Raw genomic sequence first — 51,535 nt, forward strand, 5'->3', positions numbered from 1 at the left:
GATCTTTACAGGGCATCAAGCCTTTTTAACAAGAGAAGCATTAAATAGCATTGCACAAACGACGCTAGATAATTTAAGCCAACTTAGTGCAGGTGAAAAATGTATCAATCAGGTACAAGCTTAAATTAATAAGTTATAGATAAAGTTATAATATAAAAGAAAATGGCTTTATCTACTGTGTTGCATCTTGGTTCAATAGAAATAAAGAAACACTTTCATTATCTCTCCTGAACCAAGATTAATTTAAAAAATCCCTATCAACAAAAAGCAAGTTTAAAAGACTAAAAAACTATTTAATCTAATCTTAGGCTCTATAATTCCCCTCTAAATAGGTACTATTTACATCAGCAAATTGTGCATAAAGCTATTTTTAGTTTAAACTCGATCGATAAAATTAATTTCAAAGGAAAATCGATATGTCTGATAAAGTCTTTATTACTGCACAACAATTACTTGAAGACTCATTTCGTCTTGCTGCACAGGTTTATGACAGCGGCTTTAGACCACAATTTATTGTTGGTATTTGGCGAGGAGGTGCTCCAATTGGTATTGCAGTTCAAGAGTTCTTTGACTACAAAAAAGTAGAAACAGATCATATCGCAGTGCGTACTTCTTCTTATTACGGTATTGGCAAACAAAGTAAAACGATTAAAGTACATGGTTTACATTACATTATTGAAAATGCCAATGCAGATGATGGTCTATTAATTGTTGATGATGTTTTTGATTCTGGCCGTAGTGTTGTAGCACTAACAGAGAAATTAACAGAAGTAATGCGCTTAAACATGCCACGCGACGTGCGTATCGCAACACCTTATTACAAGCCTAAAAACAAAGCTGTTGATATGGTACCTGATTATTATATTCATGAATCTGAGGAATGGTTAGTTTTCCCTCATGAAGTTTCTGGCCTATCGATTGAAGAAATAGTTGAAGGTAAAAGTGACTTCCACAATATTAAAGAATTATTTACTAAAGAAGATTAATCTGTAAATAAATATTCATTACATTAAAAGGAGACTAATACTAATTACAGTATTAGTCTCCTTTTTCGTATTCAAGAACAAACGCTTCACTCACTCTGAGTACATGCGCATATAATTCAAAAAATAAATCACTTAGATGAGTATAGTTTTCGCTTAATATCTTCCCTGTTTCAGCTAAGGGTGCCATACGTTCACTACGTGTTGCCATGCGCTTTAAAGCATATTCAATATTATCCATACCTTGGTATGACTCTAACCATTTATCTTGCCAGACCCAAGTATTTATTCTTGTAAATCGCTCAGGTAAATGCACTTGCTCAGATTGAGTTTCAAGGATAATTTTTTGTTCTGATAACTGACAAAAATCAGCAAGAGATAGATGATGAAACTTGTTCCAATGCAAGGCTAAACAATGATCCCAAAACATATCCAAAGCAATCGGTGCATAACGTCGTAATACCTTAGGAAACAACAACTTAGCAGAAAGCACTTGTGGGTGTTTATCAGTAAAGCTATCCACATAACGATGTAATCGAATACCTTGGACTATCTCAGCAGGAAACTGTTTATCAGGATCTCCTTTAACAAAGTCCCCTAAAAAGTTACCACTAAAACTGGTATCAGTGTGATCCGCTACATGTAAATGTGCAAGATAGTTCATAATCAAATACCCTTTATATTAACTAATAAAAATTACGAACTAACATGCCGTTTACTCACTAGAATGCCAATAAACACAATAGCAATACTTAACCATTGCCAAACTGTTAATACTTCGTTTAATAATAATGCAGATAATAATAACGCAAAAATAGGCACTAAATTAGAGAAAGCTGCTGCGGTCAATACAGAAGATCTAGCTAAAGCATAGTTATACATAGCATATGCCCCAAGTGTTACAGCAGAGCCTAAATAGATAATACTGATAAGTGCTTGGTAATTATGTTCTGTTGGTAAATCAATAAAGAATAAAAATGGTAAAAAGAAAATAGTACCCGCAAAACCCTGTAAAGCAATTAATGATAAAGCAGAATAACGATGTAATAAATGCTTAGTACTCACCACATAGAAGGCAGCACAAATCATTGCTAGAAGCTCTAAAGTATTACCTAACAAAGGATTAGGAGCTTGATCTGTATAAGGTGAAACCAAGCTTAATAAAACACTGCCTACAATGCATAAACTAAACCCAAGAACAATGCTTTTACTGAGTTTTTCCTTTATTAAAAAGAACGCAAAAAAAGCAACCATCAGAGGTAAAGATGCAACAATAACACCTGCTTGTGAAGCAGAAGTATATTGCATTGCATAACCTTCAAACAAAAAATACAAACATGGCTCTGCTAAGGACATCACTAGTAACCACTTCCAATCACCCTTTTGATACTCGAAGCGTTTAACCCAACGCCACAAGCACAAACAGATAACAAAAGTCAGTAACATACGTAAAAAAATAACAAATGTAGGAGGGTAAACAGCAATAGCCGCTTTTAAGGCCACAAAGGAACTACCCCATAAAAAAGTAGCGACTAAAAAACACAATGCAACAGGCATAATAATCTCTAAACAAATAGAAGGATCCTACCACTAGCAATACATTACTGGTAATAATAACTACCTCTCATTATGTATTATTTTATGATTCAATTTCCTGTCTATATAATGAAAAGCCTCTTGCTTGATAATTAGCTAAAGCACTCGGATGATCTAAGCTACAAGTATGTACCCATAGACGTTTGGCATCACAAACAGACCAAGCTTGTTTAATCGCATAAGATAATAAATACCCGCCAAAACCTTTACCAATAAATGCAGGCGCTAACCCAAAATACTTAATTTCTACTTCTTGCTCATCACTCACTTCTAACTCAAAGTAACCTGCAATTGCACCTTGATAATAAGCAACCCAAGTACGTAAATTATCGCGCTCACTATAAGCTTTCCAAGCTTCATCAGTATCGTTCTTTTTATCAAACCACTGCCATGCTTCACCAATTAAAGAATATAAAAATCGATTAAAACGATATTCTTTAATCTCAGCTTCACAAATAGTTAACCCTGCTACAACAGGTTTTTCTTTAAGGTCACTTGCTTGCTGCATTTCTAAATAATAAATTGTCACGTCACTCATTTCTTTTCCTTACGATGTAAGCACGTTATTTAGGGTAATAAATAATATTAAAAAAACGTAAAGGTACATCGCCAATATTACGGTAAGCATGTGCTTGATCTGCTACAAACTTGGCTTTATCTCCTACTTGCAACGTTTTCCATTCGCTTCCTAATAAATATTGCATACTCCCACTCAGCACAACAATATGTTCAATAACACCGGTTTGATGCGCTTCTGAATATTGTTCATGGCCTACAGCTAAACACAGATCAAATACTTCCATTGCCGTATTTTTATCAAATTCAAAAACAGTCTCAATACAAATAGACTGATTTTCATCAAATCCTTTGGCATTTAGGTTTTGCTTATTTTCATATCCTAAAAAGTCCGATAAAGGTAATGAAAACCCAGTTGCTATTTTCCAGAGTTTTGCAATGGTAGGGCTGGATTCTCCACGTTCAATTTGTCCCAGCATCGCTTTTGAAACACCACAATGTTGACTCGCTAAATCTAAGCTCCAGCCTTTTTCCGAACGTGCTTTTTTGAGTTGTGTTGCTACCGTTGTGTTAATTAAATTTGTCATAATTACCTTGTGCGCTATAACAGTCAATGTTAGTTTAATATATTATACGTTAAAACGCACGGAGTCCCGCATGAAAAAATTTTGGCAACAGATAAATCCTATCATTGCAATTATGAGCGCAGGCTTAATGACTGTTATTGTTGGATTTTCTAGTTCTGTAGCATTGATCTATCAATCCGTCATTAGCTTAGGAGGTGATGCAAACCTAGTTGCAAGCTGGTTTTTAGCCTTAGGCGTGTCCATGGGGATTTTAAGTATCATACTGTCACGCTATTACCGTATACCCATCTTAATTGCGTGGTCAACACCAGGAGCGGCTTTCTTAATTGCTAATGCACAAGGTTTTACACTTCATCAAGCGGTCGCAGGATTTATTCTCTGTGCATTTTTATTGTGTATTTTCCCTCTATTGATGCCGCTGGATAAATTATTTAAATGGTTACCTTCACAACTGGCATCTGCAATGTTAGTGGGTATTTTATTAAATTTTGGATTTTCTATTTTTGAGCAAATGAATTTACAGCCAATGTTAATTATTGTCATGTTTATCAGTTATTTATTAGGGAAACGGTTTGCTCCACAATGGGCATTATTAATTGTTATATTGGTCTCTGTTATATTCGCTTGGCAACTGCAACTAATTGATAATAAAACTATTGAATGGCAATGGAGTCAGTGGCAATTTATACAACCGGACTTTTCATGGTCAGTTTTTATTGGTATCAGCCTACCTTTATTTATCATCACTACAGCTGCACAAAATCTCCCCGGGATTGCTATGTTGCAGAGCTTTGGCTATCAAGCACCTATTAAACATATTCTATCCATTACTGGTTTGTGCAATATCATCGCAGCACCTTTTGGTGCTTATGCAATAAACCTTGCGGCCATTAGTTCTTCTATCTGTATGACAGAAAACGTACATCCAGATCCTAAAAAACGTTATTGGGCGACTATTTTTGCTGGTTTTTTATATCTGTTATTAGGTTTCTTTTCTGCTTATATTATGGCGTGGTTTGCATTATTACCAAATTCACTGATCTTAGCTTTGGCTGGTATTGCTTTATTTTCCACCATTACTCATAGCTTGCAACAAAGTATTAATAGTGAGCATAAGCATGTAAATGAAGCGGCAGTTATTACATTATTAATCACTGCATCTCCCCTTTCCTTATGGGGTTTGAACTCTGTCATTTGGGGAATAATTGGCGGTTTATTAGTTTTAATCATTAATCAATTACGCTTTAATAAAAAAGCAAAGTAGATATACATATATTTCAGTAACAAAACTAGAACTGCTTATTTCGAACTCTGTGCTTTATCTGTATCTACAGTAATTTTCTTATCTTTTTTTAAACATGGTTGCTGATCATCATCAGCAATAGGATCACTACAACAACTCCCCAAGTGGACCTTTGCTAGCCATTGTTGTAGTTCTTCTTCTGTTGGTTTCTTTTTATTGCTCATGATATTCATCTCTGACAGCAACTATTTATTGTGATTGTTATTATATGCCTATGCTATCTAGTATTTCTAGAAATACTGCTTCACGTGTTTTTGCTGTTAAATTAGGATATAAACGACATAATCTAATAGCTTGGCTAAATTTATTTTTACCTAAAACACTTAATACACGGGTAAATAATGCTTCATCCAAAAAGAAGGTTTTAACTGCGTGTACTACAGCATCATCTAATGAAGTATAAATGACACCGTCAAATTCAAAACTTTCGTTATCACTATCAACTTCTAACACATGATTATTAATCACTAAGGGCCAACCTTGATAATTGATACGTGCTTGCATCATTTCAAACATTGGCCAAGCACTGCGCTTAAAACCTTCAAAGGCACTACCTTCTAATTCTGATTCTTCAAGTTCTTGTTTTGTCCACTTAGAGCCAATACTTAATACTTTCTGATGTTTAACCACTAAAGCTTGTTTAATTGCATCACGATAACCATAAATAGAAGGAAATGCAGAGCGTTTAACAATACCAGCACACTCTTTACAACTAGGTAAACTAAGGGGGTGATGATTTAAAATGTTAATTTCATATTCATGTTGAGGGAATTTAATTTTCTTATCACTGGGTTCGCCACAAAACCAACAGGTATTACGATAATTAAACGGAATTTCGATAGCAGAGAAAGTGGCCATATTAAATACTCACAAAAAAGAAACTAGAGTACGTTTTGAAGTATCAATAATCAATGTTCTAATTTTCGAGAAGCATATTTAGAGGTGGTAATCGGTAACTTTTTAATAGCAATTACAATAAGTATTTTATCTAAATTTTGTGCAAAAAAATAATTCAATTCTAGGCGTAAATTGAGATAAAGGGGGCGCTTCATTTGCGAAATTTATAACAAAGAAGTGAGTTGTTTTAACCAGTAAAATAGGAAAGGGCAGCCTAAGCTGCCCTAATTTAGTCACTCTATCCAATCCGTGATAGAAGTTGCTCCATGCAGTACATCCATTTGACTATTGCCATACTAGGCATCCCCTTCCCAAATCCATTGGGCTTCTTCCCTAATTACATCCATATACGATAAACATCCTGTTTACCAATCCAACATCCTGCTGGTTTCATCCTTGACACATCCGTATTTAATAAACATCCTGCTTATTAACTGCTCCCTAATCCTTGGAAGGTGTCCTCATTACATCCTGTAATGTCATCCATGCTTTCCTTAACGATAAACATCCTGCTTATCTAACCCCAATCCTTGAAGTGTCCTATTATCATCCTGATATGATAAATAATCCTTATTTACCATTAACAACATCCTGTTGTTTCCTTGCTTGTCCGTTGCTAATTTACATCCTGTAAATTGCTTCGTCCTTGTTTGCGGGAGAGATAATACGATGCATGCAAACAATAAAATGGGAAAAAACATCAACAGAGTGTCAAACATAAGCATTAAAAACAAATAATAATTTTACTTTCAGACACTTACGATATTTTTTTATTTTAACAACATCTGAAATAAATGATTTAAAGTGAGGATCTAGCACATGCTCTATGGTCGATCTCGCACAAATAATTTTTGTTAGAAAATAACTTTACTCAATAACCCCTCTTTTTATCGCCTTAGCTCACACTACCTCGAAGAAGTTATTCGCCTGCAAGACTAAAATAACTTATTTAAGCACAATAAAAAGCCGTCATAAGACGGCTCATAAGTAAAAACATTATTGAATGTGCGATTAATTTAACTCTTCATAACGTAAAACTAAGTTGCCACTCGCGGAGTTACCATTAGCACCGTAGTTACTAACCACTTGTACTTTAAATAAACGATCTTGAGCATCTTTAATTAAATAAGTTGTAAATGTAGGCCACATTAAATGCCCACCAGCAACTGCATATTGTAATGGCCCATAAGTCCCCGGACCACTTAATACACCTGAAGCTGTATCAGCAAAATATTTATACACTTGAGCTGTATCTGTCGGATCAGTAACTGAAGCTAGATCATCTGATAGTACGGCACCAACACCAGCTTGACCTGTACCAGAAGCGCCACCATTTATTTGTAATGGGTAATCACGGCCATTAACCGATACACTTAATTCCCAATCATCAGTCGCACTAACTAAGCTATTTGTTTCTAAGTCCCAATAAACTTGATCTTCACTGAAGTCTAATTCAGGTGAAAGCTGTGCGGTTTCAAATACACTGCCATTCCATAATTCGCTATTGAATACTAATTTTCGAGTTGTGCTTGCTCCAAAAACAACTTCCACTGAATTTACACTTACACGACCATAAGTTGCTCCATCTGCAGAACGAATGATCCATCCATTACCTGCTTTTGCACCATACACAGGAGCACCGGCAGAATAATCCGCATCTAACCATTCTTCAGTTTCGATGAAAGTCGCTACGCTGTCTTCTACAAAGTCAGTACATGAATCAGCTGTGACTGCTACAAAAGAATCTTCAGTGCTACTCACTGTTAGCAGTTTAAATTCATCTTCAATGGAAGCGCCTGTACTATCAAATATTGAACTGTACTCATGTGCAATACAGCCACTTACACCAGCATCACCAGAACTTCCACCATTAAGCTTAAAACCAAGGTATTTTTGATATGCTAAATGCCAACTATCATCAGTTACTATTGCGCCAGAAGCTAGGTCAAGCTGCACCGCTGTACTTCCATCCGTTGCATCTAATTCAACAGTCTCATAATTACTTGTGATCTCTTGTTCACCATCTTCTGTAGTATTCCCATTATCAGAACTAGAAGAAGAACTGCCACAAGCTGTCACTAAAAGACTCGCGGTTATTAATGCTAATGCATTGTATTTAAAAGACATAAAATATCCCTATTATTTATTGAATGGTATGGTTAAAAAGTAGAGTTCATTAGCCATTAACTCGGAAACCTACGTAAACAAAACGCCCGACATCTGGACGTAAATCTTGCCCTGTTGAAGGAGTATCACGAACGGTATCAGTTAAGTTATCAACTCCCATAAACAGAGTGATTCCATGGTCTAATGAGGTATTAATTTTAAAATCGAAGGTGCTATATTCAGGTGATGTGATCAGGTTATCGACATCAATATATTCTTTACTTTGATAATTCCCATACACTGAAAAAGTAGAGGCAATAACGGGCACTTTATAACTGAATTGAAGTTTAGCTAGATGCTCAGGGCGATTAGTCAGCACTAAGCCTGTTTCTTTATCTTCACTTTGTAAGTATGTGTAAGACAGTTGAGTATCAAAATTATCAGAGAATAAATACCCCGTTGATATATCCACCCCTTGCGTGATTGCTTCACCTATATTGTCATAGGAAAAAATACTTAAACCAGTGGAATTAGATGCATTTTGATCAAGTGTCGTGGTGATTAAATTATCGATGTCATTATAATAAAAGTTAATATCTGCTCGGAATTTCTCTGTATTTAATTCACCACCAAATTGCACACTATTAGATGTTTCAGGAAGTAAATCAGGATTACCAATAACCATATAACCTAACGCACTATGGTCAAAAACATAATGACGTTCTTTTAAGGTAGGAACACGATAACCATGACCTAATCCTAAACGCCATTTTAAATCTGCATTAGCAATCCAGTCGGGGCCATACATTAAATTTATTTTAGGCGCTAAGTAACCACCAAAATCACTATCATATTGATAACGTAGACCAGGTAAAACCTCTAATGTATCACCAACAAAAATATCGTCTTGTGCATAAAATTCAATATTTTGGCGTTCTTTCTTACCTCCTATTTCATCTACGGTGACATTTTTGATTATTTGCTTTTGCTGCAAGTCGCTACGCATTGCAACGACACCTAATGTCAAAAGGTGGTTATCTGTAATATTTTTATCTAATTGCATTTCTGCTTTATCAAAATTACTTTCACCATATCGTTCTTGATCTTTTGTTGCCGTACTCACCACATCTTGCGATGTTTCATCAATAAACTGCTCATGAATATACCAAGTTGATAATTTCCCATCGCCCCATATCGGTGTATCAAAAGACATAGTGATATTTTTACGCGTTGCATCTTCATTTTTAATTTTATAAATATCACCAAAACCAGGTGTAAAAGTACTGAAGTTCTGAACAACTGACTCACGGTAATAACTAGGTTTAAATAACAGCGTGGCGCCATTATCAAAGTGATAACCAAGATCTAAGCTAACATTCATTTTATCGCCAGATGCACCTTCATAATCCCATGCATCAGGTTGTAAACGACTACCGCCTTTGTCACGTAAATCAGCACTTAATGCAGTAAACCAAGTACCAGTATCATGCTGTAAAAATAAATTGACATGTTTATCATTAAAAACATCATCAGTAACATTATCTTGACCATAACCACCGCCATCGACCGTTATTTGATAACTACTGCCAGGCTTAGATTTAACCGTAATAATATTAACAACTCCCCCCATGGCTTCACTACCATAAAGCGCTGATACAGAACCTTTCACAATTTCAACATGATCAACATCTGCTACAGAAATTTGTGTTAAATCCACACTCGATCCAGTTGATGCCGATACAGGCAATCCATCAATTAAGACTAAAACTCGGTTAGCATCAAAACCCTGTAACCAAATTTCCTGTCCGGTTTTACCATGTATTGGTTTGATCATAACGCCTGGCACATTCTTTAAACCTTCAGCGAGATCTCGCGCATGACTTTCTTGTAATTGCTCTCTTGTAACCACTTCAGTTCGAACGGGTACATCTAATAAATTACGCTCCGTTTTTGTACCAGTAACAACCACCGTATCCGTACTATAAACTTCCGAAGCAATAACCGAATGCTGAAGAAATAAGCTTAGGCTAGCCACTTTTACAAAAGCAACTTTATTGGTAAAAAAACGACGATAGTGGTGGTACATCCTGTACTCCTACAGCAAGGTTTACTAAAAACCCCTAAATGATAATGAAATTGATTATCATTTACAACAAGTAATTAACAACAAAAAATAGACAGAAAAAACCAATTAATAAAACGAAACGCAATAAATGTTTTATTTATTAATGGGTTAGAAGAAGATAAAGGCTTTAACATGGAAGTAAAAAAACAAAATGTTAAATTTGATAAAAAAATAATTAACAAGCTCATAAAATAGAACACGCTACAATGATCATTGCATTCATTAATAGCTAAATGGAATTAACCACTTCTTATTAGATGGTTTATTAGATTTATTATTTCATTATCTAATCAGCGCAACCAATAACCATGAGATGGAATTATTATTAACCATCGGCGTACCAACAGCTGGATATGTATTTGGTCAAATAACTGGTGTATCAGGACCATTAGCGATGGTCGTTGCTGGTATCATGGTAGGCAATTGGACTAGAAGAACAGGATTTTATAAAGAAAGTAAAGCGTAGTTGGATCATTTTTGGGAACTCGTTGATGAATTTTTAAATGGTATATTATTCTTGTTAATTGGTTTGAGTATGCTGCAATTTAGCTTCCATCTGAAAGACTGCGTGCTCATACCAATGTGATCCCATTGGTCTTATTAGGCCGCTATTTAAGTGTTTGTTTAGCCTATATGAGTTTTAATCGCTTTCGTAGTTATAACCCTTATTGAATTAGTATTTTAACTTGGGGAGGATTACGAGGAGGTTTATCAATGGCAATGATGATCCCTGCGAATGTTTGAGTATTACCTGAAAAGAAATTGATGTACGAGAAATTATCTTAGTCATGACCTATGGAGTCGTGCTATTTTCAATTTTAATACAAGGCTCAGGTATTGTACCGTTAATCAATAAAGCTAAAGATTGGCAAAATGAAAATCAACAGAATAACTAACAAAAGAATAATTAATCATGAGAAACGAAAAACAATATTTAAATAATTTATTAAAACAGATGAAACAACCTGTGGAAGAAGACCAACAACGCTTACAATTTCAAAAACAAATGTTGAAAGGCGGAGTATTAGGGCTGATAGCAATAGTCTGTTTAATTTGGGCGCAACAACCAAGTTGGTTAATTGCCATGGTTTCCATTATTGTCGGTATTATTTTAATGTTAGCAGGTAGCATTAAGAATACTTTAAATAACACTCAAATACTGCGTCAACATATTGATATCAAAACAATTGAATACCGTTTAGCTGAAATTAATAAAGAAAAAGATCTGCAAAAGTAATATTTCAATTAAAAAATGCAGAAAATAACAGATATTTACCACAACTAATTTAATTTTTAATAGACTAAGTTCTGAAATATAAAACCGGTATTTATATTAATAAAGAATCAAAATGGATTAAGTGCCACTCAGAATTAATCAGAGTAATGGTTAATTCAAGCATCAACTATCAGGATGATTTATGCAAAAGGCGACTAAAGCTACATTTTCAATTCGTATTACTGTTGTCAGTATCTTTATTTTATCTTCAATATTGACCGCAACAGTAGCCATTAGTTTACAGTATTATTTTAGCCAAAAAATGGCTCATTCCTCTGCTATAAAAATGTATGATTACGCTGCTCACAATGCAAGTACATACATAGATCAAAGAGATAATGTTGCTATCAATAATAGTTTCTTGCTTGCTCAGTTTAGTGACTTGGCCATTGAACAAGATATACACCCTAAAGCATTGCTTTTATTTGCAAATATAATGCAAGCAAATAGCTTATATAACTCTATTTACCTGGCTTTTCCTAATGGAGATATACAGCAACTTATCAATATAAATCAAATCCAAAATAACTATATAGATTTACAAGCAAAAGCAAGTGATCAGTGGGCATTAGTCTCAATAACAGGACAGGATGAAAAGCGAATACTAACGACTTCTTATTTTGACAAAGACTTTAAATTACGTGCTCAACGCTACGAAAAAACACAATATGATGCAACAACACGTGCTTGGTACCAAGATGCAAAATTATCAGAAGTGAATAAATCCCCGGTTTATGTATTTGCACAATCAAATACTCTCGGACAAACTTATTCAATTAAGGTGCCTCGAACAGAAATCGTTTTAGGATTAGATATTACCTTAGATTCACTTTCTAATGCTTTAAAACAGCGTAGCCGTAACGATCAAATTGATCTTCTCAATGAAATATATCTGTACAAAGCAGAAGGTGCATTATTAGGTTCAAATAGAGCTATCGGTGATTTACATAACCATGAGAAAATTCCCACAGTACCTTACCCTCAGTTAGTAACATTAGCGAAAAATCCAGCTGAATTTAATACCCTACAAGCGCTCAAATTAAATGGAGTTGATTATTTTGTTTATATCGCCGCAATTGGTAAAGAAGGTAAGCAAAGAGATTATTTAGCTATCTTAGTCGAGAAAAATACTTTATTTGCAGAAAGTATGGAGCGAGTAAAAACATCGATATTAATCAGTGGTGCATTTTTATTACTATTGTTGCCACTTGCATGGTTTTTTGCTTCTCCTATTATTCGCCCAATTAAAGCCTTAGCTATCGAAGCTGAAAAGGTAAAATTCCGTCAATATGACCAATTACAACCAGTTGTTACCAATATCACCGAATTAAGTGAATTAAATGATTCAATCGTTGATATGAGCAATGCGATTGAGAGTTATCAAACAGCGCAAAAAGAGTTAATGGAATCTTTTATTAAGCTGATTGTACAAGCCATTGACGATAAATCCCCTTATACCGCAGAGCACTGTAATCGAGTGCCTGAATTAGGGTTAATGATCGCAGCTGCTGCAGAAGAATCTACCTTACCTGCATTTTCAAACTTTAAGTTCAACAATGAAGATGAGCGCACAGAATTCCGTATTGCAGCCTGCTTGCACGATTGCGGTAAAATCACAACACCTGAGCATATCGTTGATAAAGGCACAAAATTAGAAACACTTTATAATCGAATCCATGAAGTAAGAATGCGATTTGAGGTGTTATGGCGTGATGCAGAGATCAATTATTATAAACAAAGCCTAGCCGACCCCGCTAAAAATAAACCATTAAAAGAAGCATTAATTAAACAACAATTACAATTAATGCGTGATTTTGAGTTTGTTGCACATGCGAATATTGGTTCAGAATCAACAACAGAAGAAGATATCGCTCGTTTACACAAAATAGGCGAACAAACTTGGTTACGTTATTTTGATAACAGATTAGGTTTATCACCAATTGAAGAACTTAATTTAACAGGTAAAAAACAAATGCTACCTGTTACTGAGAAATTATTAAGCGATAAAAGTGAACACATTATTAAGCGTCATACCCCTGTTAAATTTGATCCTAAGTATGGCATAAAAATGAAGATACCAGAGCACCTTTATAACCTTGGAGAGTTGTATAACCTATCGATTAAATACGGCACATTAACCAATGAAGATAGATTTAAAATCAATCAGCATATAACCAGTACAATTAGCATGTTAGAAAACTTACCTTTTCCACCTGAATTAGCGAGAGTACCTCGTTATGCATCGACTCATCATGAAACATTAATTGGTACAGGTTACCCTAGAAAGTTAACAGCTGAAGATCTCTCCATTCCTGAGCGAATTCTTGTTGTAGCAGATATTTTTGAGGCTTTAACAGCAGCAGATAGACCTTATAAAAAAGCAAAACCAATTAGTGTTGCTATTGATATTCTGTATAAAATGGCACTTAAACAACACATTGACATGGACATTTTTAAACTATTTTTAAGTACAGGTATTCATTTAGAATATGCACAAAGATTTTTAGCTGAAGATCAAATAGACGATGTTGATATTAATAAATACTTAGCTTGAAATCATAGTTAATAAAAAACTTAGTAATAAATTATGGGATATTTAGCAATATCCCGTACAATGCGCACATCATCTAAATAAGAATGGTTATCATCTTGATTGAAACTCCTACAATTGATTGGGCTTGGTTAATTCAGCAAGCAAAACAACATAAAAAACGTCTTATAGCTGCAAATATCATTGCCATTGTAGCCACCTTGATTAGCGTTCCCATCCCTTTATTGATGCCTTTGATGGTAGATGAAGTGTTATTAAATAATCCTGCTTCCGGCATCGCTTTAATCAATCAATTTTTACCTACAGATTGGCAACAAGCGGCAAACTACATCATTGTCATTTTTCTCGCAGTGATTGTAATGCGTATTATTAGCCAGTTATTAAACATCTTACAAAGCCGTCAATTTATTTTAGTTTCTAAAACTATTACTTGTAATATCCGCAAGCAACTTCTTGATAAAATTGGAAGAATTAGTATTCGCCAATATGAAACACGTGGAAGCGGAGGCATTAATGCTCACCTTATTACCGATATTGAAACCATTGATAAATTTATAGGAAGTACGTTAAGCCGGTTTCTTGTTAGCTTATTAACCGTCATGGGGACGGCTGTAATCTTACTTTGGATAGACTGGCAGCTAGGTCTATTTATATTATTAGTTAATCCTATTGTGGTTTATTTTTCTCGAAAATTAGGTAGCCGAGTAAAGCACCTTAAAAAACGAGAGAATCAGGCCTTTGAAGCCTTTCAAAATCGTTTGATTGAGACACTTGATGGTATCTACCAACTAAGAGCATCGAATCGTGAAAAAGACTTCTTAAATCAACTCAAAGGGCAAGCAGACGAGATCCGTAATAGTGCTGATAAATATGCATGGCAAAGTGAAGCCGCTAGTCGTTTTTCATTTTTACTGTTTTTATTAGGTTTTGAATTATTCCGTGCTGTTGCCATGCTAATGGTGTTATTTAGTGATTTAAGTATTGGTCAAATATTCGCGGTATTCGGATACCTATGGTTTATGTTGTCACCAGTACAAGAGTTATTAAACATTCAGTTCTCTTGGTATGGTGCATCCGCAGCATTAAAACGAGTAAACACTTTAATGCACCTTGAAGAAGATGTTCGCCCTCCTAGCAAAGTGGATCCTTTCACCAAAAAACAAGCAACAGAGATACGTATTGAGAATATTAGTTTTTCTTACGATGACGAAAAACAGGTGCTCAATAATCTGACTTTAACCATTCCAGCTGGTAAAAAAATTGCTCTCGTAGGGGCAAGTGGTGGAGGGAAATCAACATTGATCCAACTATTAATTGGTGTATACCAAGCCAATAGTGGCCGAATTTTATTTAATGGTGAAGATAGTACGGATATCAACTTTGATATCATTCGTGACAATATTTCCGTTGTATTACAACAACCTATTCTATTTAATGACACTTTACGTCAAAATTTATCACTCGGATTGCCTTATACAGATAAACAACTGTGGCATGCTTTAGACGTTGCACAACTTAGTGATGTGATGCAACAATTAACCGAAGGCTTAGAAACACCATTAGGCCGTCAAGGTTTACGCTTATCAGGTGGGCAGCGACAACGTGTCGCCATTGCAAGAATGGTACTGACAGATCCACAATTTGTTATTTTAGATGAAGCAACTTCTGCATTAGATACCCAAACAGAGAGTACATTACACCATGCCTTAAATACTTTTTTAGCGGGAAGAACAACATTAATCGTAGCGCATCGATTATCTGCTGTTAAACAAGCAGATAATATTTTTGTTCTAGAAGAAGGCCAAGTTAGTCAATCTGGGACACATCAAGATCTAGTGCAACAAGACGGTTTATATCAAACCTTATATGGTGGTATTCAAAGCCATTAAATTTAATACAGAGAAAACAATACAGCTTTAAATATAAGTGGTTGTTTCAATTGCAAATGTCACCATAAACAAGTGGCTTTTTAACCCATTTAATAGATCTGCTAGTTACTAGAATTGGGATTGTCATCTGGAAAATATGAATAAAATACAATTACACCAACAACTCATGGTGCACTTACAACAGCTTTTAGATAATGCGAAAGCAGCAGCAAAACGAGCCCATGAAACAGCAACTAGCGAAGAAAATATTGCAGAGAATAAATACGATACATTAGCCTTAGAGGCCGCTTATTTAGCTCAAGGTCAGTCACAGCGGGTAACACAATGCCAAGCGGATATTGATGCTTGTATTAATTTACCCTTAGGAAAATCAAGTATTGTTGAATTAGGCGCGGTAATTGTATTACTAGATCAACATGATCAAGCTAAATACTTATTAATTTGCCCTGTTGCAGGCGGAATGAAATTACAATGGGGAGAGCATGTTATACAAGTTGTGACACCACAATCACCCATAGGGGCAGCTGTTTTCAAACAACCAGTTAATCAAGAAATTAGCATGACTATTGCAGGTAAATCTCAACATTATGAGATATTACAAATTATTTAAGAAGGTAGAGCAATTAGCTCTCATTAAAATAGAATACTAAGCTTCCTCCCGCTAAATCACTACCCACATTCATATTTAATCCAATCCCCACGTTTTCGATAAAACTTGGAAAGGAATTCACTTTTACTAGTAGACCAAGCCCAAACTCATAATAATAATCCGAACCTAATGCAGGACGAACATCTCCTCCAATATCAACACGTTCTGTTTTAATATATAAAGACTCAAGCTGATATTTGTTCTCATATAAATTAATATATGTTTTGATTGAGTTAGTCACTTCCCAGCCTTGAGGATTAGCACTACGAGCTGCTTCTGCACCACCAAAACTTAAACCATAAAAATATTGATAATTACTATTAAAAGTCCAATACCCCCAGCCTTGATCTTGCTGATATTTAAGTCCAATACTCGGCTCTAAAACAAAAGCATTACTACTCAAATTATAATATTGCCCATCAAGTACATCTTTATAGCTGGCTGATTCCACACTATTATAGTTATGTTCATTTTTATAGTGCATAAGGTACTGACCAAGACCACTACTTAATTGCCAACCGCGACCAAGAACCCAATTACGATTATATGCCGTGTAAAATCCCCAAATAGTATCTTTGTTTGTATCTTCTATAGAAGTACCAGGAAAGTCCTGATCTTGATTTTGTGCTATATAGGATAAATTAAACTTAATTTCATCATAAAAAGTATTATTTTTATCTGTATATTGAATGGTATAGGGGAGATTAGTAACTGTTAATTGGTTTCGTAATTCAACAGATTTTGATGCAACATCAGGGTCAGGGTGCTGTTGTAATATTGTCTTCGGGTCAAAGTTAGCAAGACCAAAAGAGATTGCATCACTATTATTAAGGAAAACACCTGTAGCAAATATCTGAGCTATATTTTGCTGCGGAACAGATGCCGCCATAGCATTCCCTAAATAACATGAGCTTAATAATAAGCCTAACTTTATTGCCTTCACCTACATGCTCCCTGCTTGTGGTAACAAATATTTTGAACAAGCTATTTTAACTATTAAACGAAACAACATAATACTCATTATTTATCGTTAAATAAATAATGAGTAATCAAGCCACGCTAACAACTCGTTTAATTAAACTAAATACGGTAAAAAATTAAAACTCAACTTTTACAATCAATCCTGGCTGATTATCCAATAACTGAATTTGACCATCGTGCAATTGTACAACTGCTTTAACCAAGGTTAACCCTAAACCAAAACCGGCAATTTGACGGCTCTTTTCAATACGATATAAGCGCTGAAAAACCTTCTCTTTTTCACTGTCACTAATACCGGGTCCATTATCACTAATACAAAAACCACTAGATATCATTTTCACTTTAATTTGTGCACCTTCACCTGCATATTTACTCGCATTTTCTAATAAATTATACAAAACGCGAAACAGCAAGGTTGCATCACCTTTGACTAATACGGATTGCAGAGACTCAATACTCAGAACTTGATTTTTTTGCTCTGCTAAAGGCTCTATTAAATCGACTGCATCAACAATTATTTTTTGTAAATCAAGTTGTTTAAAATGTTGTATTTTTTGTTCTTTTTGTTGCTGAAGGCGAGTTAATTCAAGCATTGCACTAAAAGTAAATAAAATTTCATCTAACTTTTCTAACATATTCTGTAACTGCTCAGTGGGCAAATTTTGTTGTGATTTCTCTGTTATTTCAGATTCTATTTGCTGCCTTAAATGCCCTAAAGGAGTACGTAAATCATGAGCAATAGCATCAGTAATACCGGCGATAGTTTCAAAGGAATGCTCTAATTGCGTAAGCATAGTATTAATATGTAATGCCATATAATCGTATTCATCATCATATTTTGATACCTCAATACGTGCACTTAATTGCCCAGACTGAACACGAGAGACTGCTTGGTTAATATGATTAATACGTTTTAAGACTCGAACAGAAAAAACCACTCCTGTTATTACTCCAAGTAATAGCGCTAGTAATAGAGCGATTATAGAAGCGCTAATAAATTGAGCTTTTAATGTATATAAATATTCATCATCAATGGCAACAACAAACGCTCCTTCTTTTAATGTTTGCAAACAGCCAGAAACAAGACGAAGTTCATTATATTTATCTAACCAAATAGGGAATCTAGTTAACGTTGGGCAAGTAGTAATGTTTTTAGGTATCGCATTTAAACGACCAATCAGATCTGAATTTGTTTGATAACTTAAAATATATTGACGAGAGTTTTCTGATTGATTTTTAAATTGCTTAATGAACTCACTGCTTGATAATTGTTCAGAAAGTTGAGTTTGCTGCATGATAAAGCCGTCCATCTGCAAAGACTGTTGACGACTCATTTGACCAATACTCAACTGATACAATACCACCAGCAATACTGATACAACGAGTAATAATAAAGCTGTATATAAACGCGTTAAACGCCATACAGAACTTGCTTGTTTAGTTGTTTTCCACCATTCGGTAGCCCATACCACGGACGGTTTCCAGCAAAGGCGAGAGCCCATCAAATTCTACCTTTTTACGCAGACGTGCCATATGCACGTCAATAACATTAGTTTGCGGATCAAATTGATAATCCCAAACAGCTTCAAACAATAAAGAACGTGATAATACCTGTCCGCTATGTTCCATCAAATAACGTAATAATTTAAATTCTTTTGGTTGTAAGGTTATTTCTGTTAATCCTCTAAAAACCTTATGAGAAAGCAAATCCATTTTTAAATCAGCAACTTGTAAGATATTTTTCGTATTATCATTAGCCCCCCCTGTACGCTGAATTAATATTTCAATTCGTATTAATAACTCAGACAATGCAAAAGGTTTCGTTAAATAGTCATCTCCGCCTTCACGTAAACCTTTAACACGTTCAGACACGCTATCTAATGCACTTAAAATAAGCACAGGCATTTGTTTACCAGCATTGCGCAAAGTGCTCAATACACTTAAACCATCTAACTTAGGTAACATTCGATCAAGCACAATCAATTGATAATCACCTTCAAGCGCCAAGAATAACCCATCTTGACCATTATCAGCGAGATCAACTTCATAACCTTGCTCTTGAAGTGCTTTTTCTAAATATTGGCTTGTTGTTTGGTTATCTTCAATAACAAGAATACGCAAAATAGATCCTTTTATTGGGGAGCAACTCCCCAATCATTAATTAACGACTCATTACCGGAATGACACTACCTGTTTTTACATCAACAAGCACACGCTTTATTCCTTGCTCACCCACCATTTTAAACTTATAAAATGTAATACCTTTTTCACTTTCTAGTTCAAACTCAAAAACATCGGCATTATACTTTTCTTTTAACATCGCAATGGTTTTATCTAATTTAAAATCAGATGTTTGTAGCTCTTTTAACGCAAATAATTCATCATCATCTAAACGATTTATTCCCATCATTTTAATACTACTACTTTTCTCTTTTAAAATACTGCCATCTTCAAGACTCAAGTGAAGCTTATGTTTTTCTGAGGTCACAAGATTAATTGTTTCTATTTCATAACTACTTCTATTGTGATAATCATCTACTTCAAACTCTGTGATTTGCCCTTTGTAATCCTGACTAACTTTTTCAACGGCTTGCTCCAAGCTGTAATTCGCTCGTTGTAATGCTAATGCAGAAAGAGCGTTATCATCATCCGCCATCACCGACAATGAAGTTGCTGCTAGTGCTACACATATGAACTTAGTAAATTTTTTCATTTTATTTGCCTTCTATTTTTGTATCGTTAAATTGTTTTGATAACGCAATTGTATAGAACGCTCATTTCAACAAGATGGATAAAACATTACAAAAAGTTAATGTTACTTATTATTTGGGTTTAGATTTAGGTTTTACTATAGAGGGAGGAATTTATATTACGACAAGACTCTGACCTTACCGCCTTTCACAAGAAGTACAGCCACGACAAGCAGAACGCCCACCTTTAGGCTGAAGTGAACGTTGAATACGACAATATGCATTTTTCAAACATCTTCTATAACTAAACCAATCATCCGGTTGAGTCAGTATCACATTACCAGAAAAGCGCTTAAAGAGTTCAGTCTCATGCACTTCCATAAAATGGCTTTCATACTCTATTTCAAAAAATTGCATTAACTCTGCAACTGATTTTATTTCATCTAACTGTCGCTGGAATTTTGTATTGTTTGCCATCGCATAAAATCAATAATAGAAATAAAATTAATACTACTTCAAGATAGCCAAGCCTACTTGTTTTAAAGCAAGCTTTGCCTACAAAGATATAATAAAGAACTACTTACTTAGATGCTAATAACTCCGTGAGCACTTCCTTGTATGCAGCAACAGGTTGTGCACCTGACATTGCACTAGTACGATTAAACACAACAGCAGGAACCGCTGAAATACCTAAACCTTGCCAATATTTTTCTTGTTCGATAATATATTCTCGGCAGTCAGCATCGTCTAAACGTTGTGTCGCTTGTTGTACATTCAAACTAAGTTGTGCAACTTCATTTAATAATACTTCGCGATTTGACACATCTTTTTTATCAGTAAAAGCAGCGCTAAATAATCGTAACTTTAACTCTGTTTGTTTACCAAACTCATGAGCATATTCAAGTAAGATATGCGCATCACGTGTATTCACTATTTTCATTTCATCAAAGAAGTTAAAAGTAAATCCAACCTCTTTTCCTCGCTCACCAATATTAATACGTGATTGATTACTTTCTTCTAAAGATGAACCATACTTTTCGACGACATGCTCACGTAAATCTTGCCCTTCTGGCGGCATATTAGGGTTTAACTCAAAAGGTTGCCATTGCAACTCAACTTGATTAGAAATATCCAGCTCATCGATTGCCTTTTGTAAGTTTTTATAACCAATAATGCACCAAGGACAAACAACATCTGAAATAATATCTATTTGAATTTTATAACTCATTATAACCTCTTCATGTATATAATTTATTTTCTTCTGAAGAGAATATAACTAAATTAGAACGATCGCTCAAACAATTACCCCAAAAGGAAGGAAAGCTTTCATTTATCAAAAACATTATACTGAAAGGAATGTTTCCTCATCGTGATTTAATAAGATCAATTTATGCCCTCTCAATCTTACCTAAGAAAAAATATTACACTTGCATGGCCATTAGCCTTAAATGCACTACTTATGCAATCAATGCTAATGATCGATACTTATTTAGTATCCCCTTTAGGAGAGATCCCATTAGCCGCAATGGGGATAGCAACAACAATTATTGCTTTTATTCTTGGCATTCAAATGGCACTCGCTAATGGCACACAATTAGTGTTAAGCCGTGCGGTAGGTTCAGGCGATAAAGAGTCATTATCCAAAGCGTTTTGGTCAGGACTTATTATTAATAGTACTGTGGCATTACTATTTTGGGCGCTATTAACCCTCTTTGATAATCCATTAATCCAAATGCTCACCGATAATTTACAACTTCATAAAGAGATTGAAAATTACCTCGTTATTACCAAATATATTGTGCTCTACACTGCAATTACACAAGTGATGATCGCTTTATTTAACGGCCTCGGAAAAACAAAGATCCCGTTTAAAGGTTACCTGATTGAATTACCACTTAACGCGCTACTTTCTTATCTGTTTATACATGGCTACCACTTCAATGATTCTATAACATTTACAGGAATGGGGGTTCAAGGTGCTGCTGTGGGTAGTATTATTGCCATTAGTGTTCGTTTAATTTATCTCGGTCTGTGTATTCAAAAAAGCTCTGAAATAGTACTAACAACCACTCTTCACTATGAGTTAATGAAACGTAATATCAGAGCACATGCCATTGAGATTTTTCCCATTGCAGCTAACGTGGTGATCTTATCTATTGGAGCAACCATCTATCAATTGCTTTACTCTCAACTTGATATAAATGCTTATGTAGCAATCACATTAGTGATCCCATGGTTAGGAGCTGGTACTCAATTTATGACTGCCTGGGCGCACTCATCTGCGATTACTATTAGCCAAGCAATTGGCTCTAGAAAAATGGACAACTTAACAAAAAATGTGGATACCAGCATCGATGTTACAGTTGCTATCTCCATCATCTGTGCTCTATTTTTTGCTTTACTCAGCTTGGTTATTGCAGATATCTATCCAGAACTCAATAACTCAACCTATCAAGCATTAGCTGTTATCGCTCCACTTTATATCTTTTTGCCTATTGTTCGAGGCTACAATACGGTGCATGGGCACATCTTACGAGCCTTGGGCAAAACAACCGCAGTATTTAAAATTAACTTTACAGGTCAATGGATTATCTCAATCCCGCTATGTGCGTTAATTATTTTAGGTTTAGATAGTTCAATTTTTTGGGCGTTTGCAATACAACCCTTTGAAGAAATGGTAAAAGCTTTACCTTTTAGGCAGTTAGCAAGAAAATCACTGAGGGAGTTTGACCTAAAAAAAGCAGATGCATTAAGACATGATTAAAATATAAAAAAACTTACTCAAATTATCTAAGTAATAAAGACGATAAACAAAAGAATAAACTTATTAAGATCACACAATAATGAGTTTGTTGACGTAAATATTTGATCTCTGCGTTAGATCTGATTTCTAGTGTGTGATCAACAATACACATTGTATCATCCGAGCTTTTTTTAAAATCCTATCGCCTTATTATGCTTGGCAATTACTAAGTTAACATTAAATTAAGCATGATAATCAACACATTAAAAGGGATTGAAAAATGAAAAAAACACTTCTTATGGCTGGTTCTATCTTACTAGCTTTACCTACAGTAGCATTAGCAGACGTTGCTAATAATGGGGTTTCATACCCAGTTCCAGCTGATAAATTTGATATGAATAACTGGAAAATCACAATTCCTTCAGATATCAATAAAGATGGAAGAGTTGATGAAATCGAAGGTGTTGCAATGTTGAGCTACTCTCATTCAGATTTTTTCCACCTAGATAAAGATGGTAATTTAGTTTTTGAAGTGCAAAACAAAGCAATCACAACTAAAAACTCTAAAAATGCACGTTCTGAACTACGTCAAATGCCACGTGGTGCTAACTTTAGCATTGATACAGGTGACCTTAAAAATCACTTCGCAATTTCAAGCAACCCTAAAGCGGCTGATTACGCAGCAGTTGGTGGTACTTTAGAAGCGACTCTAAAAGTTAATCACGTATCTGAGCATGCAAAACATGCAGAAAGACCTCCTGCTCATTCAGTTGTTGTTGGTCAAATCCATGCTAAAAAATACAATGACCAAATCAAAGCAAAAACAGGTTTTGGACACGGTAATGAACCACTAAAAATCTTCTTCAAAAAATTCCCTGGACACAAATATGGTTCAGTTTTTTGGAACTACGAGCGCAACCTAGCTAAAAATGATCCTAACCGTCAAGATATTGCATTACCAGTATGGGGTAACACTTGGGAAAACCCAGCAGAACCAGGTAAAGCAGGTATCGCTTTAGGTGAAGAATTTAGCTACAAAGTAGATGTTAAAGGTAATATCATGCACCTAACATTTACAACTGCACGTCATAAAACAGTTACTTACGATATCGACTTAAGTAAAGGTTACGACGACAAAGATTCAGCAACTGGTTATGCTAACGATGCATTCTACTTCAAAGCTGGCGCATACGGTCAATGTAGCGCATCTGATTCTCATCCTGTATGGGGAACTGGCTGTGAAGGTACTGGTGACTTCGCTACAGATAAGAAAAATGGCGACTACAACAGCGTTACTTTCTCTGCACTTAAGTTAAACGGTAAGTAATTAAAATAACTTTTTAAAGTTATCATCTAAGCCTCTATTTCATCGAAATAGAGGCTTTTTTATTATTACCCTACAGCTAATTTCGCAGTTTCATGCCACAAATATGCTGGCATGGGATGTTTTAATTTCCAGGTAATATTCATCGGTTGGCTACCTTCGTATTTTACAAAATCGACAGGGCCAAAGTTAACAAATCCCATGGTTCTACCGTTTTCATCTTTAGCTTGTTCACGTACAAATAAAATGAAGGTTTTGTTATTTTTCTTTTGCTCAATATAATCTAAACCACGCCCTGATGTTGGTTTAGCACTATTTTGTGTTTGCCAATGGAATAGAGTCGGACTTATTGCGTAATCGTGATACATGGTGGTTGCTGTGAACTGCTTTTCGCATTTGTTTAAGGTAACAAAAAGCAATTCAGTATTGGCATTGGCTATATTAAGCACACCTTCACGACTCGAAGATTTTTTATCAAAGGTACTATCACCAAATGCTACAAGAACATGCTCTTTAGGATAACGTACGTGCATACTTAATGGAGTGCTATCTACAAAAATATTATTTTCGGTTGGCATTGGAAATTCATTTACGTCTAAACGGTCAATTAATAAAGCAATAACTTCTGCTAACTCTGCTTGTAGTTCTGGATGTTTTAGCGCGGCTAAACTCTGTTCGATATTATCAAAACCAAGTTTATTACCTGCATTATCCCAAAAATCGTAATGGCACATTAATGAAAGTAACTTTGCATCTTTATTGGCGTTTGCTACTGCACTTAATGAAAAGTCTGCTTTTACTAATTTCTGTAAAAAACGCAAATGTGAAATAGAAGTACAGTTTAATAAACGGTTATTAATGGCGCGATAATAAGCGGCATAAACTTCTTTTTCTTGTTCTGTTATTTCTTTGCCTTTTGCCTTGTTCACCAAAGTAAACCAACCACCAAACCTATTTACTCTCACTTTATACAAATCTTCAAGGGTATATTGCTCATGAATATGCAAGAAATTAGTTAGCGTTAACGGTAATGTTGTTATGTGTGGGAAGTTGTTAATTAAGCTAATAAAGCGATTTCTATTTAATGTCGCTCGCCTAATATTGCTTAAAATCATCGCTTGTGTTTTTTCTTGTAACTCAATACGACAACCCAAAGGTAAATGAGGGAAACCTTGCTTGATCTCTTTATCAATAGATTGGTTAGTTTTACCTGTTAGTGCTCTGAACTTATTTGAAAAGTCGTATTCTGGATGCGAATTGCCAACAAAATCTAAAATGGTACAACATTCTTTGTTATCGGTTAAACGTAAACCGCGCCCAAGTTGTTGTAAAAATATGGTTAAACTTTCAGTTGGTCGTAAAAATAATAAAGTATCTAGATCTGGAATATCGACACCTTCGTTAAAAATATCAACAACAAACAAAATGTTAATTTCTTTCGATTTTAACGCCTGCTGCATTACCTCACGATCTTTGCTGTTGTCGCTAGTTAATACGCCACAAGCAATACCTTTTAAGGTGAACTTTTTCGCCATAAATGTGGCGTGTTCTTTACTGACACAAAATGCCAAAGCGCGCATTTGTGTTATGTCGGTTACGACTTCATCAAGGCTTTGTAAGATACGCAAAACACGTTGATCGTTATGCGTATATAAATTGGTTAACTCAGCAACATCATAGCGACCTCTAGCCCATGATACGTTGGTTAAGTCGGTATTATCATCAATGGCAAAGTATTGAAATGGTGAAAGGTGGCGTTGGTTAATCGCTTCTGGCAGTCGAATTTCAGCGGCAATAACATGGCAAAAATCACTTAATATATCCGTGCCGTCATGACGCTCTGGCGTTGCCGTTAAACCTAATAATATTTTAGGGGTAAAGTGTTTTAATACTGCACGATAACTGCTGGCAGAAACGTGATGTACTTCATCAATCACAATGTAGTCAAAATAATCTTCACTCAAGTTCAGCGTATCTAATTGATTATTCATTTTTGAATTTAGGCTTTGAATAGAAGCAAACAAGTGTTGATACTTACTTGGTTTATTATTGCCAACCCATAACTCACCAAAACTACTATCTTTTAAAACGCCGCGGTACGCGCCTTGTGCTTGCTTTAGTATTTCTTCACGGTGCGCTATAAATAGAAAATTAGCTTCTGGGTTATCACGATAAAAATTGGCAAAATCAAATGCTGAAATAATGGTTTTACCCGTACCTGTTGCGGCAACCACTAGATTTCGGTAACGATTATGTAGCTCACGCTCAACTTGTAACTTTTCTAATATAGTTTGCTGGTGCGAGTGTGGTTTTATATCAAAGTAGAAGTTAGCTGATCTATTACTAAAATTACCTTTGGCTTCTTGTAGCGCGTTAGTTAACTTTTCTCGACTTTCTATTTCACCATCAAAGTATTCAAAATCTGGTGACTCCCAATAGGTTTCAAAGGTACTTAACGATTTTTCAATGATGTGTGGAATTTCTTTAGAGGTAATTTTCAAGTTCCACTCTAAACCACTGGTTAACGCTGAATGCGATAAATTAGATGAGCCAATATAGCCAGTATGAAAGCCCGTATTGCGCATAAACAAATAAGATTTAGCGTGTAAGCGTTCGCGATTGGTGTTGTAACTGAGTTTTACTTCGGTGTTAGGCAATGATGCTAAAAACTCTACTGCTTTCGCATCCGTTGCACCCATATACGAGGTAGTGATTATTTTTAGTTGTTTGCCACTACGGGTAAAAGATTCTAATTCCTTTTTAAATATACGAATGCCAGCCCACTTAATAAATGACACTAGCCAATAGATTTTGTCAGATGATTGTATTTCTCTTTTAATTTCAGTTTCTAATGAGATGCCGACGTTACTGCCACAAAATAACTCACTTTGCGTAAGTCCTGTTATTGGCATAATCGCATCAACGTATTTGGGTAAATCTGCCGAAATAGGATTAGCTTTATCAAACAGCGCGGTAAGTATTTTGCCTTGGCTATCTAATAGGTTTTCACTAATGAGTTCTTCATCTTTAATGTGAGTACTTAGCCATTTGACGATGGTATTAGCTAAGTTAATTTGATCATGAATTCGAGTATCACCACTTGGCACTGAGTCCATAGCTATTTCAATCAAACGTGTTAAGAACCTTGATAACCATGTTGCCGCTTCGCCAGCTTCTAGCTTTCTTTCTCCAACATAAAAAGCATCGCGATCTAAATTACTTTCAACTAACTGCGTGATTAACTGTTCGTAGATACCCGTTTGATTCATGAGAACCCTCTAAATTATGATGTTAATTTAAAAAGAATATCTGATTAAAGGTAATAGGGGAATTGATAAAAGTAAGTAAGAAAAGTCATATACAAAATATAATTTATCAAGGCCACTTTTAGCTAATTGTCTTGATATAAAAACATCCTTTGTTCATGACGAATGAACAAAACAGTGAAGGATAATACAATGAGCTAACTAGCATTTAACATACTTTAAGAAACGATTGAAACCTTTCAAAAAGAAAAATTATCTAAAAAACGATGGCACAACTTTGTGTCATCACTTCACCACGAACTACCAGAAACATTCCAAAACTAATAAAAACGACAAAGCCCCGAATTATGGGGCTTTGAGTGTTAAAATTAACAACCTAAAACAGGCTGAAATATTACTCTATATTCTGTACCTGCTCTCTCATTTGCTCGATTAAAACTTTACATTCTACTGCTGCAGCGGTGATGTCAGTATTAATTGCTTTTGAACCTAATGTATTTGCTTCACGATTAAATTCTTGCATCATAAAGTCTAAACGACGGCCAATTGCTCCACCTTTTTTTAATACATTACGCGCTTCAGATATATGTGAGTCTAAACGATCTAATTCTTCGGCTACATCTGATTTTTGGGCTAACAGAACTAATTCTTGCTCTACACGTGTGCTATCTAAATCTACTTTTGCATCTTCAAACTTTTTAAGAATACGTGCTTTTTGCCACGCATGAGCAATTGGCATAAATTCACGTACTTTAACTGCTTGTTCAGCAATTCCACCTAAGCGTTGTTCAATAAAGACAGCAAGATTGGCACCTTCTGCAGCACGAGAATCCACAAAATCATTCAATGTATCTTGAAAGCCGATCATTAGTTCTGCGCTAACGGCATCTACATCTTGCTCTGGAGCTTGCATAACCCCTGGCCATTTTAAAATATCAACAGGGTTAACTTGTCCTGTTCCCATTTGCTCTACAACCCATTGTGCGTTTTTCATCAACTGTGTTGCTAACTCTTCATTCATACTTAAAGATGCACTGCTCGTTGAATTTGCATCAAAACGTAAACTGCACTCAACTTTTCCACGTTCTAAACGCTTACGAAATGTTTCTTTTAATTTGCTTTCTAAGCCACGAAATTGTTCAGGCAAACGGAAATATGTTTCAAGATAACGTTGGTTAACAGAGCGGATTTCCCAAACTGCAGTACCCCAATCACCTTTTAATTGTTTGCGCGCAAACGCCGTCATGCTGTAAATCATATTTTCCCCTTTCAAATTGAGCCGAGAGTATAACTGACTAATCCGCAAACATACTACGACACGTGTCAATTTGGGGTTATTTAATGCGACAAAAAGTTATTTTTTACTTAATTTAAGATTTATTAGAGACAGGCAAGACTCATTTTATTCAACAATAGGTAAGTTATCACTAAGGAGAATAAACATCCCTTATCGAACAACTCAAATGACAGTTAATTACATTAAAGATGAGTTAAATAAAAATAGCCGAGTATTATGCTCAGCCATCAATAATTTTATAAAAGCACTTTAACGATTAATTAGTCGATTATAATCAAATAATCCATATTCAATGGGATCTTGCTGCAAATACAATTTATGTAATTGATCACTCACTGACCAGAAATTAGGATTACTACGACGCACTCCATAACGGGTGATTAACTCTTGGAATTTTTGGGCATCATTTGCTTGCACAAATAGATTTACAAAATCACGTTTATCTCGTTCAGCAACTTTAAAAATTAACCCGGGGTAAGTCCCTAAAAATCCTTTAAATACTTCTGCGCTATCTTGCAGTGGTAAACGATTTGCTTTTTCATTTAATAAACTAGCTACATTCTTATGTGCATTATGTCGAAGCAAACTATAAACACGATCACCAGCAACCTCATCTTCGATAATAATAAACGAGACAGGCGGTAATGCTAATACAACTTGATTATCAAGATCACCCAGACGTTTAAGGGGTAAATCTTGCTCTGGAACTCGATATTCTGCATTTTTTTTCTGCAGCATTGATGAACTATAAGTATGCTGTTTAAAACGAGTTAACAACTCTTCTTTTGTAAACTGGGTTGTGAACACCATTCCCGATGGGCGAGAATGCATTAAGTTTTTATCGTTTAAATATTCTGTTAACTCTTTTGTTGCCCCCAAATACCAACTTGATAATGTCGGTTGCCTATCTTCATTTGGTAGGAATGAAACAAAATTAGCCTCAGATTCGATACGTAAAAAATCCATGTACAATCGAGTAGTTAATTGATGCCCTACGTTGCCATAAACATCAAATCCAGCCACTAATAAGTAATGAATTCGCTCTAAAATAGGATAATCAATTACCCATGCTGTTTTAGGTTGCTCACCTAAAGCGCCTTTTACTACCGTTGCACTATCAACATGCCTAAATACGGTTAATGCTGCATTTTCATTACCAGACCAAATATTGCCTAATGTGAGGCCTTTATCATGATCCATATACTGATCAATAAAGTCACTTCTGGCTTTAATATAACGTCCGTGTCCTTTTGAATAAGATAACCATTCTGCCACTGACAAAGTATCGCTACTCGACTCTGCAGGTAACCTTAAGTTCTCAGCTTGCTCATAAATAAATTGATCAAGCGGGGAGATTTTTTTCATATCTGGTGGAACAAAAAACACCCAAAATTTATCATTAATTACATTTACAGCAACTTGCCCACGACAAACAGGTCCTTTAATAAAACCACTGATCGTGAAATAAGCTTCTTGAAGTAAAAATTGATAACGCGATACTGCAGGAATATCTTTAAAAACAAGAAACGGGTTAAACTCTTCGTAATCAGGTAAGGTATTGACGGTAAAATTTGTATTATAAAATAGGTGATCCCATTGCTCCTCACGTTGTTTATTCAATACATAAGGTAAGTTTGTTTTGGCTAACGTCGTGGCGCGGTCTAACACTAAACGATAATAAACACGTTTCACTTTAGGATCATCATAAGGACGACGAGTTGCAATAATTTCTACCGGTTTGCCCGGAGGTGTTGTCGAACGCACCAAATGGAAAAAACGAGGTGGCTGCTCAGTGCTAATTGGCACATCGTCAAAATAAACATGTCCTAAAAATAGATGCTCATAAAGATAACGGGCAATTAACTGCTCTTTTAATGAGTCACCATTTATTTTCTTTTCCCACTTTTCAATTAATTTTAAATGCTGATCAGATAATGCAACAGGCTCTGACATCGGGGCACCTCGACCAATCCACATTTCTAATGCTTTAAATTCATCACGGCTTAAATTGGGCAAGCCATAAGGCATGCCTGCTAATGGGAATTCTTCTTTATAATCAGAAAGTTCATTGATGTCAGGACATTGATCTTGTCGACTAAGCGTATAATTAAACTCTTCAGGTAACACTCCCTGAGGTTGTGGAAACCGTTCTTTTTGTAAGAGTAATTGATACATGACACTGCCTTCTAAATTAGCAAGCAGGGTTTGATCTCGTTCATTTAATACTGAAGTAAATTCTTTTTGACGCCACTCTTCTGTGGTTTGAGCATCGATAAATAAACGTGAAAGGTCAGCACCTAATATACGGCTGCCATCATAGACAGCATGTTTACTTGCCCCCCTATCAATACCTTCAGGAGAAGATAGCTTTAACTGACAAGGGGCATCATAACAGCCATGACAAACTACACAGCGCTTTTCAAGAAGAGGTTTAATTTGATCTCGATATTCTGTTGCTAATGGATCTTCAACAGGCAACTGGCGTTCCCGTACTTTTTCATCACCATAGTCTTCATTAAGTTGTTCCGATGAATCAGAACAAGCAGCAATCAATACGCTGCACAGTAACATAATTAATACTTTAAAATTCATGAATCCGTTCTCTAAAATTGCTAGAATATGTGACCAAATTGTTGCTTTTAATTTTAACAAGTATTTAACTCACTATACAACTAAGTGTATTAAGATAAATAGATCAAATAAAACAGGGTATATCCATGAAATTTAGTCCATGCACGAGCCAATGTACAAGTGAAGGAATTCATTGTGAAGGCTGTGGTCGAAGTCACCTTGAAATTCAAGAAACACAAGCAATAACAAAGCTGTTAGTCGCTCATTTAGTTAAATATGATTATGACGATCCTGAAAAATTTCTAGAAAATATTAACAACAAAGCAATTAAACGCTCGAAAAAAATCAAAGAAGAAAATAATGGCTAAAAAACATAAAGAAGGTGTGTCACAAGAAACACAAGATGAAGCACTAGCCATGGCCAAAAAAGTACAAAAACCAGGGCAAACTAAAGAACAAACAAAATTAATTGCTTTAGGTATTCAAAAAGGCATTGCCGAATATAAAAAACAAGCCAAAAGCAAACAACGCGAAGCAGATAAAGCGAAAAAGAAAAAAGCGCCCGTTGTAGATACAAACTCATCTGTAAATATAAGTAACACTAAATCAACAGTATCATTTCTGCCTTGGGGTTTATTAATCTTAAGCTGGGCTGGGTTTATTAGTTACCATTTTTTAAATCGATAAATGAAGTGAAGGAATGATCATGGTTAAAGTAATTGTAAACGGCGCAAAAGGTCGTATGGGTAGTGAAGCCGTAAAAGCTGTTAATAATGATAGTGAATTAGAGCTAGTTGCTGCCTGTGATTTTGGTGATGATTTAGCGGCATTAATTAAACAAACTGGCGCACAAGTTGTTGTTGATTTAACTGCAGCATCAGCTGGATTTGATAATACACAAACCATATTAAATGCAGGAGCTTGTCCTGTTATTGGTACAAGTGGTTTTCTTGAACAACAAGTACAAGAACTACAAGCTTTAGCAAAAGATAAGCAACTAGGTGGATTAATTGCACCTAACTTTTCACTCGGTGCTGTGTTAATGATGAAGTTTGCTGCACAAGCAGCTAAATATTTACCAGATGTTGAAGTGATTGAAGCACATAGCCCACAAAAAGAAGAAAGCCCTTCAGGTACAGGCATTCGAACTGCTGAATTAATTGCTGCAGCACGTACTAAAGCTGCAACCCCTTGTAGTGATAAAGAGTTAATTGAAGGTGCTCGAGGTGCAGAACTAAACTCGGTGAAATTGCATTCAATCCGTTTACCTGGCGTTGTTGCACAACAAACTGTCTTTTTTGGTGGTTTAAGTGAAACATTAAAAATTGAACATAATTCTCAACATCGTGAATCATTTATGCCAGGCATTTGTTTAGCCTGTAAAGAAGTGATTAGTCGTAATGAGTTAGTTTACGGGTTAGAGTATTTAATGGATTAAACATCGACTTATCTCTCATACAACGCCAACATTTTTGTTGGCGTTTTTGTTTATACTCTTTTATTTTTACCATAAAAAAAATACAGTAACGCGATAGGAATACACAACCAATAGAGAATATGAAGCTGCGATAAAGGCTGTGCTAAGCCAGCGAAGAAAAATGCAATAATAGAAAAAAAGATAATCAACATAAATTGAGAATAATAACTTTTACAAAGAATATAACGTGTCGCTTGATCTTGACGAGCAATATCATAAAACCGTTTATTAAACGCAAGCCGGAAAAAATTACTTAAAAATGCAATTAGCAATAATCCACTATATAAAATAAGATCATTTATATTTTGATTGATGGCTTGGCTTAATTCACCACGAAAAAACCATGAAAAAGCATAACCAACGACTGCAATCTGATAAATTATTTGGTTATTAATACGATCAATATATTTTTTTATAAAAAAGAAAATCAACGCTAAGAACACACTTAATAAGATAATAATTAAACCTAATTGCATAATATTTTCTTGGGTTAATAGATAAATAGTCAGCACCCAAAAATAACTTTCTAAAAAAAGAAATAGACCATCAACAATGAAAATCAGCTTTGATTTATGATTATCTTTAAACTGTAAAATTTGTAACAGATTAAATGCAGGCACTTGCGTTGATAGATAAGTGAGCTTTTGAGGGAGATGAGTATTTAAGTTTTTCTGAATAGAGATAAAACCAAACAAAGAAAATAAACATGAAAGTATTAATAAAGCACTAAAATACTCCATACCCAATAAATAACTTCCGACTAATACCCCCACTTTTAATGCAACCACCACTAGTATTTGAAAATTACCAAAGGTATTACCTGTATTATTATTTTCGGTGATTTCTTGAAATAATAAACGTTGTGTTGACCAATAAAAACAACCAGCAGCACCATTAATAAGCGCCCCTACAGTCACCAAAATGATTTGTTGATCCCAGACTAATAAGGTTACTAATAGGCTTTGAAAAATAAACGATAAACTTATTATTTTTGCCCAATATTGTGCTGCTCGTAGTCGATCCCAATAATATAAAGCAATTAAAAAACCAACCGATGTAAACGCAATAAAATAAGATATTTCACTCAATGTTAACCCTTTATCCCATAAAATAATTGGAATAAATAAAGGTAATAAACCTAATAAAAAGGAGTGAAATCCTGTAAATAGATAAAAAGTACGTGTTAATACAGGCATTTAAAAAGTATCAGATTGTTTAATATCCAAAGCATCTAACAACGCTAATGTAGAGCTTAAGTCTTCCGCTTGACCATAACGTGGATACGCATGCATTTTTAAATAAGGACGAGAATTTACCTCTAAAAAAATACACTTTTGAGCGCGATAATCAAACTCAATGCCTTTTTCTAAAATAACATCTATGCCTAATATATTCGCGTCAAATAAATTTAAAACTTGCTTAAATAATGCTTGATTAACTTCAGGTAATAGTTGTTTATTAATCACTTCCACAACCCCACCGGGTGCTAAAGATATACGATAAAATAAAGTCACTCGCTGCCCAGACTCAAGTACAGACTCAAAGTTAAAACCTTGTTTTTTTAAGAATGCTCGAGTTTGTGCTGTTTCTTTTAATGGAGAAATAACAGGATATAACTGCATGACTTCACGGATCGTATTTTCTTTTTTCATTAACTCTCGGATAGTCGACTTTCCATCACCTTTAACCGAAGGTGCATAACGCTGTAGCACCGATATAATTTCTCCATTAGCAACAACAACTCGATAATTTTTGCCTTCAAGATATTGTTCAACCACTGTAAAAGGCCACCAGCATTTAGCTAAAAATATAGCTTTCCATAATTCTTTATAATTTCTTATCGGAAAATGGCTACCACGAGAAAACCCACTGACATTAGGTTTAATAACTAAAGGGAAACCATATTTTTTGGCAAAAGAAATGGCAGTAAAGGGATTAAAGAAAATAAGTCCTTTTGCATAAGGGATATGACCTTGTTGAAATTTATCCCTTGCTTGTTGCTTACTACGACAACCCCTACGGACTTCCAAGCTATTGTAATTACTACAACCGCCCATGAATGTTTTACTGATCCACGCATAGATTATTTTTTTTATATTCATTAAGAGAACTCTTTATTGATGAGAGATTTTAATACTCGAGCAGATTTTAATTTCTGAAAGAAAATAGATTTAACAACTTGTGATCCAGGAATATCTTTTGTAACTAATGCTAATTGCTTCATGCTTGAAAAAACAAAACTCAATTTTGCTTTTAAAGTGACATCTTTTACTAATAATATTAATGGCATAGGCACATAAACATTAACCTCAACAATAGAAAACTGCCCCGCTAACAAAGCCTCTAAAGAATCTGCTCTTGCGCAATAACGAGCAATCTTAAAGTGACCAATACAAGTAAACAGAGAGATGACTTTTTGAATTTGTTGTTCACTTAGCTGTGTCATACATGATTTATAAAAAGTGTCTTGGTTGTAAATCCCATTAACTGGCATGGCATCATGGCTACGGTTACAGGTTTCTGTTACGGAAATAATCGCGGCAGATTGATCTGTTTTAGCCCCCGGAATATAAAATATTTCAAACTCTCGTTTACCTTTAGCCGCAGACTGCATTAAATAGCGAGGACCTTTTTTTCCTCTATTTAAACGATGTTGTTGTAACTGTTTAAAATTATCAATACGACAAACTCCTTGTGAATTCTGTCCCCATTCTGGTTTAAGAAATACAGGATACTCTTCATCCAAAGGTGTATGACCTCGGTCAACAACTTGCGTTAAACGCCATTTTTTAGGTATCAATAAATCCATATCTAACTTAGAAAAGATCTGACGATACTGGTTAAAATAATTTGCATTTAACTGAAAGTATTTCCATGGCGCAACCAAAAAACGACAGCACCAAAAGATATAAGAAAGCACTAATAATATACGTATCAACAATGTAATCCCTTATTAGTTTCGGTGATTCTTATAATCACGATAATTTGTAATAAAGAGTATAAATCCCAGTATCACAATAGAAGTTGCCGCATAAAACAAACTACCGCCATCACTCTGACCTTGATGAATAACTTCGACACCTAGTGGTGTAAATAAGTGGAAAAATACAGCACCCGCCATAACAGAAGAAGCCATTAGTCCACCAGCTGCATGCACTGCATTTCGAGAAGGCACACTATGCAATAAGTTAACTTTAGCTAAGATCCAAAAAATAATAGGGGATAATAAAATAAGTGAAGTAAGTAATTCGACACTACCTACAGCATAAGAACCATAATTAGCAAACCATTGTCCTATCTCATCATTAAAAACAGTCTGTATCCATAAACCTATGGAGCCGAAAATATATTGAGTATCTGGGTGTAAAGTAAACTTATAAGGCAGTGAAAATAAAAAAACCTTAGCAATCCACAGCACCACTACCCAACTAAAAATAGATAAAATTTTCATTACAGCTCCTTATCAATTTTTGCCCAATTAAGATCTGCTTGCTTAATAAAATTATCTTTATCAGCTATCCAGGTATCCAATACTTCCTGATCATAATTTAAATATAATTTGTTTTTGTACACCGTCCAATAAGGTGCTTTACCCGGTGCAATTTGATCTTCAGCCATCGCCCATGCACAGTATCCGCCATATTGAGGTGCATACTTTTCTGGATTATTTTTAAATAATGTTAGATGTTCCTGACTAGAAAAATACCAATCCGCACCTTGGTATTCAAATTGATATTGACTACTTCCCTTCACTGATTTTTGCTCAGTAAAATAGGAAACTACGTCGTAACCAGAAACCGCTTTATTACTAAAATATCCCGTATAAATAGCGTCTTCTGCATGAACATGCTGAAGAAAAGAAAAAATGATTAAGACTGTTGCTTGTAATATTGTGATCCGTTTTTTCATCTTTAGTCCCTCTTTTTTAATATATCTAATTAAGAAGACCCTGACGGCATTAATTTTATTGCCACAATTTTAAAAAATTATTAATAAAGTTATTTGCGAGGGTAATTGAAAGGAAAATAAGTAGGTGGAGAATGACACTCCACCAAGAGGTTTAATATTTATAAGTTAAGCCAGTTGAGACAATAAAACCGTAATTATCGTAGAAGCTGATATCTGATTTTTCTTGATTATAACCAGCCATCATGGTCCAACTCCAATGTTGCCAATCAAATGGGCGCTTATAACTATAGATAGAGAATATTCCGGCACGAACAAGATCTTGTTTCTCATTAAAAATAGGATTTATTTGTTGATAATTGCGAATTCCTGCATTAATAGTTGTGACTAATAAGTGTCTATCCCTAAATAATAAAAAAGATAATTGCCCTGTATATTGCTCATAACTATTAGCATTACCATCGGCATTTCTATGTGTATATTGGACCGTTGGCTTTAAGAAAAGTCCTCTCGCAACAGGAAACATAGTTTCTACTTCTACTCGTTGATATAAACTATCGCGTTGTAATGCAGCAATATCATCAGGATTATTTAATTCATTCTGACCACTAAGCTCTTCTTTAACACTACTACTTGCGACGGCATATTTTAATGTAAAAGGACTACCAAAGATTTGCTCAACAGCAATTCGCCCACCAGCAGTATATTCTTTGGTTTCTTCTCGCTTACTCCCTACTAGGAAAGGATCAGCCCAAGTTTCATTTAATAACGATAATCTAGGAAAAACGGCAAAGGTTAATTGACTACCATCATTGAGTTGTTGAATAACTCCCAACTCGTATTGAAGTTGTGCTGTTGCAACTTGATCGCGGCTATTACCAAGATAAAACTGGGTCTCAAGGCTATCTAATGTGTATTGTATTCTTCCTAGTGGATAACCCATAACAGAGGTTCGATATTGCCCACTATTATCTAAATCGTTAGTGACTTCATTTTCACTATTTGTTTTAAGCTGAGATTGCCCTCCCGTCAGACCAACATTTAAATTTAAAGTAAATTGCCAGCCAGCCTCTTCACTTAATGGACGAGCCAAACTCGCATAACTAACAAAAACACCAGAAATTAAACAGATTAGTCCTTTTAACATTCTCAATCCTTTTTGAATATTTATTAAATATACCGTTTGTAGAATTTATTTAACCAGTGGGGCTAACATTTTTTCTAAACCATTTAATTTAACTTCATACATTAATGCTAATTGTTCACCTAACTTTCCTTCAGGAAAACCTTTACCATGAAACCAAACTAAATAAGGCTCAGGTAGGTGAATTAGTTTTCGGCCTGCATATTTACCAAATGGCATAACTTGATTAATCGCGTCACTTAATGCTTTAGGGTTATCTAACATTTTTTTCCTTTTAACAGATGAACATCATCAACTTACCAATATAACTTGCTGAGGGATAACATATTAAATTGTATTGCCTTTAACATTAATTTTTGTATCTATTCTATTTTTCAGTTTGTTCGATAATAAAGTACAGGTCAAGCAACACCCATTAAGCGTAAGCTATAGATAATAAAAGACTGTTATTTAATTAATCACTTTTTAATTATTTGTAATAACTGTTAGCCTACCTATCGTAATTAATTAAACATTAAAGGTTGATAGTATTTATGGTTTACCAAGCAGCTGTTTTTGATATGGACGGTTTATTACTCGATACTGAACGAGTTTGTATGCAAGCGTTTGAAGAAGCTTGTGAAAAATTATCTCTTCCTTTTGTTAAAAGCGCTTATGTAAAAATCATAGGCTGCAATGCAAAAGGCATTGAAACCGCAATCATGGATCATTATGCGCAATATATTGATTACAAAACGCTACGTTCAACATGGATGGAAGGTTATTGGCCAATTGTAAAACATCAAGCCATTCCAATAAAAGCAGGTGTAATTGATTTATTAGAATGGCTTAAATCACAGGGAATTCCAATTGCTGTGGCTACCTCAACGCAACGTGAATTAGCAGAAACAAAACTTAAACTAGCCGGCTTAGACCATTATTTTGAACATCTTAGTACAGGGTGCGAAGTAACCTTTGGTAAACCACACCCTGAAATATTTTTATTAGCTGCGAAACGTTTAAATATACACCCTCAACAATGTTTAGCTTTTGAAGACTCAAATAATGGTGTTCGATCAGCTGTTTCAGCCAATATGCAAGTTTATCAAGTACCTGACTTAGTTACACCAAGCTCCAATATTATTGCACTAGGCCATCAAATTAAGCCTTCATTAGAAATAGTATTAAAAGAGCTTCAATCTATTTAACCTCTATTCTGAAAATAAAATAGTATTAAACATTAATTATTTACATCGTGCTGTGATGCTCATTTTTACCTATGCAGTATTTTTTACTCAATAGGCTTTTGATTTACAAATATAAGCTGTCCTGTTTTAAAACCATATTCTGCAGCGGTACTAATAAAATCTTGCTTCACTTCATTACTAATTTCAGGAGTGCGCGATAGCAACCATAAATATTCATGGTTATAGCTACTCACAAAAGCATATTGATAATTCACTTCATCCATTTTAAAAATAATATATGAACCATAAAATGGTCCAAAAAATGAGACCTTTAAATGCCCTGTTGTTTTCTCATTTACAAAGTAAGCTTTACCAACCGCTTCTTTCCAAGTTTTATTTTTAACCGAATAACCTTTATTCAACACTTTAATGCCACCATCATCACGCATCGAATAAGTAGCTGAAACTTGCTCTAATCCTCGTTCAAAAGAATGGTCTAATCGAGCAATTTCATACCAAGTCCCCAAATAACGATCAGCGTCAAATTGTTCAACAGCTTTCATTCCTTTAGGTAAACCAGTACAGCCTGTTTGTAATGCCACTAGCAAAAACAACAATAATATTTTCATCTCTTATTTCACCTAATAAATGTTAACAACATTAATAATACTTACGTAACTAAACAGAAAAAGATCACTCTAAGATCAATAGACTAAATATTATTTGCACCTAAAAATAATGATATATCAAAGTAAGTAATAATATAGCAACTAAAACACATACAACAAGATAACAATTGATTAACAATTTTCTGCTCGTATAATGCCGATCTTAATTTACTGCACTGGATTTACGTTCCAGATAGCAATACAAGGAAAGAAAGTATGTCAAAGATAGTTGTTTGTGCATTATATCGATTTGTTTCTTTAACTAATTATGAAGAAATTCAAATTCCTTTATTTAATTTAATGAATGCAAATCAAGTAAAAGGGACTTTATTATTAGCAAGTGAAGGTATTAATGGCACTATCGCAGGTGATCAACAAGGTATTGATAATGTACTTAATTGGTTAAGATTTGATCCCCGTTTAGCTGATTTAACCGCAAAATTTTCATTTGATACAGAAAACCCTTTTTACCGTACAAAAGTGAAATTGAAAAAAGAGATTGTCACCATGGGTGTGGAAGGGATTGATCCCAACCGTACAGTGGGAACTTACGTTAAAGCACAAGATTGGAATACATTGATCAGCGATCCTGAAGTCTTATTAGTTGATACTCGTAACGATTATGAAATTAGTATTGGTACATTTAAAAACGCAGTTGATCCTAAAACAACCAATTTCCGCGAATTCCCACAATACGTTAAAGAAAACCTTGATCCGAACAAGCATAAAAAAGTAGCTATGTTTTGTACTGGTGGCATTCGTTGTGAAAAATCAACTGCTTACTTAAAAGAACAAGGCTTCGATGAAGTTTACCACCTTGAAGGCGGTGTGCTTAAATACCTTGAAGAAGTGCCTGAAGAAGAAAGTCTGTGGAAAGGTGAATGTTTTGTTTTTGATAACCGCGTTTCAGTTAATCATCAACTTGAAAAAGGTAACTATGATCAATGCCATGGTTGTCGCTTGCCAATAACAGAAGAAGATAAGAAGTCTGAAAAATATATACAAGGAGTAAGTTGTCATCATTGCCATGATAATTTAACAGATGAACAGAAACAGCGTTTTTTAGAACGAGAAAAACAGATCCGTTTAGCTAGTGAACGAGGGCATGAACATATCGGCAGTGATGCTTTAGCTCAATTAGAGACTAATCGTAATAAGAAAAAAGCCACTAAAGCTGCACAACGTAGTCAATAAAGGGCTTAAAATTAAGTAGAAGAAATTGAATATATAATAAGAATATTCTGTTCTTCTGCTTAAAGACCTTCTGTTATATTTATCAAAACTTAAAATCTAATCAGAAAAGAGAGTGATTACAGGTAAAAATAATTAATGATTAAAAAGACATCATTAAAAAAATAAGCGATAATCCGCGCTTACAAAAAAACGACTGCTTAAAAAATAATCGATTAAGTGGCTTGATATATAAAAATACAAGTTTCTGGAAATTAAATTATGTCTCAAATTGGTACACTTTATATTGTATCGGCTCCTAGCGGAGCTGGAAAATCTAGCCTAATTCAAGCGTTATTAGCAGAAGAACATGACATGCCCGCTCAAGTGTCTATTTCACATACAACACGATCACCACGCGAAGGTGAGGTGCACACTCAGCATTACCACTTTGTAACAGAAGATGAATTTAAACAATTAATTTCAGAGAATGCATTTTTTGAATGGGCTGAAGTGTTTGGTAATTATTACGGAACATCGCGATTAACAATTGAAGAATCATTATCTCAAGGTATTGATGTTATTCTAGATATTGACTGGCAAGGCGCACGTCAAGTACGTAAAGTAATGCCAGAGGCTAAAGGTATTTTTATTCTACCTCCGAGCCGTGCAGAACTAGAAGCTCGCTTAAATAAACGTGGACAAGATAGTGCTGAGGTTATTGCTAAACGCATGCAAGAAGCACAATCTGAGATGTCGCATTATAATGAATATGATTATTTAATCGTTAATGATGACTTTGATACAGCAACACAAGAGTTTTCAGCAATTGTTCGAGCATTGCGTAATAAACAAGATAAACAAGCAATTAAACACAGTAAAACCATTAAAGAGTTATTATACCCTTAATCTCTGTATTAAGATGCTGGATCAATTCGCGTTTAGCACATATAATAACCGCCCTTTTTTATGTAATTAACTTTTGGAGTTCAACAATGGCACGAGTAACCGTTGAAGATGCAGTAAATGTAGTAGGCAACCGTTTTGATTTAATCTTAATGGCCTCTCGCCGAGCTCGTCAGCTTGCTACTGGAGGAAAAACACCTCTAGTTGAACCAGAGAATGACAAACCAACCGTTATTGCTTTACGTGAGATTGAAGAAAACTTGATCACTAATGAATTAATGGATGTTCAAGATCGTCAAGAACGACACGAAAAGCAAGCTGCTGAATTAGCAGCAGTTGCAGCAATTGCTGAAGGTCGCGGCTAAACACCGACTAACTTTAGAAATTTGAAGAAACGCTGAACATGAAAATGCTCGGCGTTTTTTTATAGGTATTCAAAATAATCAGGAGGAAGTTTTGATCACTTTACTATATCCCGCATTAGCTATTTTAATTGGTTTTGCATTACTTATTTGGAGTGCGGATAAATTTGTATTAGGGGCATCCAATACTGCACGCAGTTTCTCTATCTCACCATTAGTTGTAGGCGTTGTAATTGTTGGTTTAGGTACTTCAGCACCAGAAATGTTAGTGTCAGCCATGGCTGCTGCTGATGGAAATACGGGGCTTTCTATCGGTAATGCTATTGGTTCGAATATTACAAATATTGGATTAATGCTAGGTGTTACGGCTCTATTTTATCCTTTACATATCCATTCAAAATTACTTAAACGAGAAATGCCTGTACTCTTAGCTATTATTGGCATTAGCTACTTTATTCTATGGGATCAACAGCTTAGCTTTTTAGATGGTTTGTTATTACTCTCAATGATGTTTGCTATGTTAGCTTATACAATATGGGAAGCTAAAAGCCACGGAGAAGATCATTTACCACAAGAAATTCTAGATGAATTACCTGAAGAAATTGGCAAAGGTGCTGCATTAAAATGGTTACTTGTAGGTATTGTTGTCTTGATCGCTTCATCACGTATATTAGTATGGGGAGCGGTAGAAGTTGCTGAATATTTCCAAGTAAGTGATTTGATTATTGGTTTAACCATTGTTGCCATTGGGACTAGTTTGCCAGAATTAGCAGCAACCATTGCTGCAGCTCGTAAAAAAGAATTTGATTTAGCAGTGGGCAATATTATTGGCTCAAATATCTTCAATATTCTAGGTGTAATGGCGCTACCAGGGCTTATTCATGCAGACACCTTTGATATTGCTGTGTTAACACGAGATTATCCAGTAATGATCGCTTTAACAATTGCATTAATGATTTTTTCTATTGCATGGCGAAAAGGTAAAATAGCAGTGTTAGGCCGTGCTGAAGGAGCTTTATTGGTAGTTGGTTATATTGCTTATATGTTCTGGTTATTTAAGGATATGACTGCAACAACAGCTTAAATGGCCCTGTAAAAAATTAAGAGGTGTTTTAGTTTTAACACCTCTTAATTTCTATTTTTAAAAATGATTAAAATACATCCTCTTTTACCAACAAACCTTCTCAATATCCGGATATATAAATTGGTAACCTAGTTGTTTTTTTATTTTCTCATTACATATTATTTTCGTTGCACTGTTTTCTATTACTAAACAATTAGGTTCAGGGTAACCTAAGGATTTAGCCATAGCAGAATAATAATCTTTTTTAGTTGGATGGTTATCAGCACAGCCATTAAAAATTTCTCTCCAAGCTTCTTGTTTAAGTATTGTTTTAATTAACTTAATACAATCAGCTTGATGAATAAGATTTACTCTCGCATTGGCATCTTTTACATCTTTTCCTGTTATAAAAAAGCGTCCAGGATGACGTTTGGGGCCAATCAATCCAGCAAAGCGAATAACGGTACAATCAAAGTGAGTATTTTCTGTAAATAACTTTTCAATCAAACGTAAATTTGTTTCAATTTTTAAGATATCACTTTCTTTAGATAGGCTGTGATCTCGTGGATAAACAGATGTAGAACTAATAAATAAAACATATTTAACAGCGCTCTTTTCAATCTCTATTAGGAGTTTTTGGTAGGCGGATATATCTTTACAAGTAATATTAATAATCAAAGTTTCTACTTGTAAAAAAGTCTGAATATTTTTGCCTAATGCTTCAATATCAATGACATAAGCAGTTATATTATTATCACTTAATTGCTCGACTTTAAGTTGTGAACGTGTTGATAAATAAATACTTTCAACCTCACTCTGTAAACTCATTGCTAAAGGCTTTCCTAACCAACCACTACCTAAAATGCCTATCTTATTATTTTTATACATGTTCTTGAGTTACCTATTTACCTAAAAAGATTAAAGTCAGAAAGACGTCTTCATCTCTTCACTACGTTGTTTTGTTTTCATAAGAATCATTCGCTTACGTAAATCAGAAGCATTAGACCATTCAGTAATTTCAGATAAACTACGAAAGCATCCAACACAAATATTTTTCTTATTAAGACAGCAATTACAAATGCATGGTGATGCTGGAGTACTCATATTAATCTTCCTTAATTAATAATTTAAAGGGCTTATCATCTCTTTTATGCCGCGCTAGGATCGGTTACACTTTCTAATTATTAACAATTCGATAACAAAGAGAAATAAATGAAAATCATCCGCTGGCTTTTAGGTCGTTTAATTTTAATCCTGAATTTTATTTTTGCACCGAAAAAACTTAAACGAGATGCAGATTTACAACAAAAAATAGACCAAGAAACACAAAACTTACAATTGTTCCAATATCAGGCCTGTCCTTTTTGCGTTAAAGTTCGTCGAGCTATACGCCGTCAGTCACTGCATATTAAACTGGTTGATGCAAAACAAGAAAATAACAGAAAGCAACTTTCAGAATTAGGTGGACAAGTAAAAGTACCTTGCTTACGTATAGAAGAAAATAATGAAGTAACCTGGATGTATGAATCTTCAGATATTATTAAATATTTAGAAAACAAATTTTCTTAAAAATTTCCCCCACCATATTAGTGGGGGAATAATTTTTTAATGGTGGTGGTGATGGCCTAATAAACTTTTAGGTAATAACTCTGCAATAAAGGCACGTGCACCTCGACGCAATAAAGATGCAAAGTATAAAACTAAAATAATTCCTAGGCTTAAATACTGCCACCAATAAAATGAAGGTTCTGATTCACCTAACCAAGGTAATGAGAAAGTATCTATATATTGGTTTAATGATAATCCAATTAAAAACGCCCCTAACAACATTAGCATTGCAAAAGCTAAAGCAGCAAAATACCCTTGCTGATGACGCAATTGCTTTAATAAATCTAGACTAATACTTGGCCCAATTAATAAACAAGCAATTGCCGCACCAGGAGATAATCCTGCAATTAGCATTACTGCAATAATCGGAGTCATACCTGTTGCACACAGAGCAAATGGAAAGGCTATTACAATCATCACTAATACTTGTAACCATAATGCTTGTTCAAAGAACGCCCACGCTGGTGTTGCTGATAATGTCGCTGCAATTGCCCAACCAAAAATAACCCATGGTGCAGTATGGTCAAGTTGATGTTGATAGCCTTGCTTGATAGCTGTAATAAAACGAGAGGTTGGTTTACCACCTTGGCAAGGATGCACAACCACCTCGGAAATAGGCTTTTTAAAATGCCGGCCCAATAACCATGCTATAACACCTGCAAATATCACAGCAAAAGCAATTCGTAATAAAACCAACTGTTCACCAAGCAATGGAATAGAAATTAAAATTGCATCAAAGCCAATAATAGGTGTAGCAATTAAAAAGGCTGTGGCAAATGTTTGATTGGCACCTAACCCCAATAACTTCTGATGCATTTTACTTGCAACTGGAGAACAAATTGGCAAAGGCAATCCATATATAACCCCTTTTATTGCATCTTTAAAATAACCTTTATTTCCTTGTTCCGGCAAAACATCCAGTGCAGGCTTAAAGTAATGCATCAAACCACTTAATAAATAAGCAAGTAACAACATAGGCGCACTAAATAAAGCTAACTTAGTAAAATTAACTAAAGTAAGAGCTGTATTATGTTGTTGCTCCTCATGTTCATGAGCTTCGTGAGCGCTGTGTTGATGCTCATCGTTATGAGTTTCATGAGCACTATGCTGATGCTCTTCATCATGGTCATGAACTTCGTGGGCGCTATGCAGATGTTCATCATCATGAGCTTCGTGAGTACCGTGCTGATGTTCATCATGGTCATGAACTTCGTGGGCGCTATGCAAATGCTCATCATCATGAGTTTCGTGAGCACTGTGTTGATATGCATCATCGTGATCACTATGCTGATGCTCACCATCATGTGAATGAATTTCATGATGATTATGTGCTGACGCAGAATGATGATGACCATGATTATGTTGAACATAACCTAACCAGTGTGGTAACAAAACAAAGCCCAAAACAACTAAGCCTAAAAAGCTACCAACACCAGCTGCGTACTTATGCTCTTTTGCTTCTTTAGCTTGGTGCTTTTTATGCTGATGAATATAAGGACGATGCAGCACAACATGCATAATGGATCCCATAACAAATGCCTGAAACCAAGCAAGCATAGGGCCATCTAATTGGGCTACTGACAATTCAGCGTAGGAAGCACCAAGCAATGTTGCTGCGGCCATGCTAATCAATACAACAAAAGGTAAAGCAATGCCGTATTGTGGACGTAATAACCACCAAATAGTTAAACCAACAGGGAATCGATGCAATAACACACCTAACGCAAGCAGCCACTCTGTTTGATTCGTATGATCGGCTAATAGAACCGTTCCATCAATACTGGCATGAATAACTAAACCTAAGACACCAAGTAATAAGGTTGTATTATGTGCTTTACTTGCAGCTTTATGAAAATATTTTTCAACAACTGAAGGCATTAATAAACCTAAACCTGTTAGCACTAAGACTAATAGGCCTCCTTCATGTAGGAGTTCCGGCAAAATATGAAAAAGTACTAATCCAGAAATACTAACAAAAATAAAAGCATCTAATAGATCTATCCAACCAGGTTGGCGTTGTAGTAGACGATATGTGACAGGACCTAGAAATAAGGCCAAAATACTTAAAGTGAGTAACATAAAAAAACCAGTTAATTTGAGTAATGTTATAATATAACATTCTAAAATAACTGGCTATGATAAATAATGATAAAATTACTTTCTAATAAAGTAAAAAAGTTAATTACACTAATAGATCCTATTAAATGGCAGCAAAGTCTAATCCCTGACGATAATATAAATTAGCCTCCTCCATTCGCCCTTGTTGCTCTAATAATGAAGCTAATATCTTATAATCTGAGGCATTAGGTAATGATTTAACACTCTCCATTAAATGTTTAATAGCAGCTTCTTGATGATTTTCTTTTAATTTTAAATACGCTAAAGCCTGATGCACATAATCTGCATGATCTGACTTCTTTAACTGTTTTTCTAGAAAGTTAATAATAGGGTAATAGTCAATAAGCTCTATCTTTTGAAGATAAGGTAATAACGGTAAAGAAAATTGTCGTTGTAACTTATCTAATAAAAATTCTTGAGCGAGTTTTCCACACTTATTATCAATTAATGCAGATATCACCGCTTTTTGATAAGAAAGCTCTTTACGCATCCAGCGTGGTGCACTTTTATGCCAATAATCAATAAGTAATTGGCCATCTTTCGATGCAAGCTGTTGAAATAATTGCTGATGAGCATGGAACTCTAACGCGTCGAAGTCATGATCGTTTAATGCTATCAACTTTCGTTGAGAATGAATTAAAGTAATTAATTTACTCCATTCATTTAACTCTGAATAAACGGTTATATAATACTGACAAACTTTCTTATTTTTTGGAAAATGCTGATTTAATTCATTTAATGTAGCTAACCCATTTTCATACTGTTTAGCATCAAGTTGTAGCTCTGCCCAAACTAAGCCAACGGCTAACTTACAACCAGCCTGCTCCTTTGCTAACTCTAGATAGTCATCACGCTTATTAAACTCTCCATTTTCATGTGAAGCCCGAGCTGCTGCAATATAAGTTAACGCAGGAACCTCACTTTGTTCTGCTGATTTTGATAATAATTTTTGTGCTTGTTTAGTATTCCCTTCTAATAAAGCAATCATACCTAATTGCATATTCTTTTGTGCTTTACGAGTTTTACGCTGACCAAACCAACCACGTGTAATACTACTCATTGATAATAATTTTCGTAATACCCACTCTGTAATTAATAATAGAAAATAAAATAGAATAGCAATGAAACCAGCATTAATGATGGTCGTTTCATAGGTTGTATAGCTATCAAATGAAATTAAAATATAACCTTTGTTGGCACTTAATTCAGGGGCAAAAATAAGTCCAGCCAACAAAGCAACAACAATAATTAAAACTCGAATCATATTGTTACTCCGCTTCTTCAATGATCAATGATTTATTAATACGTTGCTTCATAATACGAGCTAATAAAGGCGCACTTTTAAATTGATCTGGGTAAGAAATTGAGACTTTTTGCTTACTAAGTTTTTGAAGTGAATTATAAAATTGCTGAGTATTTGTATCACTCATATCATAATAGTTATTTATTAATTGCAGAGCATTTTCTAAAGCAAGATCATAAATATCCTGTTGTTCTCTGTAGATAGCAAACTCTGCTTTAGATAAATCATTTCTTAAATTTTCTTTTAAATACCATGACTGCTCAGGAGAAAGTAGTGCTTCAACAGGTGCATCTCGATGAGTGATTACAATAAAACTTTCAACAAAGGAATGCCAAGATTTATCAAGATTAGATTTCCAATCTCCCATATCTTCTGAGACATTTAACTCATCATTTTCAGATGTTTGAGATAACTCTAATCCAGATATTGTCAGTTTATCAATACGACGCTCTAAGCTTGATAAAGCTAAAACTACACCATCTACATCTCGTTTAGGTAATGCCTCTAATACATTGAGATCTTCCAACAAAGCTCTGCGCAAAGGATTTAAGCTTGGATCGCCCATTTCTACAAGTCGTAGATCAGCCGTTTGTAATAAAGAAACACTAGTGCGAACATCATGCTCAAGCCATAATTTCCGACCTGATAAATTAATTAAATACTCTACTTCAGATAAAATCCAATCACTTGGATGGCGAACATTTGTCTCAGCTAAATTGCGCTGTAAAGTTTGTATATCAGAACTGTATAATTTGTTTTTATTTTTAATATCTAATAGTTGAATATTTAGCTGCTCAACTTGTGTGTTTAAACGATCATTTAATAATTTACTTTCATTATATTGTTTATCTTGAAGGTTCGCTTGAGATTCTAGCTGAACAGATAAATTATCAATTTTTTTCTGATAGGCCGCTGAACTTGATAAGGTTCCTTGATAGAGATAGAAGCTAAGTCCTGCAATACATAACAAAAGTACAACAAAGATTAGGATTGTTGTTATAAGAACTTTAAAGTGCTTCTTAGAAGAAACATCTTTACTCTTAGCTGTTGCTGAAGATTCTGGTGTTTCAATATTAGTATCAGTCATAACTTTCCTATTTAAAAACTAATGGCTATTCACGGCTTCCATTATTTGTCTTGAAAAACTTTACTATTTGATCGCTATCTAAGCTTGGTAAGAGGACAACATGCTTAGCACCTAACTTAGTTGCTTGTATAGCAACTCGTTGACTTGGCACATATAAAATTAGTTCAGACAACCAACTATTATGCTTATTTGATACCAATGTAAATAATTGATTCAAAATTTCTATACTGCTGATAATAGCACCATTTATTGCAGCTTGTTGCCAATTATTAACTAATTCATCTCCATCGAGATCTATTTTAACTCGTTTATATGTTTGAAAAAACTCAACTTTTGCACCTCGATGACTCAAAGTTTCAGCCAGAAGGTCTCGCCCACCTTCACCACGTAATATTAAAATACGTTTACTTTTTACTGATTGAAGAGCATCTAAAGCTAATAAACCTTCACTATCAAATTGTGATAGTGGGGTTAAAACAAGCTGATTTGTTACTTTATTCAATTGTTTTTGAGTCGCATCGCCTACAGCTAAATAAAGTGCCTCAGGCCAAGATCCAATAAGCTGTTGGTGTGTATATTTAACTGCATTTCTGCTTACAGCAATAACGATGTCGTACTCATGATTTATAAAAGATCGTAACATTTTTGGATCTTTTAAAGCATGAACTTTAAATAATGGCTGAGCAATAGAAGCATAGCCATTATTTTTTAACTTATCTGCTAAAATCTGTGCATGTGGAGCAAAGCGAGTAATTAGTAAACAAGGTGTTGGTTTCACTTATAAACTTCACTTAAAATTGCTTTAGCACCAGCATCTAATAACTGTTGTGCTAATAACTCACCCAATTGATGTGCTTGATCCACATGCCCAGTGATCTCTTTACGAATAATTTCTTTACCATCAATACTACCCACTAAACCACGTAAATATAACTGCTCATCTTTTATTAATGCAAAACTACCAATAGGTACTTGGCAACCACCTTCAAGAGCTAAATTCATTGCTCGCTCTGCACTCACTCTGAAACTTGTTTCTTGATGGTTTAACGGAGCTAATAGATCCATTGTAACTTCATCGTTTAATCTACATTCAATACCAACAGCACCCTGTCCTACTGCAGGCAAGCTCACTTCTGGCTCGATATAACTCGCAATTCGGTCATGCATTTCTAAACGTACTAAACCCGCCGTAGCGAGAATAATTGCATCGTATTCTCCATCATCTAACTTACGTAAACGTGTATTAACATTGCCACGTAAATCTTTGATAATAAGATCTGGTCTTAATGAACGGATTTGGCACTGACGTCTCAAACTAGATGTTCCTACCACTGCACCTTGCGGTAATTCAGATATATTTTTGAAATTATTCGAGACAAAAGCATCACGAGGGTCTTCTCTTTCACAAATTACAGACAACCCTAAACCTTCTGGGAAATCCACGGGTACATCTTTCATCGAATGAACTGCAATATCTGCACGTCCCTCAAGAATAGCGACTTCTAATTCTTTAACGAACAAACCTTTCCCACCCACTTTTGCTAAAGGCGTATCTAAAATAATATCGCCTTTCGTTTTCATAGGTAACAATTCAACAACCAAGTCTTGGTGATACTTTAATAGTTCAGCCTTCACAAAGTTAGCCTGCCACATAGCTAAAGGGCTATGACGTGTTGCAATACGAATGATTTTTTTAGACATGATAATTTCTCTAACAAAAGGAATCTTGATGCTACCAAAAAGCAACTTAGTATTCATAAAAATATTTAAAAATTCAAACAGCTAAAACGAAAAAAAACTGATGATGTAGTCATCAGGGATTGTTCTGAATATATTGCAAGATTGGTGATTGAAAGGGTTCGCAGAGCTCCGCCGCTTATGAGACGATGCTAGTACATCACTAAATTTTAGATATAAAAAAACCCTGTCGATGTTAATCAACAGGGTTCATTTAATGAGGCGCTTGGCGATGACCTACTTTCACATGGGGAGGCCCCACACTATCATCGGCGCAGCTGCGTTTCACTTCTGAGTTCGGCATGGGATCAGGTGGTACCACAGCGCTATTGTCGCCAAGCATAAAAATAAATTAGGAAAGTGATGTGTAATGCTCTTTTTATTTGTTTTTCTTATTGTTCTTAAATCATCGCAATTATGTAAATACGCTATCACAAGCGTTTATATTTTAATGTCTTCTTTGACTTGTC

At 34.9% G+C, this 51,535-nt stretch carries 50 protein-coding genes, 1 rRNA gene and 1 pseudogene (1 of these 52 only partly in view); 19 read left to right on the top strand and 33 right to left on the bottom strand.

Annotation, left to right across the window (positions count from 1 at the left end):
- Together E2R68_RS10740 and E2R68_RS10745 are read left to right on the top strand one after the other, a co-directional pair.
- A protein-coding gene (locus tag E2R68_RS10740) for a 2-hydroxyacid dehydrogenase (protein ID WP_134277685.1) crosses the window boundary here: on the top strand, nt 1-124 show its 3' portion. The gene continues 866 nt to the left of window position 1, outside the view; the window shows 124 of its 990 coding nt (coding positions 867-990); its start codon lies beyond the left edge, outside the window; its stop codon occupies nt 122-124.
- Nucleotides 125-416: 292 nt separating this feature from the next.
- Nucleotides 417-986 carry a phosphoribosyltransferase gene (locus tag E2R68_RS10745; protein WP_134277686.1) on the top strand — a complete coding sequence of 190 codons (570 nt, stop codon included), beginning with the start codon at nt 417-419 and terminating at the stop codon, nt 984-986.
- 52 nt (nt 987-1,038) lie between these two features.
- Here E2R68_RS10745 and E2R68_RS10750 read toward each other — a convergent pair whose 3' ends face one another.
- The 4 genes from E2R68_RS10750 to E2R68_RS10765 all read right to left on the bottom strand — a co-directional run bounded on the left by E2R68_RS10750 (nt 1,039) and on the right by E2R68_RS10765 (nt 3,682).
- Nucleotides 1,039-1,647: an acyl carrier protein phosphodiesterase gene (locus E2R68_RS10750; RefSeq protein ID WP_134277687.1), complete on the bottom strand. Its 609-nt coding sequence runs from the start codon at nt 1,645-1,647 to the stop codon at nt 1,039-1,041.
- Between the two features lie 32 nt (nt 1,648-1,679).
- Complete coding sequence (locus tag E2R68_RS10755; RefSeq protein ID WP_134277688.1) at nt 1,680-2,540, bottom strand: DMT family transporter; 861 nt, start codon at nt 2,538-2,540, stop codon at nt 1,680-1,682.
- 82 nt (nt 2,541-2,622) lie between these two features.
- Nucleotides 2,623-3,117, bottom strand: coding sequence for a GNAT family N-acetyltransferase (locus E2R68_RS10760; RefSeq protein WP_134277689.1), 495 nt, complete (start codon nt 3,115-3,117; stop codon nt 2,623-2,625).
- A 25-nt stretch (nt 3,118-3,142) separates the two neighbouring features.
- Nucleotides 3,143-3,682 (bottom strand): helix-turn-helix domain-containing protein, encoded by a 540-nt coding sequence (locus E2R68_RS10765; RefSeq protein WP_134277690.1) that lies wholly within the window; start codon nt 3,680-3,682, stop codon nt 3,143-3,145.
- A 70-nt stretch (nt 3,683-3,752) separates the two neighbouring features.
- On the opposite strand from E2R68_RS10765, the gene E2R68_RS10770 reads away from it, so the two are divergent.
- Nucleotides 3,753-4,946: a benzoate/H(+) symporter BenE family transporter gene (locus E2R68_RS10770; RefSeq protein ID WP_134277691.1), complete on the top strand. Its 1,194-nt coding sequence runs from the start codon at nt 3,753-3,755 to the stop codon at nt 4,944-4,946.
- A 35-nt stretch (nt 4,947-4,981) separates the two neighbouring features.
- Here E2R68_RS10770 and E2R68_RS13915 read toward each other — a convergent pair whose 3' ends face one another.
- The 4 genes from E2R68_RS13915 to E2R68_RS10785 all read right to left on the bottom strand — a co-directional run bounded on the left by E2R68_RS13915 (nt 4,982) and on the right by E2R68_RS10785 (nt 10,074).
- Nucleotides 4,982-5,149, bottom strand: a complete 168-nt coding sequence (locus E2R68_RS13915; RefSeq protein WP_166738848.1) for a hypothetical protein — start codon at nt 5,147-5,149, stop codon at nt 4,982-4,984.
- 40 nt (nt 5,150-5,189) lie between these two features.
- Nucleotides 5,190-5,843 carry a hypothetical protein gene (locus E2R68_RS10775; protein WP_134277692.1) on the bottom strand — a complete coding sequence of 218 codons (654 nt, stop codon included), beginning with the start codon at nt 5,841-5,843 and terminating at the stop codon, nt 5,190-5,192.
- Between the two features lie 1,050 nt (nt 5,844-6,893).
- Nucleotides 6,894-8,009, bottom strand: a complete 1,116-nt coding sequence (locus E2R68_RS10780) for an HmuY family protein (RefSeq protein WP_134277693.1) — start codon at nt 8,007-8,009, stop codon at nt 6,894-6,896.
- Nucleotides 8,010-8,058: 49 nt separating this feature from the next.
- A complete protein-coding gene (locus tag E2R68_RS10785; protein WP_134277694.1) occupies nt 8,059-10,074 on the bottom strand; it encodes a TonB-dependent receptor plug domain-containing protein in 2,016 nt (671 codons plus the stop codon).
- A gap of 352 nt (nt 10,075-10,426) precedes the next feature.
- Here E2R68_RS10785 and E2R68_RS14125 point away from each other — a divergent pair, with 352 nt between their 5' ends.
- The 5 genes and pseudogenes from E2R68_RS14125 to E2R68_RS10810 all read left to right on the top strand — a co-directional run bounded on the left by E2R68_RS14125 (nt 10,427) and on the right by E2R68_RS10810 (nt 16,439).
- Entirely contained in the window at nt 10,427-10,579 is a 153-nt protein-coding gene (locus E2R68_RS14125) for a hypothetical protein (RefSeq protein WP_243834659.1), read from the top strand.
- A gap of 447 nt (nt 10,580-11,026) precedes the next feature.
- On the top strand, nt 11,027-11,350 hold the full coding sequence (locus E2R68_RS10795) for a hypothetical protein (RefSeq protein ID WP_134277695.1): 324 nt from the start codon (nt 11,027-11,029) through the stop codon (nt 11,348-11,350).
- Nucleotides 11,351-12,356: 1,006 nt separating this feature from the next.
- Nucleotides 12,357-13,943: pseudogene (locus E2R68_RS10800) on the top strand (HD-GYP domain-containing protein); the annotation flags it as partial.
- Between the two features lie 98 nt (nt 13,944-14,041).
- On the top strand, nt 14,042-15,829 hold the full coding sequence (locus E2R68_RS10805) for an ABC transporter ATP-binding protein (RefSeq protein ID WP_445177086.1): 1,788 nt from the start codon (nt 14,042-14,044) through the stop codon (nt 15,827-15,829).
- A gap of 136 nt (nt 15,830-15,965) precedes the next feature.
- Nucleotides 15,966-16,439, top strand: coding sequence for a GreA/GreB family elongation factor (locus E2R68_RS10810; RefSeq protein ID WP_134277698.1), 474 nt, complete (start codon nt 15,966-15,968; stop codon nt 16,437-16,439).
- Between the two features lie 13 nt (nt 16,440-16,452).
- Here the strand turns inward: E2R68_RS10810 and E2R68_RS10815 are convergent, their stop codons facing one another.
- The 6 genes from E2R68_RS10815 to E2R68_RS10840 form a co-directional block, all read right to left on the bottom strand.
- Nucleotides 16,453-17,421 carry a Solitary outer membrane autotransporter beta-barrel domain gene (locus E2R68_RS10815; protein WP_134277699.1) on the bottom strand — a complete coding sequence of 323 codons (969 nt, stop codon included), beginning with the start codon at nt 17,419-17,421 and terminating at the stop codon, nt 16,453-16,455.
- Between the two features lie 154 nt (nt 17,422-17,575).
- Nucleotides 17,576-18,931 (bottom strand): sensor histidine kinase, encoded by a 1,356-nt coding sequence (locus E2R68_RS10820; RefSeq protein WP_243834661.1) that lies wholly within the window; start codon nt 18,929-18,931, stop codon nt 17,576-17,578.
- Nucleotides 18,897-19,580, bottom strand: a complete 684-nt coding sequence (locus E2R68_RS10825) for a winged helix-turn-helix domain-containing protein (protein ID WP_134277701.1) — start codon at nt 19,578-19,580, stop codon at nt 18,897-18,899. The genes E2R68_RS10820 and E2R68_RS10825 overlap by 35 nt, the downstream gene beginning before the upstream one ends.
- 40 nt (nt 19,581-19,620) lie before the next feature.
- Complete coding sequence (locus E2R68_RS10830; protein ID WP_134277702.1) at nt 19,621-20,172, bottom strand: PepSY domain-containing protein; 552 nt, start codon at nt 20,170-20,172, stop codon at nt 19,621-19,623.
- Nucleotides 20,173-20,347: 175 nt separating this feature from the next.
- Nucleotides 20,348-20,626, bottom strand: a complete 279-nt coding sequence (nifW, locus tag E2R68_RS10835) for a nitrogenase-stabilizing/protective NifW family protein (RefSeq protein ID WP_134277703.1) — start codon at nt 20,624-20,626, stop codon at nt 20,348-20,350.
- A 103-nt stretch (nt 20,627-20,729) separates the two neighbouring features.
- Complete coding sequence (locus E2R68_RS10840; protein WP_134277704.1) at nt 20,730-21,377, bottom strand: DsbA family oxidoreductase; 648 nt, start codon at nt 21,375-21,377, stop codon at nt 20,730-20,732.
- Between the two features lie 162 nt (nt 21,378-21,539).
- Between E2R68_RS10840 and E2R68_RS10845 the strand changes: the two genes are divergently transcribed.
- On the top strand, nt 21,540-22,913 hold the full coding sequence (locus E2R68_RS10845; RefSeq protein WP_134277705.1) for an MATE family efflux transporter: 1,374 nt from the start codon (nt 21,540-21,542) through the stop codon (nt 22,911-22,913).
- Between the two features lie 259 nt (nt 22,914-23,172).
- Nucleotides 23,173-24,219: a polysaccharide lyase family 7 protein gene (locus tag E2R68_RS10850; RefSeq protein WP_134277706.1), complete on the top strand. Its 1,047-nt coding sequence runs from the start codon at nt 23,173-23,175 to the stop codon at nt 24,217-24,219.
- 65 nt (nt 24,220-24,284) lie between these two features.
- Here the strand turns inward: E2R68_RS10850 and E2R68_RS10855 are convergent, their stop codons facing one another.
- The 3 genes from E2R68_RS10855 to E2R68_RS10865 form a co-directional block, all read right to left on the bottom strand.
- Nucleotides 24,285-27,485, bottom strand: a complete 3,201-nt coding sequence (locus tag E2R68_RS10855) for a DUF3427 domain-containing protein (RefSeq protein WP_134277707.1) — start codon at nt 27,483-27,485, stop codon at nt 24,285-24,287.
- A 391-nt stretch (nt 27,486-27,876) separates the two neighbouring features.
- Nucleotides 27,877-28,740 carry a YicC/YloC family endoribonuclease gene (locus E2R68_RS10860; RefSeq protein WP_134277708.1) on the bottom strand — a complete coding sequence of 288 codons (864 nt, stop codon included), beginning with the start codon at nt 28,738-28,740 and terminating at the stop codon, nt 27,877-27,879.
- Between the two features lie 288 nt (nt 28,741-29,028).
- Nucleotides 29,029-31,371: a fatty acid cis/trans isomerase gene (locus E2R68_RS10865; protein ID WP_134277709.1), complete on the bottom strand. Its 2,343-nt coding sequence runs from the start codon at nt 31,369-31,371 to the stop codon at nt 29,029-29,031.
- A 125-nt stretch (nt 31,372-31,496) separates the two neighbouring features.
- Here E2R68_RS10865 and E2R68_RS10870 point away from each other — a divergent pair, with 125 nt between their 5' ends.
- From E2R68_RS10870 to dapB, 3 genes are read left to right on the top strand one after another with little or no spacing between them, the layout of a single operon-like run.
- Nucleotides 31,497-31,718: a DUF1289 domain-containing protein gene (locus E2R68_RS10870; protein WP_134277710.1), complete on the top strand. Its 222-nt coding sequence runs from the start codon at nt 31,497-31,499 to the stop codon at nt 31,716-31,718.
- Nucleotides 31,711-32,037 carry a DUF2956 domain-containing protein gene (locus E2R68_RS10875; RefSeq protein WP_134277711.1) on the top strand — a complete coding sequence of 109 codons (327 nt, stop codon included), beginning with the start codon at nt 31,711-31,713 and terminating at the stop codon, nt 32,035-32,037. Before E2R68_RS10870 ends, E2R68_RS10875 begins: the two co-directional genes overlap by 8 nt.
- A gap of 19 nt (nt 32,038-32,056) precedes the next feature.
- Nucleotides 32,057-32,788 carry a 4-hydroxy-tetrahydrodipicolinate reductase gene (gene dapB / locus E2R68_RS10880; protein WP_134277712.1) on the top strand — a complete coding sequence of 244 codons (732 nt, stop codon included), beginning with the start codon at nt 32,057-32,059 and terminating at the stop codon, nt 32,786-32,788.
- Between the two features lie 50 nt (nt 32,789-32,838).
- On the opposite strand, the gene E2R68_RS10885 is transcribed toward dapB, so the two are convergent.
- The 7 genes from E2R68_RS10885 to E2R68_RS10915 all read right to left on the bottom strand — a co-directional run bounded on the left by E2R68_RS10885 (nt 32,839) and on the right by E2R68_RS10915 (nt 38,141).
- Complete coding sequence (locus E2R68_RS10885) at nt 32,839-34,023, bottom strand: MFS transporter (RefSeq protein WP_134277713.1); 1,185 nt, start codon at nt 34,021-34,023, stop codon at nt 32,839-32,841.
- A complete protein-coding gene (locus E2R68_RS10890) occupies nt 34,024-34,929 on the bottom strand; it encodes a cyanophycin synthetase (RefSeq protein WP_134277714.1) in 906 nt (301 codons plus the stop codon).
- Nucleotides 34,929-35,768 (bottom strand): hypothetical protein, encoded by an 840-nt coding sequence (locus E2R68_RS10895; protein WP_134277715.1) that lies wholly within the window; start codon nt 35,766-35,768, stop codon nt 34,929-34,931. The genes E2R68_RS10890 and E2R68_RS10895 overlap by 1 nt, the downstream gene beginning before the upstream one ends.
- Nucleotides 35,769-35,780: 12 nt before the next feature.
- Nucleotides 35,781-36,278: a hypothetical protein gene (locus E2R68_RS10900; RefSeq protein WP_134277716.1), complete on the bottom strand. Its 498-nt coding sequence runs from the start codon at nt 36,276-36,278 to the stop codon at nt 35,781-35,783.
- Nucleotides 36,278-36,736 carry a YHS domain-containing (seleno)protein gene (locus tag E2R68_RS10905; RefSeq protein WP_134277717.1) on the bottom strand — a complete coding sequence of 153 codons (459 nt, stop codon included), beginning with the start codon at nt 36,734-36,736 and terminating at the stop codon, nt 36,278-36,280. Before E2R68_RS10905 ends, E2R68_RS10900 begins: the two co-directional genes overlap by 1 nt.
- A gap of 151 nt (nt 36,737-36,887) precedes the next feature.
- Nucleotides 36,888-37,880 carry a DUF2860 domain-containing protein gene (locus tag E2R68_RS10910; RefSeq protein ID WP_134277718.1) on the bottom strand — a complete coding sequence of 331 codons (993 nt, stop codon included), beginning with the start codon at nt 37,878-37,880 and terminating at the stop codon, nt 36,888-36,890.
- Nucleotides 37,881-37,925: 45 nt separating this feature from the next.
- Nucleotides 37,926-38,141, bottom strand: a complete 216-nt coding sequence (locus E2R68_RS10915; protein ID WP_134277719.1) for a DUF3820 family protein — start codon at nt 38,139-38,141, stop codon at nt 37,926-37,928.
- Between the two features lie 269 nt (nt 38,142-38,410).
- Between E2R68_RS10915 and E2R68_RS10920 the strand changes: the two genes are divergently transcribed.
- Entirely contained in the window at nt 38,411-39,064 is a 654-nt protein-coding gene (locus E2R68_RS10920) for an HAD family hydrolase (RefSeq protein WP_134277720.1), read from the top strand.
- Between the two features lie 83 nt (nt 39,065-39,147).
- On the opposite strand, the gene E2R68_RS10925 is transcribed toward E2R68_RS10920, so the two are convergent.
- Nucleotides 39,148-39,672 (bottom strand): lipocalin family protein, encoded by a 525-nt coding sequence (locus E2R68_RS10925; protein ID WP_134277721.1) that lies wholly within the window; start codon nt 39,670-39,672, stop codon nt 39,148-39,150.
- Nucleotides 39,673-39,927: 255 nt separating this feature from the next.
- Between E2R68_RS10925 and trhO the strand changes: the two genes are divergently transcribed.
- The 4 genes from trhO (at nt 39,928) to E2R68_RS10945 (ending at nt 43,233) form a co-directional block, all read left to right on the top strand.
- Entirely contained in the window at nt 39,928-40,905 is a 978-nt protein-coding gene (trhO, locus tag E2R68_RS10930) for an oxygen-dependent tRNA uridine(34) hydroxylase TrhO (RefSeq protein WP_134277722.1), read from the top strand.
- Nucleotides 40,906-41,163: 258 nt separating this feature from the next.
- On the top strand, nt 41,164-41,790 hold the full coding sequence (gene gmk, locus E2R68_RS10935; protein ID WP_134277723.1) for a guanylate kinase: 627 nt from the start codon (nt 41,164-41,166) through the stop codon (nt 41,788-41,790).
- Between the two features lie 86 nt (nt 41,791-41,876).
- Entirely contained in the window at nt 41,877-42,152 is a 276-nt protein-coding gene (rpoZ, locus tag E2R68_RS10940) for a DNA-directed RNA polymerase subunit omega (protein WP_134277724.1), read from the top strand.
- Nucleotides 42,153-42,243: 91 nt separating this feature from the next.
- Complete coding sequence (locus E2R68_RS10945) at nt 42,244-43,233, top strand: calcium/sodium antiporter (protein ID WP_134277725.1); 990 nt, start codon at nt 42,244-42,246, stop codon at nt 43,231-43,233.
- Between the two features lie 84 nt (nt 43,234-43,317).
- On the opposite strand, the gene E2R68_RS10950 is transcribed toward E2R68_RS10945, so the two are convergent.
- Nucleotides 43,318-44,100 carry a Rossmann-fold NAD(P)-binding domain-containing protein gene (locus tag E2R68_RS10950; protein WP_134277726.1) on the bottom strand — a complete coding sequence of 261 codons (783 nt, stop codon included), beginning with the start codon at nt 44,098-44,100 and terminating at the stop codon, nt 43,318-43,320.
- Nucleotides 44,101-44,136: 36 nt separating this feature from the next.
- Complete coding sequence (locus tag E2R68_RS10955) at nt 44,137-44,316, bottom strand: DUF1289 domain-containing protein (RefSeq protein WP_134277727.1); 180 nt, start codon at nt 44,314-44,316, stop codon at nt 44,137-44,139.
- Nucleotides 44,317-44,424: 108 nt separating this feature from the next.
- Here E2R68_RS10955 and E2R68_RS10960 point away from each other — a divergent pair, with 108 nt between their 5' ends.
- Nucleotides 44,425-44,781 carry a glutathione S-transferase N-terminal domain-containing protein gene (locus E2R68_RS10960; RefSeq protein WP_134277728.1) on the top strand — a complete coding sequence of 119 codons (357 nt, stop codon included), beginning with the start codon at nt 44,425-44,427 and terminating at the stop codon, nt 44,779-44,781.
- Nucleotides 44,782-44,817: 36 nt separating this feature from the next.
- Here the strand turns inward: E2R68_RS10960 and E2R68_RS10965 are convergent, their stop codons facing one another.
- The 6 genes from E2R68_RS10965 to rrf form a co-directional block, all read right to left on the bottom strand.
- Complete coding sequence (locus E2R68_RS10965) at nt 44,818-46,899, bottom strand: permease (protein WP_134277729.1); 2,082 nt, start codon at nt 46,897-46,899, stop codon at nt 44,818-44,820.
- Between the two features lie 121 nt (nt 46,900-47,020).
- The gene (locus E2R68_RS10970; protein ID WP_134277730.1) at nt 47,021-48,202 is read right to left on the bottom strand and encodes a heme biosynthesis HemY N-terminal domain-containing protein; all 1,182 of its coding nucleotides are present in this window, start codon (nt 48,200-48,202) and stop codon (nt 47,021-47,023) included.
- Between the two features lie 4 nt (nt 48,203-48,206).
- Nucleotides 48,207-49,328 carry a uroporphyrinogen-III C-methyltransferase gene (locus E2R68_RS10975; RefSeq protein ID WP_134277731.1) on the bottom strand — a complete coding sequence of 374 codons (1,122 nt, stop codon included), beginning with the start codon at nt 49,326-49,328 and terminating at the stop codon, nt 48,207-48,209.
- A gap of 25 nt (nt 49,329-49,353) precedes the next feature.
- On the bottom strand, nt 49,354-50,106 hold the full coding sequence (locus E2R68_RS10980) for a uroporphyrinogen-III synthase (protein ID WP_134277732.1): 753 nt from the start codon (nt 50,104-50,106) through the stop codon (nt 49,354-49,356).
- The gene (hemC, locus tag E2R68_RS10985) at nt 50,103-51,029 is read right to left on the bottom strand and encodes a hydroxymethylbilane synthase (RefSeq protein WP_134277733.1); all 927 of its coding nucleotides are present in this window, start codon (nt 51,027-51,029) and stop codon (nt 50,103-50,105) included. The genes E2R68_RS10980 and hemC overlap by 4 nt, the downstream gene beginning before the upstream one ends.
- Nucleotides 51,030-51,289: 260 nt before the next feature.
- Nucleotides 51,290-51,405, bottom strand: a 5S ribosomal RNA gene (gene rrf / locus E2R68_RS10990).
- Between the last annotated feature and the right edge of the window lie 130 nt (nt 51,406-51,535).

This window comes from Psychromonas algarum, assembly GCF_004376845.1.
Lineage (GTDB): Bacteria > Pseudomonadota > Gammaproteobacteria > Enterobacterales > Psychromonadaceae > Psychromonas.

What these genes read in the sequence shown, in the direction of transcription:
- E2R68_RS10865 (WP_134277709.1), bottom strand. Translation starts at nt 31,371, where the DNA reads ATGAATTTTAAAGTATTAATTATGTTACTGTGCAGCGTATTGATTGCT.
- E2R68_RS10960 (WP_134277728.1), top strand. Translation starts at nt 44,425, where the DNA reads ATGAAAATCATCCGCTGGCTTTTAGGTCGTTTAATTTTAATCCTGAAT.
- E2R68_RS13915 (WP_166738848.1), bottom strand. Translation starts at nt 5,149, where the DNA reads ATGAGCAATAAAAAGAAACCAACAGAAGAAGAACTACAACAATGGCTA.
- E2R68_RS10780 (WP_134277693.1), bottom strand. Translation starts at nt 8,009, where the DNA reads ATGTCTTTTAAATACAATGCATTAGCATTAATAACCGCGAGTCTTTTA.
- E2R68_RS10755 (WP_134277688.1), bottom strand. Translation starts at nt 2,540, where the DNA reads ATGCCTGTTGCATTGTGTTTTTTAGTCGCTACTTTTTTATGGGGTAGT.
- E2R68_RS10900 (WP_134277716.1), bottom strand. Translation starts at nt 36,278, where the DNA reads ATGAAAATTTTATCTATTTTTAGTTGGGTAGTGGTGCTGTGGATTGCT.
- E2R68_RS14125 (WP_243834659.1), top strand. Translation starts at nt 10,427, where the DNA reads ATGGAATTATTATTAACCATCGGCGTACCAACAGCTGGATATGTATTT.
- E2R68_RS10870 (WP_134277710.1), top strand. Translation starts at nt 31,497, where the DNA reads ATGAAATTTAGTCCATGCACGAGCCAATGTACAAGTGAAGGAATTCAT.
- gmk (WP_134277723.1), top strand. Translation starts at nt 41,164, where the DNA reads ATGTCTCAAATTGGTACACTTTATATTGTATCGGCTCCTAGCGGAGCT.
- E2R68_RS10970 (WP_134277730.1), bottom strand. Translation starts at nt 48,202, where the DNA reads ATGATTCGAGTTTTAATTATTGTTGTTGCTTTGTTGGCTGGACTTATT.
- E2R68_RS10920 (WP_134277720.1), top strand. Translation starts at nt 38,411, where the DNA reads ATGGTTTACCAAGCAGCTGTTTTTGATATGGACGGTTTATTACTCGAT.
- E2R68_RS10775 (WP_134277692.1), bottom strand. Translation starts at nt 5,843, where the DNA reads ATGGCCACTTTCTCTGCTATCGAAATTCCGTTTAATTATCGTAATACC.
- E2R68_RS10965 (WP_134277729.1), bottom strand. Translation starts at nt 46,899, where the DNA reads ATGTTACTCACTTTAAGTATTTTGGCCTTATTTCTAGGTCCTGTCACA.
- E2R68_RS10850 (WP_134277706.1), top strand. Translation starts at nt 23,173, where the DNA reads ATGAAAAAAACACTTCTTATGGCTGGTTCTATCTTACTAGCTTTACCT.
- E2R68_RS10845 (WP_134277705.1), top strand. Translation starts at nt 21,540, where the DNA reads ATGCCCTCTCAATCTTACCTAAGAAAAAATATTACACTTGCATGGCCA.
- trhO (WP_134277722.1), top strand. Translation starts at nt 39,928, where the DNA reads ATGTCAAAGATAGTTGTTTGTGCATTATATCGATTTGTTTCTTTAACT.
- dapB (WP_134277712.1), top strand. Translation starts at nt 32,057, where the DNA reads ATGGTTAAAGTAATTGTAAACGGCGCAAAAGGTCGTATGGGTAGTGAA.
- E2R68_RS10830 (WP_134277702.1), bottom strand. Translation starts at nt 20,172, where the DNA reads ATGAAAAAATTTACTAAGTTCATATGTGTAGCACTAGCAGCAACTTCA.
- E2R68_RS10890 (WP_134277714.1), bottom strand. Translation starts at nt 34,929, where the DNA reads ATGAATATAAAAAAAATAATCTATGCGTGGATCAGTAAAACATTCATG.
- E2R68_RS10955 (WP_134277727.1), bottom strand. Translation starts at nt 44,316, where the DNA reads ATGAGTACTCCAGCATCACCATGCATTTGTAATTGCTGTCTTAATAAG.
- E2R68_RS10840 (WP_134277704.1), bottom strand. Translation starts at nt 21,377, where the DNA reads ATGAGTTATAAAATTCAAATAGATATTATTTCAGATGTTGTTTGTCCT.
- E2R68_RS10925 (WP_134277721.1), bottom strand. Translation starts at nt 39,672, where the DNA reads ATGAAAATATTATTGTTGTTTTTGCTAGTGGCATTACAAACAGGCTGT.
- E2R68_RS10910 (WP_134277718.1), bottom strand. Translation starts at nt 37,880, where the DNA reads ATGTTAAAAGGACTAATCTGTTTAATTTCTGGTGTTTTTGTTAGTTAT.
- E2R68_RS10885 (WP_134277713.1), bottom strand. Translation starts at nt 34,023, where the DNA reads ATGCCTGTATTAACACGTACTTTTTATCTATTTACAGGATTTCACTCC.
- E2R68_RS10950 (WP_134277726.1), bottom strand. Translation starts at nt 44,100, where the DNA reads ATGTATAAAAATAATAAGATAGGCATTTTAGGTAGTGGTTGGTTAGGA.
- E2R68_RS10905 (WP_134277717.1), bottom strand. Translation starts at nt 36,736, where the DNA reads ATGAAAAAACGGATCACAATATTACAAGCAACAGTCTTAATCATTTTT.
- E2R68_RS10810 (WP_134277698.1), top strand. Translation starts at nt 15,966, where the DNA reads ATGAATAAAATACAATTACACCAACAACTCATGGTGCACTTACAACAG.
- rpoZ (WP_134277724.1), top strand. Translation starts at nt 41,877, where the DNA reads ATGGCACGAGTAACCGTTGAAGATGCAGTAAATGTAGTAGGCAACCGT.
- E2R68_RS10855 (WP_134277707.1), bottom strand. Translation starts at nt 27,485, where the DNA reads ATGAATCAAACGGGTATCTACGAACAGTTAATCACGCAGTTAGTTGAA.
- E2R68_RS10795 (WP_134277695.1), top strand. Translation starts at nt 11,027, where the DNA reads ATGAGAAACGAAAAACAATATTTAAATAATTTATTAAAACAGATGAAA.
- E2R68_RS10785 (WP_134277694.1), bottom strand. Translation starts at nt 10,074, where the DNA reads ATGTACCACCACTATCGTCGTTTTTTTACCAATAAAGTTGCTTTTGTA.
- E2R68_RS10765 (WP_134277690.1), bottom strand. Translation starts at nt 3,682, where the DNA reads ATGACAAATTTAATTAACACAACGGTAGCAACACAACTCAAAAAAGCA.
- E2R68_RS10875 (WP_134277711.1), top strand. Translation starts at nt 31,711, where the DNA reads ATGGCTAAAAAACATAAAGAAGGTGTGTCACAAGAAACACAAGATGAA.
- E2R68_RS10760 (WP_134277689.1), bottom strand. Translation starts at nt 3,117, where the DNA reads ATGAGTGACGTGACAATTTATTATTTAGAAATGCAGCAAGCAAGTGAC.
- E2R68_RS10975 (WP_134277731.1), bottom strand. Translation starts at nt 49,328, where the DNA reads ATGACTGATACTAATATTGAAACACCAGAATCTTCAGCAACAGCTAAG.
- E2R68_RS10745 (WP_134277686.1), top strand. Translation starts at nt 417, where the DNA reads ATGTCTGATAAAGTCTTTATTACTGCACAACAATTACTTGAAGACTCA.
- E2R68_RS10770 (WP_134277691.1), top strand. Translation starts at nt 3,753, where the DNA reads ATGAAAAAATTTTGGCAACAGATAAATCCTATCATTGCAATTATGAGC.
- hemC (WP_134277733.1), bottom strand. Translation starts at nt 51,029, where the DNA reads ATGTCTAAAAAAATCATTCGTATTGCAACACGTCATAGCCCTTTAGCT.
- E2R68_RS10915 (WP_134277719.1), bottom strand. Translation starts at nt 38,141, where the DNA reads ATGTTAGATAACCCTAAAGCATTAAGTGACGCGATTAATCAAGTTATG.
- E2R68_RS10860 (WP_134277708.1), bottom strand. Translation starts at nt 28,740, where the DNA reads ATGATTTACAGCATGACGGCGTTTGCGCGCAAACAATTAAAAGGTGAT.
- nifW (WP_134277703.1), bottom strand. Translation starts at nt 20,626, where the DNA reads ATGGCAAACAATACAAAATTCCAGCGACAGTTAGATGAAATAAAATCA.
- E2R68_RS10750 (WP_134277687.1), bottom strand. Translation starts at nt 1,647, where the DNA reads ATGAACTATCTTGCACATTTACATGTAGCGGATCACACTGATACCAGT.